The following is a 56,670-nucleotide window of genomic DNA, read 5'->3' on the forward strand; positions in this document are numbered from 1 at the left end:
CGGGAGTGGAGATGGTGATGCCGGGGGACAACATTTCGGCGGAGATCACGCTGATCACGCCGGTGGCGCTGGAGAAGGGGCTGCGCTTCGCCATCCGCGAAGGCGGGCACACCGTCGGCGCCGGCGCGGTCTCGGAGATAATCGAGTAAACCCATGATGAGACAGGGTGACAAGATTCGCATTCGCCTCAAGGCGTACGACCACCGGATTCTGGACCAGTCCACCCGGGAGATCGTGGAGACCGCGAAGCGCACCGGCGCGGACGTAGCCGGGCCGATTCCGCTGCCGACCACGATCAACCGCTGGACGGTGCTGCGGTCGCCGCACGTGGACAAGAAATCGCGCGAGCAGTTCGAAATGCGCACACACAAGCGGCTGATCGACATTCTCGAGCCGACGCCGGACACCGTGGACGCGCTGATGAAGCTGGATCTGCCGCCGGGCGTGGATGTGGAGATCAAGGCCTTCGGGCACGCGGCGAAGTAAGGCAGAAAGAACCTTCGGCGGGAAGAGAGACGCGAATGGCAGTGAACGGGATCATCGGAATCAAGCTGGGCACCACGCAGGTGTTCCAGAAAGACGGCACGGCGGTGCCGTGCACGGTGCTGCAGGCCGGGCCGTGCGTGGTGGTGCAGCGGCGCACGAAAGAGAAGGACGGCTACGACGCAGCGCAGCTGGGGCTGGTGGAGTTCGTGAAGCCGCAGCGGGTCACCAAGGCCATGACCGGGCACTTCAAGAAGGCCAACGTGGCTTCGATGAAGGTGCTGCGCGAAGTGCGCATCGAGGAATCGGCCGACGAGACCAAGACCGGCGACCGCGTGCTGGTGGACCGCTTCACGGCGGGCGAGCTGGTGGACGTCACCGGCGTGAGCAAGGGCAAGGGATTTGCGGGCGGCGTGAAGCGCTGGCACTACCGCGGCGGCGACTCGACGCACGGCTCGATGCATCACCGGGCGCCGGGCGGCATCGGCGGCAGCTCGTTTCCCTCGCGCGTCTGGAAGAACCAGCATTTCCCGGGACACATGGGACATGCGCGGGTGACGGCGAAGAACCTGGAAGTGGTGCAAGTGGACGCGGAGGAAAACCTGCTGCTGGTGCGCGGGTCCGTGCCGGGCCCGAGCGGAGCGGTCATTCTGATCCGCAAGGTCAAGCAGGCTAAGTAAGAGGCTCGCACAGCCCGCAAGCGAGCGGGGCTGGGCGCAAAGGAAAGCGAAAACGTTATGCCGGTCGTGGATGTCGTCAATCTGGATGGGAAGAAAGTCGGCCAGGTGGATCTGGCGGACAGCGTGTTTGCCGCGAAGGTGAACGCGCATCTTCTGCACGAGGCCTCGCGGTGGTACCTGGCCGGCGAGCGCGCGGGGACGCACAAGACCAAGGTGCGCTCCGAGGTGCGGGGATCGGGCAAGAAACTCTGGAAGCAGAAGGGCACGGGCCGCGCGCGCATGGGCTCCATCCGCTCCTCGATCTGGCGCAAGGGCGGCACGGTGCACGGGCCGCAGCCGCGGGATTACAGCTACGCGCTGCCGAAGAAGATGGTGCTGGGCGCGCTGCGCTCGGCGCTGTCGGAGAAGCTGGCGGAGCAGAAGCTGACGATCGTGGACGGCTGGGCGCTGGAAACCAACAAGACCAAGGCGCTGCGCACCACGCTGGACAAGTTGAACGGGCAGAAGACCATTCTGCTGGTGGAAAGCGGCGAGAACCGCAACCTGCAACTGGCCAGCCGCAATCTAGCAGGCGTGAAGCTGGTGGCGCCGCACGTGCTGCAGCCCTACGACCTGCTGCGGCATGACCGGCTGATCTGTTCCAAGGATGCCGCGGCGCGGCTGAGCCGCACGCTGAATCCGGAGAAGCCGGCGGTGGAAGCGGGGCTGGTGGCGACCATCGCTCCGGCGCCGGCAGCCAATGTTTCGGCGGCCCCGGAGAAGAAGGCAGCGGCGCCGAAGGCGGCCGCCAAGAAGGCGGAAAAGCCCGCGGCGAAGAAGGCCGCCAAGCCGGCCAAGTCTTCGCACAAGGCGAAGGGCAAGGACTAAGCCATGGCCATGACGCAATTTCAGATCATCCGCCGGCCGATCATCACGGAAAAAGGGCTGGGCGTGAAGGAAACGCAGCACACGGTGGTCTTCGAAGTCGCCGCGCAGGCGACGAAGACCCAGATCAAGGAAGCCGTGCAGCAGATTTTCAAGGTGAAGGTTGCGGGCGTGCGCACCGCCAATTTCTTCGGCAAGATGCGGCGCCGTGGGCAGTCGGAAGGCTACCGGCGCGACTGGAAGAAAGCCTACGTCAAGCTCGCCGAGGGCGAGAAGATGATCGAGTACGCGGAGAACCTGTAGGGAATTCCCGCGAGGGCGCGGGCGTGCAGAGGACAAGAGGCAACGATGGGACTCAAGAGCTTTAACCCATACACGGCGTCGCGGCGGTTCATTACCGTCCTGGACAAGAGCGCCATTACGAAAGAGCAGCCGGAAAAGGCGCTGCTCGAACCGAAGAAGCGCTCCGGCGGCCGGAACAATCATGGTGAAGTAACGTCGTGGCATCGCGGCGGCGGGCACAAGAAGCAGTACCGCAAGATCGATTTCAAGCGCGACAAGACCGGGATCCCGGCCAAAGTTGCGGCAATCGAATACGACCCGAACCGCTCGGCGCAGCTGGCGCTATTGCATTACGCTGATGGCGACAAGCGCTACATCCTGCATCCGGTGGGACTGGAAGTGGGAATGACGGTGACGACGGGCGAGGGCGCGGACATTCTGCCGGGCAACGCCATGGCCTTCCGGCACATTCCGCCAGGCACCATGGTGCACAACCTGGAACTGTACCCCGGGCGCGGCGGGCAGGTGGTGCGCTCGGCGGGGGGCTCGGCGCAGCTGTTGAGCAAGGAAGGCGATCTGGCGCTGGTCAAGCTGCCGTCCGGGGAAGTGCGCAAGTTTTCGGTGGACTGCATGGCCACGGTCGGCCAGGTGGGCAACGTGGATCACGAGAATGTAACCTACGGCAAGGCGGGACGCACGCGCTGGCACGGCAAGCGCCCGACGGTGCGCGGCGTGGCCATGAATCCCGTGGATCACCCGCACGGCGGCGGCGAAGGCCGCGTGAAGGGCAACCACCCGCAGACGCCGTGGGGCTTCCCGACGCTGGGAGCCAAGACGCGGCAGAACAAGCGCACGGACAAGATGATCGTGCAGCGGCGCAAGGGTTGAAGAAGAGAACGGGCGGCGCAGTGAGGCGGCCCGCTGAGAGAGAAGCGATGCGAGCGACACGGACAAGTCGTTCCACAACAGGGCGGACGGTGAAGCGCACGGCGGTCAAGCGCACGGCGGTCAAGGCGGCCGCCAAGCCGGTGGTGCAGCCCCCGGAGCCGGTGCTGTACCGGCTTTGCAAGCCGGGCTGGTCAGTGGTGGTGGAGCGCGCGCCGCACGCGCAGGGCACACGCTTTGTCTGCCCGTTCTGCCCGCAGTCGCACCGCGTGCCGGGACCGGTGCGGGGATTTAAGAAGATTCGTCGCGCGCAGTGGGGGCGGCTGCGCCGCGTGGAGGAATAGAGAGCAATGCCGCGTTCACTCAAGAAAGGGCCGTTTGTGGACGGCCACCTGCGCGAAAAGGTCGACGGCCTGAACGCGCGGAATGAAAAAAAGGTCGTAAAGACGTGGTCGCGCCGTTCGACGATCGTGCCGGAGATGATCGGGCACACTATCGCGGTGCACAACGGACGGAAGTTCATCCCGGTGTACGTGACCGAGCAGATGGTCGGGCACAAGTTGGGAGAGTTTGCGCCGACGCGCACCTTCAAGGGCCACGCCGTGAAGGCGGCGCTGGAGAGGGCGGCGGGACCGGCGCCCGCAGGAGGCGGCGCGGCAGCAGCACCCGCAGCGCCGAAGGCATAAGCCATGGCTGACGTGACCACGCAATCCGCATCCATCGAAGCGCACGCGCTGTTGCGCTACGTGCACCTGTCGCCGCAGAAGGCGCGGCTGGTGATCGACCTGATCCGCGGGCAGAACGTGAACGCCGCCAAGCGCATCCTGAAGTTTACGCCGAAGCGCGCGGCGCGGCAGATCGAGAAGGTTCTCGACAGCGCCATCGCCAACGCCCAGGTGAAGGCCGACAACGCCGGGACGCCGCTGGACGAAGACGCGCTGTATGTGACCGAGTGTTTTATCAATGAAGGGCCGCGCTGGAAGCGGCTGCGCCCGGCGCCGATGGGCCGCGCGTTCCGCTACCAGAAACGCACGGCGCACCTCTGGCTGGGCGTGAGCGAACATCACGTGGCCGCGCGGGAGCGCGTGGCGGCCGCGGCGGCGGAAGCCGAATCGCAGAAGGGCGTCCGGGGCGCCGCGCGGCGTGTGCGCAAGGCCCTGGTGGGCAAGCCGGCAGCGCCGAAGAAGGGCAAGAAGTAAGGAGAGCCAGAGTGGGACAGAAGACACACCCGTACGGGTTTCGACTGGGCTACAACAAGCCGTGGAAATCGCGCTGGTACGCCGACCGCGACTACGCGGACCTGCTGTACGAAGATACGCTACTGCGCCGCGAGCTGAAGGAACGCCTGAAGTCCGCGGGCATCAGCTCGATCGACATCGAGCGCGCCGCGAACAAGCTGGTGGTGCGCATCTACACCGCGCGCCCGGGCATCATCATCGGGCGCAAGGGCTCGGAGATCGACAAGCTGAAGCAGGAAGTGCAGAAACGCACCAAGCGCGAGGTGCACATCGACATCCAGGAAGTGCACCGTCCGGAGCTGGACGCGCAACTGGTGGCGGAATCGATCGCGCTGCAGCTGGAAAAGCGCGTCGCTTTCCGGCGGGCGATGCGCAAGGCCGTGGATTCGGCGCTGCGCTTCGGCTGCAAGGGGATCAAGGTGCGCGTGGCCGGGCGGCTGAACGGCGCGGAAATCGCGCGCAAGGAGTGGTACCTGCAGGGGCGGCTGCCGCTGCAGACGCTGCGCGCGGACATCGATTTTGGCTTCGCGCAGGCCTACACCACCTACGGGGTCATCGGGGTGAAGTGCTGGGTCTATCAGGGCGAGAACGTTCCGCAACGCGGCGTGCAGCGCACCCGCGAGCGGGCCGCCGCGCCCGCCGCGGTGTAGGGACGAAAGCGCACAGGGACTGAGGAAGCGAGACCACAACGATGTTGATGCCCAAGAAAGTAAAGTACCGCAAGCAGCAGCGCGGGCGCCGCTCGGGGAAAGCGTGGCGCGGCGGGAGCCTGGCGTTCGGGGAGTATGGGCTGAAGGCCCTGGAAGCCGCGTGGATCACCGACCGGCAGATCGAAGCCTCGCGCGTGGCCATCACGCGGTTCATCAAGCGCGGCGGCAAGCTGTGGATCCGGGTTTTCCCGGACAAGCCGTTCACCAAGAAGCCCGCCGAAACGCGCATGGGCAAGGGCAAAGGCGCGCCGGAGAAGTGGGTGGCGGTGGTCAAGCCCGGGCGCATCATGTTCGAAATGGCGGGGGTTGACGAAGCGACGGCCAAGGAAGCGCTGCTGCTGGCAGCGCACAAGCTGCCGATTCTGACCAAGTTTGTCAACCGCGCGGGAGGGCTCTAGAGATGCCGCGGCGTATCGAGAAGCTCCGCGAAGCGGATGCGAAAGAACTGGAACTGCAGCAGCACGAGCTGTCCGAGCAGGTCTTCCGGTTGCGGTTCCAGATGTCCACCGGACAGGCCGAAGCGCTGAAGCGGCTGCGCCAGGCCAAGAAGGACCTGGCCCGCGTGAAGACCCTGCTGCGCGAGCGGGACCTGGAGAAATCGAGGAATTCGCAATGACCAGTGGAACACAGGCAACGCCGGAGCGCCATCAGCGGCAGGAGCTGGTGGGCAAGGTGACCAGCGCGAAGATGCAAAAGACCATCGTGGTGGAGGTGGCGCGGCTGGTGAAGCACCCCAAGTACCATCGCGTGGTGCGCATCTCCAAAAAGTTTTACGCGCATGACGAGCAGCGCGAAGCGCAGCAGGGCGACACGGTGCGCATCATCGCCTCGCGCCCGCTCTCGCGGCTCAAGCGCTGGCGGCTCGCGGAAGTGCTGACCCGCAAGACGTCGGCGGAGTAAGGGAAGACAGGGGAGCCGAACAATGATTCAGATGCGAACCTGGCTGACGGTGGCCGACAATTCCGGCGCGCGGAAGCTGATGTGTATTCTGCCGATCGGCGGCGATGCGGGGTTGAAGGCCGGACTCGGCGACATCGTGACCGCGGCGGTCAAGGAAGCCACGCCGGAAAGCCCGATCAAGAAGGGAACCGTCGTGAAAGCGGTCATCGTGCGCATGCGCAAGGAACGGCGGCGCAAGGACGGCACGTACATCCGCTTCGACGATAACGCCGCGGTGCTGATCAACGACGCGAACGAGCCGGTGGGTACGCGCGTGTTCGGGCCGGTGGCGCGCGAGCTGCGGGACAAGAAATTCACCAAGATCGTCTCGCTCGCTCCGGAAGTGTGGTAGGACATGGCTATGAGCAAACAGGAAGCACAACGACACGTTTTCAGCGTCCGCAAGGGCGACCAGGTGAAGGTGATGAGCGGGCGCGACCGCGGGAAGACCGGGCGGGTGCTCTCCGTCCTTCCCAAGAAGAACGCCGTGGTGGTCGAGCACGCCAACCTGATCAAGCGGCACACGCGGCCCAATCCGGGGAAGAACATCAAGGGCGGCATCGTGGAGAAGGAAGCGCCGATCAACGTCTCCAACGTGATGCTTGTCTGCCCCTCGTGCGGGAAGCACACCCGGGTGGGACACACCGCGATGCCCGATGGCACTCGGACGCGCTCGTGCCGGCGCTGCGCGACGACACTGGACAAGTAGGAGCGAGGCGAAGAAATCCATGACCAGCCGAATGCAGGAACGTTACCGGAAGGAAGCGGTGCCCGCGCTGATGAAGCGCTTCGGGTGGAAGAACCCCATGGCCGTGCCGAAATTGCAGAAGATCACGCTGAACATCGGGCTGGGCGAAGCCAGCCAGAACGTGAAACTGCTGGACACGGCCGCGGTGGAGCTGGGGCAGATCAGCGGGCAGCGGGCCATGCAGACGCGGGCCAAGAAGTCCATTGCCAACTTCAAGATCCGCAAGGGCATGCCCATCGGCTGCGCCGTGACCCTGCGCGGCGAGCGCATGTACGAATTTTTGGACCGCTTGTGCAACGTGGTGCTGCCGCGCGTGCGCGATTTCAAGGGCTTGCCCTCCAACGCCTTTGACGGCCGGGGAAACTACACCCTGGGGCTGAAGGACCAGCTCGTCTTTCCGGAGATCGATTACACCCGCGTGGACAAGATCAAGGGCATGAACATCACCCTGACCACCACGGCGAAGAACGACGAAGAAGGCCGCGAGCTGCTGAAGCTGCTGGGTGTGCCGCTGCGCACGGCCAGCGTAGCGAAGGAAGGATAGCGAATGGCGCGTACAGCCAAGATTGCCAAGACCAAGAAGAAGCCCAAGTTCAAGGTGCGGGTGCGCAACCGCTGCCGGCTGTGCGGGCGCGCGCGGGGCTATATCCGTAAATTCGAACTGTGCCGCATCTGCTTCCGCGGCATGGCCCTGCGGGGCGAGATTCCCGGGGTAGTGAAAGCGAGCTGGTAAGGACCATACGATGCAGACTGATCCGATTGCCGATTTTCTGACGCGCATCCGCAACGCGGTGGCCGCCAAGCACGCCCGGCTGGATGTGCCGGCCTCCAAGTTGAAGGTGGAGATGGCGCGCATTCTCAAGGACGAAGGCTACATCGCCACCTACAAGATGGTGGACGAGAACAAAGTGCGCAAAACCCTGCGCATTTTCCTGAAGTACACGCCGGACCGCAGAAGCGTGATTACCGGCCTGCGGCGGATTTCCAAGCCCGGCGCGCGGCGCTACACCGGAGCTCTGGAGATCAAGCCCGTGGTGGGCGGGTTGGGGATCAGCATCGTGACCACCCCCAAGGGCCTGATGAGCGGCCGGGCCGCGCGCAAAGCCCGCGTCGGCGGCGAAATACTCTGCGAAGTGTGGTAGCCAGCGAAGGACGAGGACAAGACGATGTCACGTATCGGGAATAAACCGATTCCGGTGCCGAGCGGCGTGAAAGTGGCGCTGCCGGAGGGCCGTGTCGAAGTGCAGGGGCCGAAGGGCAAGCTGGCGGTGCCGCTTCCGGCGGGCATTCAATTTGCGCAGAAAGAAGGCGTGCTGACGGCCACGCGAGCCACCGAACAGCACCGCGCGGTGCATGGACTGGCGCGGGCGCTGGTGGCCAACGCAGTCCGCGGCGTGACCGAGGGCTTCAAGAAGGATCTGGACATCGTGGGCGTCGGCTACCGCGCGGAACTCAAGGGCAAGGCGGTGAACTTCGCGCTGGGCTACTCCCACCCGGTGGTGTTTCCGATCCCCGAAGGCATCACCATCACCGTGGAGAAGCAGACGCACCTGGTGGTCAGCGGCGCGGATAAAGGGCAGGTCGGGCAGGTGGCCGCGGATCTCCGCGCGCTGCGCCCGCCGGATCCCTATAAGCAGAAGGGCGTGCGCATCACCGGCGAGCGCCTGAAGAAGAAGGCCGGCAAGGCCGGAGCCAAGGCCGGCGCGTAAGGAGAAGCGAACGTGGCTAGGATATCGGTACGCAGGATTTCGCGCGACGAGCACCGCCGGCGGGTGCATGAGCGCGTGCGCATGAAGGTGCAAGGCACGCCGGAGCGGCCGCGGCTGTGCGTGTACCGCTCGCTGGGGCACATCTACGCGCAGATCATCGACGACCGCACGGGAAGCACGCTGGTCTCCGCGAGTTCCGTGGACAAAGAGACCAAGAAGCAGCTCAAGGGCGGCGGCAACATCGCCGCGGCCAAAGTGATCGGCAAGGTCGTGGCCGAGCGCGCCAAGGCCGCGAAGATCGACAAGGTTGTGTTTGATCGGGGTGGCTACAAATATCACGGCCGCGTAAAAGCGCTGGCCGATGCGGCAAGGGAAGCGGGGTTACAGTTCTAACCTATGTCCAAGCAAATTTTACGGGATAGCCTAGCGGTACGGCGGCTGCTGGAAGTCAACCCAGCGGACCTCAAAGACGACGTGATCGCGATCAACCGCGTCACGAAAGTCGTCAAGGGCGGCAAGAACATGAGCTTTTCGGCGCTCGTGGTCGTGGGCGACCATCACGGGCATGCCGGCTTCGGCATGGGCAAGGCGCGCGAAGTGCCCATGGCCATCAAGAAGGGCATCGAGCAGGCCAAGAAGAACCTGATCAAGCTGAACATGAAGGGCACCACCATCCCGCACCAGGTGCTGGGGCGCTACGGCTCGGCGCAGGTGCTCCTGAAGCCGGCCTCGGAAGGCACGGGGGTGATCGCCGGCGGTCCGGTGCGCAAGGTGATGCAGGTGGCGGGAATTACCAACGTGATGACCAAGTCCATCGGCACCTCGAACCCGCACAACGTGGTCAAGGCCACCTTCGCGGCGCTGCTCAGCCTGAAGGACGCGGCGCAGGTCGCGGAAACGCGCTCGAAGACCGTGGAAGAACTGACGGGCAAGCAGAAAACGGCGGGAGAACGCGCATGACGGGCGAGAAAAAACCGGCCGGCACGGTGAAGGTCAAGTGGGTCAAGAGCGATATCGGCAGCACGGATGACATCCGGCAGACCATCAAAGGTCTGGGACTGCGGAAGATGAACCGCGTCGTCGAGCGGCAGGATACCCCCGAAGTGCGCGGGATGATTCACAAGGTCCGGCACCTCGTGGTTGTGGTGGAGTAAGGGGCGGAGATGGCGACCAAACAGACGGGCGAGCGCAAAAAAGAAGCAGGCAGCCGCAGGCCGGTAAGCCTGTCGAACCTCAAGCCCCCGCAGGGCTCGCGCGGGCGCAAGGTGCGCGTGGGCCGCGGCATGGGCTCGAAGCTCGGCAAGACCGCCGGCCGGGGCAACAAGGGCCAGAAGGCCCGCACCGGCTATCAGCGGCGGCGGGGTTTTGAAGGCGGGCAGATGCCCCTGCACCGGCGCATGCCCAAGCGCGGCTTTCACAACCCGTTCGGGCAGGCGTTTTCGGTGGTGAACGTGGAAGAGCTGAACGTGTTTTCGGCGGGCGACACGGTGACCCCGGAACTGCTGCGCGCGCATGGTTTCGTGCGCCGGGCCACGGACCCTATCAAGGTTCTGGGCGAAGGCGAACTGAAGACCAAGCTGGCTGTGCACGCCCAGGCCTTCAGCGAGTCCGCCAAGCAGAAAATCACCGCCGCGGGCGGAACCTTCGAGGTCGTGGCCTAGGGCGCGCATGAACCAATTCCTACAGGCACTGGCGAATCTGTTCCGCATCGAGGACCTGCGGAAGCGGCTGCTGTTTACCCTGGCGCTGCTCGCGGTGTACCGCATCGGCGCGCACATTCCCACCCCGGGGATCAACACCGCGCTGCTGCAGCAGCTCTTCGAGCAGAGCAAGGGTTCGGTGCTGGGGATTTTCGATCTCTTCAGCGGCGGCAACTTCCGCCGCCTGACGATTTTCGCCCTGGGCATCATGCCCTACATCACGTCGTCCATCATTTTGCAGCTGCTCACGGTGGTCTTTCCCTACCTGGAGCGCCTGCAGAAGGAAGGCGAGCTGGGACGGCGCAAGATTACGCAGTACACGCGGTACATGACCATCGCTCTGAGCATCATCCAGTCGGTCGGTATCGCCTCGACCCTGCAGGCGCAGACCATGAGCGGGCAGTCGCTGGTTTATCATCCCGGCGCGGCGTTCATGCTGATGACCGTCCTGACGTTGACCACTGGCTCGGCCTTCATCATGTGGCTGGGGGAGCAGATCAGCGAGCGCGGAATCGGCAACGGCATGTCGCTGATCATTTTCGTGGGCATCGTGGTCGGGCTGCCGCGGGCGATTGCGGACCTCTACGAAAAAGCCAAGACGGCGGCCTGGGGGCCGTTCACTCCGCTGGCCCTGCTGCTGCTGATCGGGCTGATGATCGCGGTGGTGGCCTTCATCATCTACGTGGAGGGCGGGCAGCGGCGCATTCCGGTGCAGTACGCCAAGCGCGTGGTGGGCCGCAAGGTGCTCGGCGGGCAGATGACCTACCTGCCGCTGCGCGTCAATTCCGGCGGGGTGATTCCGCCGATTTTTGCGAGCTCGCTGCTGGCCTTTCCGGCGACCGCGGCGCTGGTCTTCCCGCACTACAAGTTTATTAAGGACATCGGGGACTGGCTGCGGTGGGGCGAACCCCTGTATACGGCGGTCTATGTCACGCTGATTCTGGTCTTCGCGTTTTTCTACGTGGGGATCGTCTTCAATCCGACCGAGCTGGCCGACAACATGCGCAAGAACGGCGGTTTCATCCCCGGGATCCGTCCGGGACGCAACACCTCGGAGCACATCAGCCGGATTCTGAAGCGGCTGACGTTTATCGGTGCGGTGTACCTGGCGATGGTCTGCCTGTTGCCGGAGTGGATGATCGCGGGCATCAAGCTGCACCACCTGTGGATGGTCGGGCCGTGGTTTGACGCGCACTTCCCGCGCTGGATTCTGGAAGGGCTGGGCGTGCAATTTTATTTCGGCGGAACTTCGCTGCTGATCGTCGTGGGCGTGGCCATGGACACGGTGCAGCAGCTCGAGGCCCAGCTGGTCATGCGCAATTACGAAGGGTTTGCACGAAAGGGCCGGGTGCGTAGCCGGCGGTGATCGAGGAGAGCGGCTTGGCCGAAGCCGGACAATTGAAGATACGCCCCCTCGAGAAGCTCGACCGCGCGGTGATCTTTATCGGACCGCCCGGGGCCGGCAAAGGGACGCAGGCGAAGGAGATTACGCGGCTCTATGGAGCGCCGCACCTCTCGACGGGGGACATGTTCCGGGAACACGTCGAGAAGGGAACGCCCCTGGGGCTGCAGGCCAAGCCCATCATGGAGAGCGGCGGGCTGGTGCCGGACCCGATCGTGATGGGCATGATCGGAGAGCGGATTTCCCGGCGGGATTGCGCGCACGGTTTCGTGCTGGACGGCATCCCGCGCACGGAAGCGCAGGCCAAGTGGCTGGGCGAGTTGCTGAAGCAGGATGGTTTCGGGCGGCCCGCGGTGATTCACTTTGTGGTGGATCCGGGGCTGCTGTTGAAGCGGCTGACGGGGCGGCGGATGTGCCTGGTGGGCGGCGAGATTTACAATGTGTACGAGCGCCCGCCGAAGGTGGCCAACCGCTGCGATCACGACGGTGGCGAGCTGGTGCAGCGCCCGGATGACCGCGAAGAAGTGATCGGGCCGCGGCTGAAGGCCTACGAGGAACAGACGGCGCCGCTGGTGGAGTACTACCGGTCGCAGGGCCTGCTCGCGGATGTGGACGCGGCCGCGGAAGTGCCGGACGTGACGCGCCGGGTGATGGAGATTCTGCGCAAAGCGCGGTGAAGCGATGGCCATTCATCTGCGCAGCGCGGAAGAGTTGGAAAAGATGCACCGCGCCGGGTTGCTGGTGTGGGACGTGCTGACGGCGCTGCGCAAGATCGTGGCGCCGGGGCTGACCACCATGGACCTCGAGAAGTTCGCCGAGGAGCGCATCGCCGGCAAGCCGGGGCACGCGGCGTTCAAGGGTTACCGCGGTTATCCCTGCGTGCTGTGCACGTCGGTGAACAGCGAGATCGTTCACGGGATTCCCTCGGCGAAGCGCAAGTTGCGCGAGGGAGACATCATCTCGATCGATTTCGGGATGGAAGTGGACGGGTACTACGGGGATTCGGCGGTGACCGTGGCGGTCGGGAAAATCCGGCCGGAACTGCAGAAGCTGCTGGATGTGACCCGGGACGCCTTGGACCTGGCCATCGACAAGATGCGGCCGGGTAACCGCCTGGGCGACGTGGGGCACGCCGTGCAGAGCCTGGTGGAGCAGAACGGGTTTTCGGTGGTGCGCGAGTTTGTGGGCCACGGCATTGGCACGAAGATGCACGACGAGCCCAACCTGCCGAACTACGGCGAGCCGGGACGCGGCGCGCGGTTGCAGGAAGGCATGGTCATCGCGGTGGAGCCGATGGTGAACGCGGGCAAGCCGGATGTGCGCATGCGGGATGAGTGGACGGCGGAAACGGCGGACGGCAGCGCTTCCGCGCATTTTGAGCACACCGTCGCGGTGACGGCCAGCGGGCCGTGGATCTTGACCAGGCCGCGGGATGTAACCGGCCCGGCATGGTAGGGTAATTAGGGGCGTATGGCGAAACGCTACGACACAGAGAAGAAGAAGGGCGACTCGGGCAATCCGAAAGAGGATGCCATCGAAGTCATGGCCACGGTGATCGAGCCGCTGCCGAACGCCATGTTTCGCGTGGAGCTGGAGAACAAGCACCAGGTGCTGGCGCATGTTTCCGGCAAGATGCGCAAGAACTTCATCCGCATCCTGGCGGGAGACAAGGTCGCGGTGGAATTGTCGCCGTATGACCTGACCCGCGGGCGGATCGTATACCGGTACAAGTAGAGTTCCGGCAGGAGCGAGCGAGTATGAAAGTGCGGTCCTCGGTAAAAAAGATTTGTGACAAGTGCAAGGTGATTCACCGGCGCGGAGTGGTGCGCGTGATCTGCACCAACCCCAAGCACAAGCAGCGCCAGGGCTAAGGAGAACGAATGGCACGTATTGCAGGTGTAGATCTTCCGGTGCAGAAGCGGATCTGGGTGGGGCTGACGTCGATCTACGGGATCGGCCAGCACCGCGCCAAGGAACTCTGCGCCAAGGCGCACGTGGATCATACCAAAAAGGTGCGCGACCTGACCGAGGAGGAAGTCAACCACCTCCGCCAGGAAATCGAAAAGGAAGGCCGCGTGGAAGGCGATCTCCGCAAGGAGATCCAGATGAACATCCGCCGGCTGATCGAAATTCAGTGCTACCGCGGGGTGCGGCACCGCCGCAACCTGCCGGTACACGGACAGCGCACGCACACCAACGCGCGCACCCGGAAGGGTCCGCGGCGCGGCGCGGTGGCGGCGAAGAAGAAGGTCACCGGCAAGAAGGGTTAAGTTGCGCGGCGGCGGCAGCGCCGCCGGCAACAAGAAGCAAGCCTGGCCCCGGCCCGAGCCGGGGCCACGGCGGAAGATCGAGAGAAACGGAGTCACACGTGGCAAAGGAACAACAGGGCGCGGCGCCGGAGACAGCAGCAGGCGGAAAACCGGTCGCCAAGCGCAAGAAGGAATTCAAGAAGAAGCGCGAACGGCGCACCGTTCCGCACGGTCTGGTGCACATTCAGGCGACGTTCAACAACACCCAGATCACCATCGCCGATCCGGACGGCCGGGTGCTGTGCTGGTCCTCGGCGGGAGCCATCGGCTTCAAGGGCTCGCGCAAGGGCACGCCCTACGCGGCGCAGCAGGCTTCGCTGGGTGCGGCGGGCACGGCGCGCGACCAGTACGGAATGAAGAGCGTGGAAGTGCGCGTGAAGGGGCCGGGATCGGGACGCGAGTCGGCCGTGCGCGCGCTGGCTGCGGCGGGGCTGCACATCGTGGTGATCCGCGATGTCACCCCCATTCCGCACAACGGCTGCCGTCCGCCGAAACGCCGCCGCGTGTAAGCACAGAACAAAAGTTTGAGGAGGGCAGGCAAAAATGCCTGTCCAACCCGAGAAAGTCGGGGAAGGAGAAAAGAAGTTGGCAAGACACCGAGATGCAATCTGCCGCCTGTGCCGCCGGGAAGGGCAGAAACTGTTTTTGAAGGGGCTGCGCTGCTTCACCGAGAAGTGCGCGATTGAGAAGCGCAACTTCGTTCCGGGGCAGCACGGGCAGTCGCGGCGCCCCAAGGTCGCCGGCTACGGCCTGCAGTTGCGCGAGAAGCAGAAGGTCAAGCGCACCTACGGGCTGCTGGAACGGCAGTTCCGCAACTATTTCGAGAAGGCCGAGCGCGCCAAGGGTCCCACCGGCGAAAACCTGATCGTGATGCTGGAGCGGCGCTTGGACAACGCGGTGTGGCGTGCGGGGCTGGCGTCCTCGCGGACGCAGGCGCGCCAACTGGTGCTGCACGGCCACGTGCGGATCAACGGGCGGAAGGTGAACATTCCTTCCTACCTGGTGAGCGTGGGCGAGGAGATCGCGCTCAAGGACAAGATGCACGAGAACGCCATGGTCCTGGAGGCGCGCAACGTCGCGCAGAGCCAGAGCGCCGTCCCCTGGCTGGAGCAGGACCGCGAGCACTTCAAGGCCAAGGTCGTGGCCCTGCCCAAGCGCGATGACGTGCAGACGCCGCCGATCAACGAGCAGCTCATCGTCGAGCTGTATTCGAAGTAAATAACAGAAACAACGGCGCGCTGCGCCAGTCCGCGGGGTCCGGTGCTGCCGGACAGAAGGAAGGCAACGATGTGGAAGGGTTTTCAAAAGCCGAAGCGTCTTGCGGCCGAGTTGGAGTCGCTTACGGAGAAGTACGGCCGTTTTACCGCGCAGCCGTTTGAACGCGGATGGGGCACGACGGTGGGGAACGCGCTGCGGCGCGCGCTGCTGAGCTCCATCGAAGGCGCGGCCATTACCGCGGTGAAGATCGAGGGCGTGCTGCACGAATTTTCCTCGATTCCCGGCGTGGTCGAGGATGCCACGGACATCATCCTCAACCTCAAGCAGGTGCCCATCAAGCTGAACACGGACCTGCCCAAGACCATCTATCTCAACGTGGAGAATCCCGGCCCCGTGACTTCCGCGATGATCGAAGAGGACGCGGACTTCGCGGTCCTGGACAAGAGCGTGTACATCGCCACGGTCAGCGAAGGCGGCAAGCTGCAGGTGGAGATGCGCGTGAAGAACGGGCGCGGGTACATGGCCGCGGACCGCAACTTCGACGAGGATTTGGCCATCGGCTACATCCCCGTGGATTCCATCCACTCGCCGGTGCGCAAGGTGAACTACGCCGTGGAATCGGCGCGCCTCGGCCAGATGACGGACTACGAGAAGCTAATGCTGGAAGTGTGGACCAACGGGGCCATCACCCCGCAGGATTCCATCGGCTTGGCGGCCAAGCTCGTCAAGGACCACATGAGCATCTTCATCAATTTCGAAGAGCAGACGGAGCTTCCCGAGGTGGTCGGAGAGGCCGCCAACGACCCGCGCCTCGAGCACCTGGACCGCTCGGTCGAGGAGCTGGAGCTTTCCGTGCGTTCCTACAACTGCCTGAAGAACGCCAATATCCAGAGCATCCGCGAGCTCGTGCAGAAGAGCGAGAACGAGATGCTGAAGACCAAGAACTTCGGCCGCAAATCGCTCAACGAAATCAAGGAAATCCTGCACAAGATGGGCTTGAGCCTGGGCATGAAGTTCGACGAGCACGGCCGGATCATCTGGCCGCCGCTTCCGAGCCAGACGGCGCCGCCGGCGACCGAAGAATCGATGGGCCTGTAAGGCGGCAAGGGATCTGACATGAGACATCTGAAATCGGGATCGAAACTGGGACGCAATCCGTGGCATCGCCGCGCGACGCTGCGCAATCTGGTCACCAACCTGTTCGAACACGGGCGCATCACCACCACGCTGACGCGCGCCAAGGCGGCCCGCCCGGTGGCGGAGAAGATCATCACCATGGGCAAGCGGGACACGCTGCATTCGCGGCGCCAGGCGGCGGCCTACCTCATGACCCCCGCCGTCACCCACAAACTCTTCAGTGAGATCGCGCCCAAGTTCGCCGACCGCGCCGGCGGCTACACGCGCATCATTCCCGGCGGCATCCGCGTCGGGGACGGCGCCAAGGTCGCCATTCTCGAGCTCGTGGGCTACGAGTTCAAGAAGAAAGAGAAGAAGGCGGCGCGCAAGGAAGAGACCACCGAAAAGGAAGCGGCCGGCAAGAGCTGACGCTCGCTTCGGGAACACTGGCAGGCCCGCTCCGGTTCGCCGGGGCGGGCTTTTTTCTTTGCGGGAGACGGAAACGAGGACCGGCGGGGCGTTCGACCTGCGGGCTCCGCCGCGCGGGGGTTCCACGAAGCCCGGCGGAGTCGCGTGTTTACTCCTCCATCCGGTAATTTGGCGCTTCGCGCGTGATGATGACGTCGTGGACGTGGCTTTCGCGCAGCCCCGCCGAGGTGATGCGCACGAAGCGCGCCTTCGCGGCGAGCTCCGGCAGCGTGGCCGCGCCGACGTAGCCCATGCCGCTCCGCAGGCCGCCGACCAGCTGGTCGGTCAGCGCCGACAGCGGGCCCTTGTAGGCCACTCGCCCTTCCACGCCTTCCGGGACGCTTTTGCCGCGCTCCGCGGTTTCCTGGGCGTAGCGGTCGGCGGAGCCGGCCTCCATCGCGCCGATCGAGCCCATGCCGCGGTAGGACTTGAAGGTTCGGCTCTGGTAGAGAATCGTCTCGCCGGGGGATTCCTCGGTGCCGGCGAAGAGGCTGCCGATCATCACGCAGGAGGCTCCCGCGGCGATGGCCTTGGACACATCGCCGGAATACTTGATGCCGCCGTCGGCGATGACCGGCACGCCGGTGGCCTGGGCCGCGCGCGCCACTTCCATGATCGCGGTGAGTTGCGGCACGCCCGCGCCGGTGACCACGCGCGTGGTGCAGATGGAGCCCGGGCCTATGCCCACCTTGATGCCGTCAATGCCCAGGGCGATCAGGTCCTTCGCCCCTTCGTAGGTGGCCACGTTGCCCGCCACCAGTTGCATCTCCGGCAGCCGCTTGCGGATCTCGGTAATGGCGTTCATCACCCGGTCGGTGTGCCCGTGCGCGGTGTCGATGGCCAGGACGTCGGCATTGCACTTGGACATCTCCACGGCGCGCTCCAGGTAATCCCCGGTGGCGCCCACCGCGGCGCCCACCCGCAGCCGCCCATGGTCGTCCTTGGCGGAGCGCGGGAATTCCAGCTTCTTCTGGATGTCCTTGACGGTGATGAGGCCCTTGAGGTTGAAGTCTTTGTCCACCACCAGCAGTTTCTCGATGCGGTGTTTCTGCAGGATGCGCTCGGCTTCCTCGAGCGTCGTGCCCACCGGCACGGTGACCAGATTTTCCTTGGTCATCACCGCACTGACCGGCAGCGAATGATTCTTCTCAAAGCGCAGGTCGCGGTTGGTGAGGATGCCCGTGAGCCGCGTGCCGCGGGTGACCGGCAGTCCGGAGATGCGGTACTTGGTCATGATCTCCAGGGCCTGGCGCAGGGTGATGTCCGGGGAGATGGTCACCGGGTCCACGATCATCCCGCTCTCCGAGCGCTTCACGCGGTCCACTTCCTCGGCCTGGCGGTCCAGCGCCATGTTGCGGTGGATCAGGCCGATGCCACCCTGCCGGGCGATGGCGATGGCCAGCCGCGACTCCGTCACCGTGTCCATGGCCGCGGAGACCAGGGGCACGTTCAGCGGGATCTTGCGCGTGAACCACGTCCGGGTGTCCACCTCCGCCGGCAGCACCGACGATTTCCCCGGCAGCAGCAGCACGTCGTCAAACGTCAAACCTTCGAGAATCGGACCTTCCATCATTCCGGCTTTGCCCCCCAATGAATGCCTAAAGATGAGTGCCTAAAGATGAGTGCCTCTAAAAACGACAAAGCCCAGCGGGCATCCGCCGGGCCATCCCTGCTGCGCTAATTGGCAAAAGTGCTCCACTGTTAACCAGTCATTGTAGAGGCCCGGGAAAATCCGGTCAAGCGCTGCGCGGGCTGTGCCCGGCCGGCGGGCGGCTTGCGGCGGGCCCGCGCGTAACGTAGAGTTTTCCTGCATGCTGCCGCCGTTCCAAGCGCATCCCCTGTTGCGCAACGCCCACTTGATGACCGTCGCCGCGGCCTTCTGGCGGCGGCGCTTCCTGCTGCCCGCCGCGGAGGACCGCCTGTTCCGCGTGGCGGAGGAGACCCAGATCCTGGGGCGCTGCCACTGGCAGCCGGGCGAGCGGGGGGCGGCCCCCGCGCTGGTGCTGGTGCATGGCCTGGAGGGTTCCAGCGAGTCCTTTTACATGCTGGGCATTGCGGAGAAGGCCTTCCAGCGGGGCTTTCACGTGCTGCGCCTGAACCAGCGCAACTGCGGCGGTACGGAACGCCTGACGCCGACGCTCTACAACTCCGGACTGAGCGGGGATTACCGCGCGATGCTCGAGGAGCTGATCGCGCGCGACGCCCTGCCCGCAATCTGCTTCGCGGGCTATTCCATGGGCGGCAACCTGGTGTTGAAAATGGCCGGGGAGCTGGGCGATGGCGCGCCCGGGGCGCTGCGCGGGGTCTGCGCGGTCTGCCCGGCCCTGGACCTGGCGGCCTGCGCCGACGCCCTCGAGAAGCGCGAAAATTATTTCTACCAGCGCCATTTCCTGCGCGGTCTGCTGGCGCGCTACGCGCGCAAGGCCGCGCTGTTTCCCGCGCGCTATCCGCGCAATGGCTTCGGGGCGATCCGTACGGTGCGCGAATTCGACGACAAGATTACCGCCCCGCAGTTCCGCTACCGCGATGCCCAGGACTACTACACGCACTCCAGCGCCCGCCGCGTGGTGGCGCAGATCCGCGTGCCCACGCTGCTCCTCACCGCCCAGGACGATCCCTTCGTGCCCTACGCCCCGTTCCTGGAGGCCGGCGTAAGCAACAATCCCGCGATTACCTTTGAGGCCCCCGAGCATGGCGGGCATTGCGGATTCATCACGAAACGCCCCGGCCCCGGGCGCTTCTGGGCCGAGGCTCGGGTAGTGGAGTTCTGCGCGCGCCTGTGCGCCTGAGTTGGCCGCTTCGCGGTCACGCCTACAGCCGTAGCCGCCCTCTTCACAGGGCGGGATTTTTCTTCCTGCCGCGGCTACACCCACCTCAGCCCAGCGGCTTTTCCAAGGAGACGGCGAAACCCGGGGTGAGGAGCTGCGCGGGGCCGCTGGCGGTAATCACCATGTCGTCCTCGCAGCGCACCCCGTATTCGCCCGGCGCGTAGATCCCCGGCTCATTTGAAAAGGTCATCCCCGGCTCGAGAACGGTCTTGCTGCCGCGCACCAGGTAGGGATGCTCGTGGCCGTCCAGGCCGATGCCGTGGCCCAGGCGGTGCGTGAAGAACTTGTAGCCGGGCGTGTAGCCGGCGCTGAGGATGACGGCGCGCGCAGCGTCGTCCACCGAGCCGGAAAGCCGCCCGGCGCGCGCCGCGCGCAGCGCGGCGTCCTGGGCCTCGCGCACCGCGGTGAACGCCCGGAGCACCTTCTCCGCAGGCTTGCCCAGGACGCCGGTGCGCGTCACGTCGGACGCATAGTCCTCCACGGTCGTGCCTCCGTCGATCAGGACCACATCGCCCGCGCGCAGCTTCTGCGGCTTCAGCGAGCCGTGCGGCAGCGCCGCCGAAGCGCCCAGCAGCACCAGCGCGCCCCCGCGCAGCTTCATCTTCGCGAAGCCGCCTTCGATCAGTCCCTCGATCTCCTCCTGCGCCATGCCCTCGCGCAGCGAGGCGAAGACCGCGCGGAAGACGTCACAGGTGGCGGCGCAGGCCAGGCGCATCAGCTCCAGCTCGTGCTCCGATTTGCGGGCCCGGCAGCCGATGGTCACCGGGTCGGCGGAGGAATAGTCGAAATGCGGCGCGGCGTGGCGCAAATGATCGAAGAAGGTGAAGCGCGTAGTCTCTTCCACGCCCATGCGGCCCCCGCCGAAGCCCTTCTCGGCCAGCGTGGCGGCGATCAGCTGCGCGGGGCTCTTGTCCTCGGACCAGACGCGGATGTCAGCGGGGAAGCGCAGTTGCTCGCGCAGGCGGCCCTCTTCGAATGCCGGGCAGACGAAGAAGGGGTCGCCGCTGCGTGGCAGGACCAGCGCCAGGAGCCGCTCGCTGAGGCCCCAGCGGATGCCCGTGAAGTAGTAGAGCGAAGTGCCCGGCGTGACGAACAGCGCGTCGAAACGCGGGCGCAGCTCGCTCATGAGCTGTTGCGCATGCTCCAGCCGTCCGCGGAACTCTTCCGGGGTAATCGGCCGCACGCGCTCCCCCAGCGGCTTCAGCCCGGAGAACGCTGCGGGAAGATCCGAGCCGGAGGCGGCAGCCTCGGCGTTGGCCGCCGCGCCCGCCGGCAGCAGCGATAGCGCCGAAGCGGAGGCGCCAGCCTGCAGGAATTGACGTCGGGAAAAGCGCGAGTTCGACACAGGTTTTGTCATGGCGGAGAGAACGATTATCCGGATGAGGGCGGGCTGTCAAGCGGAAGCGATGCGGCACGTTGACCGCTTCGCGGTCACACATGCAGTTGACCGCTTCGCGGTCACGCATAGAATCCCCGCCAACCCCTCGGCCGTTTGCGGGAACAGTTGTCCTAGTCTTGTGCACCCGCACAAAGCCCTAAAAGCACTAGCGGCGCCGCTCTGAGCGGCGCCGCTAGTCTAACCCAGCAAGAGTAGACCGTGGATCCTAGAAGATGACCTTCAACGAAGCCTGCATCTTCCGTTGATCCGTCGCTGTGGTTGTGTAGGTTCCGAAGAAGGCCGAGGTCAACGTGTTCTGGAAACCCGAGAAGTTCGCGTGGTTGAAGACGTTGTACATCTCCCACCGGAATTGCAAGTTCACCTTCTCGGTCACCCGCGTGTTCTTGAGGATTCCCGTGTCGAAGTTGACTAGGTTGTCGAGCCGGAGCGAGTTGCGCGGGCTCGTCCCGAAATTCCCGAGCAGTGGCTGTGTCAACCCGAACCCGCTGGCATTGCCGCAACCGATGTTCGTTGCTGGGGCAGGTGGGGCAGGCTGGGGCTCGATGCCAATCTGGCGTCCGCACAGAGTTCCCGGGCCGCCTAAAACAGCTATGCCCGGATTGTCTGGGTTACCGGGAATATTCGCGGCTGCGGCGCTCCCGAACGGCACTGGTGTGAACTGCGTTGGATCGCCGTTCGCCCGCACTGTTCCTCCACCCAACAAGGAAACGTCTGAGACTCCGCGGCGAGTCCCGCTGAAGATCGAGGTCGGGAATCCCGACTGAATTGTAAAGATTCCATTGATTGCCCAGCCGTCGAGCGCTTTGCCCGCAATTCCGTGGAACCGCTTCGTCCACGGAATTTCCCACACATGACTGATCACAAATCGCTGGCGGATGTCGAACTGAGAACTTGCCCGGTTTGACGCCGGATTGCGCGGATCCTGGAAGTTCGCCGAGTCGTTCACCAGCACACCCAGCACGTCGGAGATGTCGTCAATCGCGTGGCCATAGGTGTAGGAAGCGTCGAAGCTGAGCCCATGACTGAGCTGCTTCAGCACCTCCAACTGCAACCCGTGATAGGTCGACGTCCCGATGCTCTGCACCTGCGTCACCGCGTTAAACCGATGATCGAGGCGAATGTTAAGCGGACTCAAAAGCGCCGCCTGACCATTCTCCTTGGCGAACGCCGTGGTGAACTGTGTGCGGCGGGTGTCCTCGTCCGCAAGGCTGGTTGCCGGTGCGGGACGGAGTTCCTGGGGAATAAGGTTGATCGGAATCGAGGCCTGCAGGAACTTCGATTGCGTCGCGACGTAACTTGCCTTGACCACGTAGTCCTTGAAGAGCCGCACTTCCACGCCGGCATTCCATTGCGCCGTGCGCGGGTTCTTCAAGTTCTGATCCACCGGCGCAATCGCCCCGAAGTTCTGCTGCGTCGCCAGGAAGGAGCCGACTGCCGCCATGGCATCCGTCTGCGCTTGCGCCGTGCCCGCCATTAGATTGGCGTAGGAGTTGCTCCCGGTTATCGCCGCTCCGTTCAGGCTGATCGAAGGCATAAACGGCGAGGAGAACCGCAGGTTTGTGATCGGGTTCAGGAAGATGTAGTCATACGCCCATCCATACCCGCCTCGAACCACGAATCTCCCGCGATTTGGGTTCCAGGCTGCGCCCAGTCGCGGGGCCCAGTTGTTGTTCCGCGCGAAGGCACTGCCGCCGAGGTCTATGCTGCCGAGGGGGCCAGTGCCACCGCCGCCGATGGGCGAGAAATTGTTCCGATCCAGGTTTGCGAGGATGTTGTTCACTTCGGATACGCCGCCGGCCGACTCGAAACGAATTCCCAGGTTCAGCGTGAACGTGCTCGTCACCCGATAGTCGTCCTGCGCGAACAGATAAACGTCCGTGGCGCGGTTCCCACGGATGGAAGTTCCAAAGCGTTGGGTATACGCGTTCGGGATGCCATTCTGGAAATCCGCCAGGTTCGCAAACGTGATCGTGCCGCGAAGGTTTGAGTCAAAAACGCTATTTGCCTGGTAACGGAGAATGTCCATACCAAACTTCAGCCCGTGGCTTCCTTTGGACACGGAGACGGAGTCGCTGTACTGGAACGTGTTCTGGACGCGTCCTTGAGGTATGCCGGCCCAAATGCCCATCCCATCAAACCCAGAAATTGTGGTCTGCGGTGCATAGGGTGCCGAGAGAGTCGTGAACGGCACGAAGTTCGGGTTGCTCCGGCCAAACGCAAAGCGAAATTGATTGATCACCGCCGAGGAAAAAATGTGCGTGTGCCCGAAGTTGAACGCACGGTCCGTGGACGTGACATTTGCCCCATAGTTCGGCAAGTTCGTGAAGATGAACGTGAGACCGGGACTTACGGAGCTAATGGGGTTTGTCCCGTACCTGGACGTTATCATGTCCTTGCCGTTGCGGAACGTCTGATCAATTCGCACCGACCACGCGTACTGATTGCCCGCATTCGGAGCCGCAGCGTTTAGACTCCCAGAGCTGGATGTCGGCGCGCCTAAAGCCGTGAACAGAGCCTGCGAAGTCGGATCAGTGATGGCAGCCTGCTCCGTAGGAGTCAGCACGCTGGCAGCGCTGCTGGAGCCGGCGCCCCGGTTCTTTATGCCTTCATAGTGCCCGAAGGCGAACAAATGGTTCTTGACGATTGGGCCACCCGCCGTGAAGCCCCATTGATTCTGGATGAAGGGAGTCACCTGGCCCGTCGGATGTTCCAGCGTATACTGATCAAAGAAGTCGCGCGCATTGAATGCCGAGTTCTGATGGAACCAGTACGCCGTCCCGTGGAATTCGTTGGTGCCCCCCTTCGTGATGATCTGCACCTGGGCGCCGCCGTTCCGTCCGAACTCTGCCGAGAAGTTATTCGTGATCAGCTTAAACTCTTGCACGGCATCGAGGCTGAACGTGCCCGTGCCGGAAGATCCCGTCGTCGATATGTCCGTCGCGGTGATGTTGTCCACGGTGATGTTGTTCCCGCGGCCTCGTTGGCCGTTGGCGTTGAAACTGCCCGATCCGAGGAACGGGTTGTCCTTGCTCACCGGCGCAACCCCTGGCGCCAAAGTCGCATACGCCACAGGATCCCGGCCCAGGTTGGGGAGATCGAGAACGGTCTTGGCATCCAGCGAGGTACTTATTTGCGAGCTCGCAACGTCCAAGAGAGTTGCCGCACCCCCTTCGACCGTGACTACCTCGCTCACTGCTCCGACTTCTAGCGAGAGATTGAGGCGAATCACTTCGCCGCTGCGGATGACCACTGTGGTCTCCAATACCCGGAAACCTTGCTTTTCAATACGTACCCCATAACTTCCAACGTCCAACTGCTGTGTTGAGAATTCTCCCGAGTCATTCGTGATGACCGTCCGTGTAGCGCCGGTCGCCGCATTTTTGATCGTGACCGTCGCTTGGGATACCGCCAGCCCCTTGGGGTCAAAGATCGTGCCCTGAAGATCTCCTGTCAGGGCGGCGTAAGCTGGCAGAACCAACAGGAAAACAACCGCCAATCCTAGGACGAACCACTTTGCAAGAACTGTATTTCGCATGTTTACGCACTCCTCGATGAGGTTTTCGAAACGCTAAGACTAACGTTCAGTCGTAAAGTGTTGGCTGTTATTCCAGCACCACTACCCCCAGTGCTGGATATACGGACTGCCCTGGACTAGAAGTACTGCAAACACTTAGCCAATATCACTAAAATATAAGAGCTGTGTTTCCTGTATTTTAGATATGTTCATGGTTAGCTATATGCGGTAAATGTATATTTTTCAGAAATGATATACGGTTATTCATAGACTTCATTCTGGCTCAAATCCCTTCATCCACGTTCAAGCCCCGTTGGTAGAAGGAAGGTAAGTCGCAAAGGTGAGACGAAAAGCAAGGACAATCAAAAGAAATAAAAGAATTCCGAATATTAAGAGGGAATCTAAAGCTGTTCCATGCTCACTGCGGAGATTTCTTTCCCTTGGATTTTGATTTCGACGGCCAGCGGCGGGCGCAGGTCGGAGCCCTGCACGATAGCCCCGCGTACCCAGACGTTGCCGGGGCGGCTCATCAGGCGCAGGGGGTCGAAGACCGTACGGCTGCAGGGATCGCCCACCATGGGGTGCTTGGCGCGGAAGCCGTAATCCGTCGCCAGCTTGTGCATATCGGTGAGGTATTCGAGCTGGCAGCGGCCCAGGGGCACCTCCAGCGAAAAGCCCCAGTAGGAGCTGGCGGAGGACGCCGAGCCACCCGGGAGGCGCACCAGCAGCGCCGGCACATTGGCGCCCGTGACGCGGTTGTAAAAGAAGAAGGCTTTCGACGACCACGGTTGGGCCATTTCGCCCACTGTGGCGATCACCGGCTGGGCCTCGGTGGCCACCGGGGGCGGCGGCGTATCGGCGGGGGCCGGCACCACGATCTGCGGTGCGGGTTCGGCCTGCACGTGCTCGACGCGCTTCGGGCGCAGGAATACCAGCGCAAACAGCAGCCCGGCGAGCAGCACGAAACCGATGCCGCTGGCCAGCCGCACCGTGGGGCTCAGGCTGGCGAAGAACCCGGCAGGGCGCGCCGCCGCCGCGGGTTTATCCAGCCCGGGAATCTGCGGCATCTCGACCTTAAAGCGTTCCGGTGATGGCTGATCGGGCATTGTGCTTCCCAAGAATGGTTTGGAATCCGGCGCGCTATCCCAGGCCGGAAATCCGTAATGAGCAATGAGTTGACCGCTTCGCGGTCACGCTCGTAGTTGACCGCTTCGCGGTCACGCCTACAAACGCTGCACGAACTGGCCACACGAAACGGCCGCGCTGGGCGGCCATCCCTGCCAGGAAGGACTGCTACCCATGGCCCTCAGTTTATGCCTGAGGCGCGCAAGTCGCAACTAGGTAGGGGGTTGATCTCCCGGGGAGCCTCTGCCGAGGCGGGTTGTGGAAGGCAGCCTGCCAGGGAGGGGCCCGGCGGTTTCGGTTATCCTAAACGCCACAGGTGTGCGAGCCGGGGCTTGTTTCATTTCTTGCGCGCGCCTACTGTAAGTGGAGGGTAGCAGTAGGGCCTGGATCGGCTCGACTCATGAGCGCTGACACACGAGCGACGGCGCGCAGCTTTGTGCGCAGCCTGAACATCCTCCTGAAATTCGCACGGCTCTATGAGTTCGGCCATGCGCGCACCACCGCGCAATTTGACACCACCTGGCGGGAACTGCACACCGCGCTGCAGGAAAGCGGCGGCAGCGGCATCCTGCTGGGCTCCTCCGGTAACCAGATCCTGATCGACGGCGAGCCCCTCGGCGGAGCAGCCGCCGAACGCAGCTTTGCCCAGCTTCTCTCCTCCGCCGGCATCGCCAGCATCCACTTCGCTCCCAGCGTGACCCAGGCGCAGTTCGCGCGCTTCGTGCGCGCCTTTCCCACGGGCCACTCCAAGCCCCAGGCCCTGGCCGAACAACTGAAGGCGACCCTGGCCGGCGATACCAGCATTCGCCTGAACGAGATCCGCTTCGTGGCCGAAGACGCTTCGACCCCCGGGGTGACGGCGGCGGCCCAGCTCACGGCCAAGGTTCTGGGCGCGGCCGGCGATAAGTTCAAGGATTTCCTGGAAGACCCCCAGAAAATGTTGCAACTTCTCCTGGCGGCGGAAGGCTCGCGCGCACCGGGCTCCGGAGCGGCCAGTGGGCCGGGCGGAGGCGGCGGAACCGGCGGCGCTGGTTGGGGCGGCGGCGGATCCGGAAACCTCTGGGATGCCGGTCAAGGCGGAGGTGGCAGCGGCGCAGGCGGGTCCGGCCAGCCGGGCGGCGGGGAAGGAGTGGGAACAGGCTCTGGCCTAAGTTCCGGGACAGGCTCCGGATTCGGCGCAGGGGGTACAGGAGCGGGTCCTGGAGGTTCCGGCACCGGCGTTGGCGCAGGCCCCGGCGGTAGCGGGTCGGGCATTGCTTCCGGTGGCCCTGGCGGAGGTGCCGGAGCGGGTTCCAGCGGTGGCGACGTGCGCCGACACGGAAAATGGCTGGCGGCGAGCGCGTTGCTGCGCGGAAGTCCGGCCGCTGCTGGGGGTCCTGCGGCACTCCCGGGTGGCCCCGGCGGGTTTTCGGTGGCCGAGGATGATGTGCGCTCCATGCTCTCCCTGTTTGCGCAGTTGGGCCGCAGCCACAAAGACCCCGATGCCAAGGCGGATCTGCCCAATTTCCAATCGCGGCTCTCGGCCATGCCCGTGCGCGCGCAGGTCACCCTGCAGCAGGCCCTGGCCGGGTTGGCAGCCCAGGCGCCCACCGACAAACCGGATAAACCCATGTTGCTGCGCCTGGCGGAGCACATCGCCATCCGCTTCGCGCTGGACAGCTACGAGCGTGGGGAGCTGCGCGTCAATGCCGTGAAGCAGATGCTCGACCGCATGAACCAGGAGATCACCGGGCTGCGCAAGATCCTGGGACAGCACGAAGAGGTGATGGCCGGCGCGGGCCTGCAGGTGCAGAGCTATACCGAGTTGCTGGACCAGGAGTTCTGGGAGCAGGTGCCGGAAGAGAACAAGCGCGAGGTGCTGGCTTCGGACGAAGCCTGGTGCGTGCCGCCGCGCAACGTGCGCGCCTTCCTCGAGGAGGTGGTCAAGCGCGGCGAACTCAAGACGGTCAACGAAATCCTGCTGAAGTATTGCGCGTGCATCGCCCTGCCGGCGCCCGAGGCGCGGCGCACCACGGCCATCGGCCTCTCCGAGCTCGCCGCACTCTACGGCAGCGGCGACGGCAGCGCGCTGATCGAAGCGATCCGGCGGCTGGGCCTCCAGCTGGCAGTGGAGCGCGAACCGGACCTGCAGACCATGATCAGCGCGGCGTTTGTGCGCCTGAGCCAGGAGGCGGCGGGCAAACGCTGCTATCCGGCCATGCAGCAGGCTCTGGCCTCGCTGGAAGTCGTGGAGGCGCAGCGGCCGGGCACGCTGCAGAGCCTGCGCCCGCGCATCGGCTCCGAAGAGCGCCTGCCGGAGTTCGTCGAAGAGGCGCTGCGCGACGGGCGGCTCCCTGATGGACTGCTCGAGATTCTATGCCAGATGCCGCAGGCGGCCCTGCGCTACGTCACCAGCCGCTTCGGCCGCAGCGGATTCCGGGAGGACTGCGAACTGTTGGCGGAGATCGTGCGCGGGCTGGGCGAGACGAGCGCGTACAACCTGCTGGAATCGCTGAAAACTGCGCCGGCCGTGGAAGCAGTGGAAACCGTGGGCCTGCTCAGCCAGCTGGAGCCGGAGGCCGTGGGAAAAGTGCTGCCGGTGCGCCTGGCGCAGTGGCCGCGCACGGCTCACGACCGCGTCGTGCGGCAATTGTCGGCGGCGCCGGCGGAGCACCGGGCGCACCAGTTGGTTGCGCTGTTCGACGCGCTGGACCCGCTGATCCAGCCCTCGGCCCTGGACGAAATGGGCATGACGGGGCGTGCGGAGTGCATCCCCAAACTGCTGGAACTGGTCGCAGCGGAGGGCACCCCCGGCTACGTGCGGCTGAAGGCCATCGAGGCCCTGGGGCGTTTGCGCGCGCAGGCCGCCAGCGCGCCGCTGTTGCAGATCCTCGATTCGCGCCAGGTGTGGCGCTGGGTGCATGCCATGGAACTGCGCATCGCCGCGGCGCAGGCCCTCCTGCGCATCGATCCGGTCATCGCCATGCAACGCCTGGCCGGCGGCGGCCTGGAGCGCAAGGACCTGACCTTCGAGCCCATTGACCCGGAGCCCGGCTCCACGGTTATCCGCCAGCGGCGCTACGCGCGCCTGCGCCTGTCGCGCAGCCTGGCCGCGCTCACCACCAACCTGCGCGAAAATTTCAAGATTGCCGTTGCTGAACTGAACCTCGGCGGAGGCCTGGGTACCAGTGAGCGCCACCTTGCTCCCGGCACCCTCCTGGCCCTGAAGTTCTCCAGCGGCGTGCGTTCCATCAAGGCCCAGGCGGTGGTGCGCGGGGCGCGTCCGCAAACCCTGGCCTTTGAATTCGTAGAGATTGATCTCGAGGAGCGCCTGCGCTTGCGCAAGCTGCTGCTGGAGTCCGGGAGCACGCCGCTGGCCGCCAATGTCGGCAACCGCAGCCACCGCCGCGGCCAGGTGGCCGTCAGTCACCCCTAATCCCGGGGCCCAGCCACTCTTGCGCCCCGGACCCGCCCGGATCTGGCAACCGCCGGCATTCCCACCCTGCGGCATTTCTTGGCGCAAGTACTGGCAACCAGTTAGAATAATAGTTTACGCGTGTCTCGCCGGACGTAGCGGGTGCGCGCGGCAGTGCGAGCGGGCGCGTCCCCTCGGCCGGCGGCCGGGACGCGCGGCGGGCCCTCGAAAATCACCGGCGGGAAACGGCGAAGCGAATTCATGGAAGTTGCACAGATACTCGACAGGGTAGTCGCGCGGTTTATCGGTACCAAGCACGAGCGCGACGTGAAACGCATCCAGCCGCTGGTCGCGGCGATCAATGCGCGCGAAGCGGAAGTGCAGGCGCTGGACGGCGCCGGTCTGCGGACGCGCTTTGCGGAGCTGCGCCAGCAGGTGCAGGCGCAGCTCGCGGACGCCGATGCCGCGGAGCCCGCCTATCGCGAGCTGCTGCAGAAGGCCCTGGAGCCGGCGATCGTGCCGGCCTTCGCCCTGGTGCGCGAGGCCGGGCGCCGTTTCCTGAACATGCGCCATTTCGACGTGCAGCTCATCGGCGGCATCGTCCTGCATGAGGGCAAGATCGCGGAGATGAAGACGGGCGAAGGCAAGACGCTCGTAGCCACCCTGCCCGCGGTGCTCAATGCCCTGACCGGGCGCGGCGTGCACATCGTCACCGTGAACGACTACCTGGCGCGGCGCGACGCCGAGTGGATGAGCCCGCTCTACCGCGCCCTGGGGCTTTCCGTAGGCATCATCGTCCACGACCTGGACGACACCGAGCGCCGCGCCGCTTATGGCGCCGACATCACCTACGGCACCAACAACGAGTTCGGCTTCGACTACCTGCGCGACAACATGAAATATGACCTGGGCGACTGCGTGCAGCGCGGCCACCACTTCTCCATCGTCGACGAAGTGGACTCCATCCTCATTGACGAGGCCCGCACCCCGCTGATCATCTCCGGCCCCTCGGAAGAGTCCACCGACAAGTACTACAAGATTGACAAGATTATTCCCAGGCTCATCCAGGAGATCGACTACACCATCGACGAGAAGCACCGCACCGCCACGCTCACCGAAGAGGGCGTGAGCAAGTGCGAGAAGCTGCTCAGCCTTGGCAACCTCTACGACCCGGCGCACATGGAGACCATCCACCACGTCTACCAGGGCCTCCGCGCGCACACCCTCTACAAGAGCGACGTCGACTATGTCGTCAAGGACGGCGAGGTCGTCATCGTGGACGAGTTCACCGGACGGCAGATGCCCGGCCGGCGCTGGTCCGACGGCCTGCACCAGGCCATCGAAGCCAAAGAGGGCGTGAAGATCGAGCGCGAAACCCAGACTCTCGCCACCGTCACCTTCCAGAACTATTTCCGCATGTACAAGAAACTCTCCGGCATGACCGGCACCGCGGAGACCGAAGCCGCGGAGTTCGGCAAAATCTACAATCTCGATGTGGTGGCGATTCCGACGAACCGCACGCTCATCCGCACGGAGTACTCCGACGTCGTCTACCGTACCCAGAAAGAAAAATTCGAAGCCGTGGTGAACGGCGTGATGCAGGAGGACGACACCTACGCCCACGGGATTCGCCAGTACCACGAGCGCGGCCAGCCCGTCCTCGTCGGCTCCATCTCCATCGAGAAATCCGAAGCCATCGCCGAGCTGCTGAAGAAGTCCGGCATCCCGCACCAGGTGCTGAACGCCAAGCAGCACGAGCGCGAAGCCAAGGTCGTCGCCCAGGCCGGCCGCAAGGGCGCCGTCACCGTCTCCACCAACATGGCCGGGCGCGGCACGGACATCCTCCTCGGCGGCAACCCCGAGCAGATGACCCGCGAGCATTTCCTCAAGAACAAGCTGGCCATGCCTTACGCCAAGGCCCCCGCGGTCATCCCTGCGGACGGCGCCGAGGGCGGCGAGGCGCAGCCCGCGGTCCCCATGGTGCTCTTCCAGCACGAGGGCAAAATCTTTCAGGTGCCGCAGGACCAGTGGAAGCCGGTCTACGACCAGTTTGCGCTGCAGTGCAAGGCCGAGCACGACGAAGTCGTGGCCCTCGGCGGACTGCATATCCTGGGCACCGAGCGCCACGAGGCCCGGCGCATCGACAACCAGTTGCGCGGCCGCGCCGGCCGCCAGGGCGACCCCGGCTCCTCGCGCTTCTTCCTCTCCCTCGAAGACGACCTCATGCGCATCTTCGGCGGCGAGCGCGTGAAGCAGCTGATGTTCCGCTTGGGCATGACCGAAGGCGTGCCCATCGAATCCAGGCTCATCTCCCGGCGCATCGAGAACGCCCAGAAATCCGTGGAAGCGCAGAATTTCGACGCCCGCAAACACCTTCTGGAATACGACGACGTAATGAACAAGCAGCGCGAGACCATCTACGCCATCCGCCGCTCCGCGCTCGAAGGCAAGGACCAGCGCGACTACGTCCTGAGCATCGCCGAAGACGTCGCCCGCGAGCTGGCGGACATCTACTGCCCGCGCGAGCAGCATCCCGACCAGTGGAATGCCGCGCAGTTCCTCGCCGAAGTGCACGCCCAGTTCGGCGTCGACGCCAAGGCCGGCGGCGCCGACCCCGCCGTGATGAACCATGACCAACTGGCCGAAGCGCTGGCCGCCGCCGTGGTCCAGCGCTACGAAGAGAAGGAAAAGCAGTTCGGTCCGGAGATCCTGCGCTGGCTCGAGCGCCGCATTATCCTCGATGTCGTGGATACGCAGTGGAAAGACCACCTGCTCTCGCTCGACCACCTCAAAGAAGGCATCGGCCTGCGCGGCTACGGGCAGAAGGATCCCCTCGTCGAGTTCAAAAAAGAGGCCTTCACGCTCTTCGAAGAGATGATGACTCGCGTGGACAACGAGACCGTGCGCTATCTCTTCCACGTGCAGGTGCAGCAGGGCGAGCAGGCGCCCCCGCCCCCGCCCCCGCCGGCAGCCCCCGCCGCAGGCCGTGCGGAGACCGCTGCCGCGGCCGCCAGCGCTCGCGCGGGCGAGCCCTCGCATCTTCCGGCTGTGGCCCGGGAACTCGAGCGCCGCCAGCAGCGCCAGCAGAAGGATCTGCAGTACCAGGCGGGCCCGGCGCAGGCCGAAGCGCCCAAGCCGGTGCGCGCCGGCGCCAAGATCGGCCGCAACGATCCCTGCCCCTGCGGTTCGGGCAAAAAATATAAGAAGTGCCACGGCGTGAACGCATGATTTGGCCGGACCAGGCGGTCTCCCAACTTCGTCGGGATAAATTCCGCCCGCCTCACACCTGATTCCGCCATTCCGAGTCCCGCCAGGAGCGGTGTAAGCTCCGCGAGGAATTTCCCTACGTTTGATCAGGAGAGCTTGAACATATGCCCCCAGCACCGATGCCGCAGCAGCAGGAAAAAATGCCCATCCCGGGCGTGAAGAATCTTGTCGCCGTGGCCAGCGGCAAAGGCGGCGTGGGCAAAACCACCGTCGCCGTGAACCTCGCCTTGGCCCTCACCCAGCTCGGCTACCGCGTCGGCCTGCTCGATGCCGACGTCTACGGCCCTAACGTGCCGCTGATGCTCGGCTCCACCGCCGAGCCCCGCGCCACCGAAGACCGCAAGATCTTTCCCGTCGAAGCCCAGGGCATAAAGATGATCTCCATGGGCCTGCTCAGCCCCGGCGACCGCCCCATGATTTGGCGCGGCCCGATGCTGCACAGCGTCATCCAGCAGTTCCTGCGCAGCGTGCAGTGGGGCGAGCTGGACTACCTCATCGTGGATCTCCCCCCGGGCACCGGCGACGTGCAGTTGACGCTGATCCAGACCGTGCCGGTCACCGGCGCCGTGGTCGTGACCACCCCGTCGGTCGTGGCCCTGGCCGACGTCCGCAAAGCCATTGAGATGTTCCGCCAGGTCAATGTGGAAGTTCTCGGCGTGGTCGAGAACATGAGCGCGTTCATCTGCCCGCATTGCCAGAAACCTGTGGACATCTTCGGCCATGGCGAGGGCGCGCGCACGGCGCTGGCCTACGGCGTCCCGGTCCTCGGCGAAATCGAGGTCGATCCGCGCATCCGCATCGGCGGCGATACCGGCCAGCCTGTCGCGGCTGCCGGCGAAGCCGGCCCCGCTGCGAAGAGTCTCTACGCCATGGCCCGCGCCGTCGTGGCACGCCTCGAAGCTGTCAGCGCCGCCGCCGCCGGCCCCCAGATCCAGATCGACTGAGCACTTCTGGAGTGTGCTCCGCAATGCTCTTAATCTTCGCCCGGAACATTCCTGTCTGGAATTTCGTTCCTACACGGAGAGGTTATTGTGGAAACTGAGCGAACGCCCGGCGGGTCCCGCCGCGGAGAAGCGGCGCTTCTCGGTGGGCTCTCTCTTGCGCTGTTTTTTCTGCACATGCTTGTCAACGGCCGCTATGGCTACTTCGTGGACGAGCTCTACTACCTTGCCTGCAGCCATCATCTCGCTTGGGGGTACGTCGACCAGGCCCCGCTGATCGCCGTGATCACCTGGCTCGAGCGCGTCACGCTCGGCGATTCGCTCCACGCGCTGCGGTTTCTGCCGGCGCTGGCCGCTGGGTTGAAGGTGCTCCTTGCCGGCCTGATCGCAAAGGAACTCGGCGCGCGGCGCTACGCGATGACTCTCGCCTGCGTGGCCGTGATCTTCGCTCCGCTCTATCTTGGCCTCGATTCTCTCCTCACGATGAACGTCTTTGAGCCCTGCTTCTGGATGGCCTGCGCGCTCGTTGTTTTGAAAATCTTCAATGGTGCGAGCCCGAAGCTCTGGCTGCTGTTTGGCGTGGTTGCCGGCATGGGCTTGCAGAACAAGCACTCCATGCTCTTCTTCGGTTTTGGTTTGTTTGTCGGCTTGTTGCTGACGAAGCAGAGGCGTCACCTTGCACAGCCGTGGATCTGGCTCGGGGGGTTGATTGCCCTGCTGATCTTTTTGCCGAATCTTGTCTGGGAGATTCACCGGCATTTCCCGACGATCGAACTGCTGCAAAACATCCAAAAAAGCGGGCGCAACACGGAGCTCGGCGTGATCGGCTTTCTGCTGGCGCAGCTTTTTGCCATGCACCCGCTCGCTGCGCCGCTCTGGATTGCCGGGTTGTGGCGTCTCTTGCGGGATCGCGAAGGCCGGGGCATCCGCGTCCTGGGCATCACTTACGTGGTGATCCTGGTCTGCATGCTGGCGCTGCACGGACGCATCTATTATTTGGCGCCGGCCTATCCCATGCTGTTTGCGGCCGGTGCCATGGCCTTCCAGGAATGGGCCGAGCGGCACTCCTGGAACTGGCTGAAGCCCGCGTATATCGCGGTGCTCGCGGTGACGGCCGCAATCCTCGCGCCGTTCTTTTATTTTCCGATGCTCAGCGTGCCGCAATACATCGCGTATTCGAAATTCATGCACCTGGCTCCTGTCAAGATCGAAAATCACAAGCAGGGGCCCCTGCCGCAGCTCTATGCCGATCAGTTTGGCTGGAAGGAGATGGCGCAAGTCGTGGCTAACGCCTACTTCAACTTGCCGCCGGAAGAGCGCAAGAGCTGCGCGATCTTTGCCCAGAACTATGGCCAAGCCGGCGCGATCGATTTCTTCGGCGCGAAAATGGGCCTGCCAAACGCTATCTCCGGTCATCAGAGTTACTACTACTGGGGTTCGCGCGGCTATACCGGCGAATGCATGATCGTGATGGACGACACGTACGCGACGTTGTCGCAGGAATTCGAAAGCGTTGAGAAGGTCGGCTCCGTCTATCACCCGCTCTCCATGCCCTACCAGCATTTCGACGTGTATCTGTGCCGCCGGCCGAAGTTCGGGACCCTCCAACAGCTGTGGCCGCGTTTGAAGCGCTGGGACTAGGGCCGAGCGTAGCGCCTTCCTTGTCAGTTCGGGAGCCGGATGTTATCTTGGCGTGGCTACGTGTGTGCACTTTTTGGGGTTCCGGCGCAGTACGCGATGGGTCCACGTATGTGCCGAGGAATCAAGGAAATAGCATGATTCGACCGTATCGTGGCAAGCACCCGCAGATCGCCGCCTCCGTCTTTGTCCACCCCACCGCGGTGATCATCGGCGACGTGACCATTGGCGAAGACTCCAGCGTCTGGCCCAACGTGGTCATCCGCGGCGACGTGGACTCTATCCGCATCGGCGCGCGCACCAGCGTGCAGGACGCTTCCGTTCTGCACGTCATGCGCGACGAGTACGAACTCATTCTGGGCGACGACGTGACCATCGGCCACGGCGTGATGCTGCACGGCTGCACCATCGAGCCCTGCTGCCTCATCGGCATCGGCGCCATCGTTCTCAATGGCGCCAAGATCGGCACCGGCAGCATCGTCGCCGCCGGCTCGCTGATTCCCGAGCGCACCGTCATCCCTCCGGGCAGCCTGGTCATGGGCGCGCCCGGCAAGGTCAAACGCACGCTCACCGAGAGCGAAAAAGCTACGATCGCGCAGCACGCCCAGCGCTACGTCGGGTACGCCAAGATCTATCGCCAGGAGTCAGCCGAGTGAGCGAAACTCTCTTGTCAGCTCGACTTCTCCTCACCGTCATTCCGAGCGAAGCGCGGGTTTTGCGCTCCGAACAGGTTTACGGAGCGCGTTTTTTGCGTTCCGGATGGGTTTGCGGAACGAGGAATCTCTCTTAGTCTTTTATGGCGACCAAGACCAAATTTCAAGCCATCCGCGGCACGCGCGATCTCCTCCCCCCGGAGACCGCGCTGTGGAACCGCGTCGAACAGACCGCTCATGCGGTTTTCAGCACGTTCGGCTTCGGCGAAATCCGCGTTCCGATTTTCGAGCAAACGGACCTCTTCGCCCGCTCCATCGGACTCGACACCGATGTCGTCTCCAAGGAGATGTACTCGTTCGCGGACCGCGATGAGACCAGTGTGAGCCTGCGCCCCGAAGCCACCGCCAGCGTCTGCCGCGCCTACATCGAGCACGGCATGCACGCGCTGCCCGCTCCCGTGAAACTGTACTACCTGGGGCCGATGTTCCGCCGCGAGCGCCCGCAGAAGGGCCGCTACCGCCAGTTCTACCAGATCGGCGCGGAAGTTCTCGGCGGCAGCGACGCTCCCGCGATTGACGCCGAAGTGATCGAAATGGTTATGGTCTTCTTCGCCAGGCTGGGCCTCGAAGGCGCAAAGCTGCACCTCAACTCCATCGGCTGCCGCGACTGCCGCCCCAAGTACGTCGAGCTGCTGCGCGCGGAGCTTTCCAAAGTCAAAGAAAAACTCGGCCCGGATAGCCAGCGGCGCATCGAAACCAACCCCCTGCGTGTCCTCGATTCCAAGCTCGAGAGCGAGCAGGCCCTCATCGCCGCGCTGCCGCGCATCGCCGCGCACCTCTGCGACGCCTGCGCGAAACACTACGCCGCGGTGAAGCGGGAACTCGATCTGCGCGGCGTCGCTTTCGAGGAAAACTGGCGCCTCGTGCGCGGCCTCGACTACTACATGCGCACCACCTTCGAAATCATCGCTCCGGGCCTGGGTTCGCAGAACGCCGTCTGCGGCGGCGGGCGCTACGACGGCTTGGTCGAGCTGCTCGGCGGCCATCCCACCAAGGGCATCGGCTTCGCCATCGGCGAGGACCGCCTGATCCTTTCCCTGCAGGAGAGCGGCAAGGCCCCGGCTGTGTGCGGCCGCGACGTCTACATCGCCTGGATGGGCGAAAAAGCCTATGCTACGGCGGTGCGCGCGGCCAAGCTTTTGCGCGAGGCCGGCTGCTCGGTCGAGCTGCCCGGCACGGAGCAGAAATTCGGCAAGGCCCTGGGCCACGCGGACAAGCTCGGCGCGAAGTATGCTTTGATCCTAGGCGAGGACGAAGTCTCGAGCGGCCAGTGGACGCTCAAGACCCTCGCCGACGGCACGCAGCGCAAGTTGAGCGAAGCGGAAGTGGTCACGGCGATCCCCGCGAAATAGGCAATTGGCCTTGGTAGCACAGGCGGAACTTGTCCCGACTCGGTCGGGAGCCTATGCAGCGTACACTCAGGCACGGCGCAAAGCGCACAAGCTTCAGCCCGTGCAACTAGAGGAGAGAACGACTTGCTCGACTTTCTGGGTAATCTGAAACGTACACACTACTGCGGCGAACTGCGCGCGGCTGACGACGGCCGCGACGTCATCGTCATGGGCTGGGTGGCGCGCCGCCGCGACCTCGGCAATCTGCTCTTTCTCGACCTGCGCGACCGCGCCGGCATCGTCCAGGTGGTCTTCAACAAGGAGACCCAGCCCGCGGCCCACGCCAAGGCCGAGCAGGCCCGCTCGGAATTCGTCGTCGCCGTCGAAGGCAAGATCATCCGCCGCCAGAAGGCCAACCCCGACCTGGCCACCGGCGAAGTCGAAATCATCGCCGGCAAACTGCACATCCTGAACAACGCCAAGACCCCGCCCTTCCCCATCGAGGAAGAGATCAACGCCACCGAAGAAACGCGCCTGCGCTTCCGCTATCTCGACCTGCGCCGGCCCAAGCCGCACCGCAACCTCGCGCTGCGCCACAAGGTCATCCTCGAAATCCGCAAGGTCATGGACGAGCTGGGCTTCCTCGAAGTCGAAACGCCCATGCTCACGCGCTCCACTCCCGAAGGCGCGCGCGACTACCTCGTGCCCAGCCGCGTGCACCATGGCCAGTTCTACGCCCTCCCGCAGTCCCCGCAGATCTTCAAGCAGATTCTGATGATCGGCGGCCTCGACCGCTACTTCCAGATCGTCAAGTGCTTCCGCGATGAGGACCTGCGCGCCGACCGCCAGCCGGAGTTCACCCAGCTCGACGTGGAGATGTCCTTCCCCCGCCAAGAAGACATCTTCGGCGTGATCGAAGCCGTGATGGTGCGCGCCTGCGCCGTGGCCGGAATCAAAGCCCAGGCGCCCTTCCCGCACATGCTCTACAAGGACGCCATCCGCAGATACGGCAGCGACAAGCCGGACCTGCGCTTCGGCATGGAGCTGCACGAGGTCACGGACTGCTTCCCGCCCGAAGCCAAGGCCAAGCTGCAGATCGAAGGCAGCGTCTTCGCCCTCGCCGCGCCCGGCGCGGCTGGCTATTCCCGCAAGCAGCTCGACGAGCTGGTGGAAAAGGCCAAATCCAGCGGCGCGCGCGGCGCTTATTTCGTGAAGCTCGCGCCCGAGGGCGTCACCTCCACGGTCGAAAAACTGATCGGTGCGGACAACGTGAAAAAGCTCGCCGCGGCCTGCGGCGCGAAGACCGGCGACCTCGTCGTCGCCGTCTCCGCCAAGGAGCAGATCAAGGGCACGGAAGCCGCCGCGCTGGTCGCCGGGCAACTGCGCCTGCAGCTCGGCGAAGCGCTCGGCGTCATCGACAAATCTCAATGGAAATTCCTCTGGCTCACCGGCTTCCCGCTCTTTGATTGGAGCGAATCGGACAAGCGCTGGGTCAGCGCGCAGCATCCCTTCACCGGCATCGTGGACGAGGACCTGGACAAGCTCGAATCCGCGCCGTGGGAAGTGCGTTCCAAGGGCTACGACCTGGTGCTCAACGGCGTCGAGCTCGGCTCCGGCAGCATCCGCATCCACCGCCAGGACATTCAGGAGCGCCTCTTCCGCGCCTTAGGCCTCAGCGAGGAGCAGTTGCGCCGCCGCTTCGGCTTCTTCCTCGACGCCCTGACCTACGGCACGCCGCCCCACGGCGGCATCGCCCTGGGCATGGACCGCGTGGTCATGCTCCTCGCCGGCGAAAAATCGATCCGCGAAGTGGTGGCCTTCGCCAAAACCACCGCCGCCGTCGATCTCATGGCCGAGTCGCCCTCCGGCGTGGACAAAGATCAACTCGACCAATTGGGCATCGCCATAAAGCCTGGCGATAAATGACCGGGGGATGCCGAATCTATCCCAATGGATCGAAGGTGTTTTGCGTTTCGGTGTTTTTCTGGCCGCATTCATTGTAATTGCCTGGCGGAGGAGAAAAAACAGGTTCTTATTCTATGTAGGGCTAGGCCTTGTGACCGCCTATGCTCTGATATTTATCTTTCTTTATTTTCTCTATTTTCCTTATTTTAAAGATATTAGAGGGCGGTAAAGCTGGAAGAAACCGCGCAGTCCCCGGTTTCTTGATGACGAACGATGCCGGAGACGAGAGAATAAGCTGCAAATGTCGCGCATACGCATATTGCCGGAGGCAGTAGCGAACAAGATCGCCGCGGGCGAGGTCATCGAGCGCCCGGCATCCGTCGTCAAGGAGCTGCTGGAGAACGCGCTGGACGCCGGCGCCAAGACCATCCGCATTGAGGTCGAAGCCGGCGGCAAGCGCATGATCCGCGTCATCGACGAGGGCCACGGCATGATGCACGACGACGCCCTGCTGGCCTTCGAGCGCCACGCCACCAGCAAGCTGCGCACCGCCGACGATCTGCTCTCCATCTCCACCCTCGGCTTTCGCGGCGAAGCCCTGCCCACCATCGCCGCGGTCTCCGTCAGCGTGGCCGACATCTTCTACTGCGTGCCGGCGCGCCGCAAGTTCCTGAAGTCGGATTCGACCGAGCTGGGGCACATCGCCTCGCTCGTCACCCATTACGCCCTGGCTAATCCCGAGCGCCACTTCGTTCTGACAACGCCCACGCAGGAGATCGTCAACTGCCCTCCGGCGGAGCGGCTCTCCGACCGCGTCTACCAGCTCTTCGGCCGCCAGGCCCTCGACGAACTGGTGGAGATTCCGGCGGCCTCCGCGCCCTTCCGCGCCGCGATCACCGAGCCGGCGCTGGAAGCCGGCGAGGAAGCCGCCACGCTCACCGCCACCGGCTTCACCTCGCGCCCCGAAGTGCAGCGCCCCAACCGCAACGGCATCTACATCTTTGTGAACCGCCGCCTGGTGCGCGACCGCCTGATCCTGCACGCCATTCACGAGGCCTATCGCAACATCCTGCCGCCCGCGGTTTTTCCCGCCGTGCTGCTGTTCCTCGAGATGCCTTACGACGAGGTGGACGTGAACGTGCACCCGGCCAAGGTCGAGGTGCGCTTTCGCCATCCGCAGTTCGTGCACGATTTCACCCGCGACGCCATCCGCCAGGCGCTCACCAAAGCGCGCTCCATCGCCAGCTTCGCCGCGGCCGCCGGCGTGCCCGGTGTGACCCACGGTGCGCCGCAGGGCGCCGCTGCTTCGGAAGGCGCGCTGCCAGGCCCGCCGCGCGCCATCATTCCACCCATCGGGGAGCTTGGCGTCGGCACCGGCATCGGCTCCGATGGCGGCACCGGTGCCGGCTCGGACGGCGGCTACGGCGCATTCGACCTGACCGCCGCGCCGCTGCCGCCCGTCGAGCAGCGCTTCTCCTTCGAGCCCGGCACGGCGTTTCCTGATGCCCCGCGCGTCACCCCGGTGATGGACTGGCCCGGCACCGCCGCCGCGGCCTACGGCGACGCCCCGGCCTCGCTGCCCAGCCCCGGCCAGATCGCCGACCTCAAGCCGCTCGGCCAGGTCAGCTCCAGCTTTATCGTCGCGGTCAACGCTCAGGGCCTGTGGCTCATCGACCAGCACGTGGCCCACGAGCGCGTGCTCTTCGAGCAGCACCTGGAAGCGCGCCGCGCCGGCAAAGTGGAATGCCAGCGCATGCTCGTGCCCCTTGTGGTAGAACTGGCTCCGCGCCAGGTGGTGGTCTTCGAAAAAATCGCCGAGGAGCTCAACGCCAACGGCTTCGAGGTCGAGCCCATGGGCCCGCGCAGCGTGGCCATCCAGGCGGTGCCCGCGGGCATCGCCGCCGCCGACGCCGAGCAGCTGCTCACGGAAATTCTCGACGGCCTCGAGCGCGAAAACGCGGCCATCTCCATCGCCACCCTGCAGGCCAAAATTGCGGCCTCGGCGGCGTGCCACGCAGCCATTAAAGTGAACATGCCGCTGGACCAGACCAAGATGGAGTGGCTGCTCGCGGAGCTGGCCCGCACCGACGCCCCGATGAGCTGCCCGCACGGCCGCCCGGTGGTCCTGCGTTATTCGCTGAAGGAGATTGAGCGCGCGTTCCATAGAATTTAACTCTTTAGTAATTGGGCGGGAAGCAGCCCGCCCTCTGGGGGAAGCGGAATGACGGATACCAAGAAGACCGCGGTTGTTTTCGGGCTGGCCAACAAGCGCAGCATCGCCTGGGCCATCGCCCAGAAACTCCACGCCGACGGCTGGCAGCTCGCCATCACCTACATGAACGAGCGCCTGGAGATGGAGGCGCGCGACCTCATCGCCGAGCTCCCCGGCGCCGCGGGCTTCATGTGCGACGTCTCCAGCGACGAGCAGATCACGCAGCTCTTCGCCAAGCTCAAGGAGCGCTACGGCGTGCTGCACGGCCTGGTGCACAGCGTGGCCTTCGCCCCGGAAGCCGACCTCAAGGGCGCGTTCGTGGACACCTCGCGCGAGGGCTTCCGCATCGCCCACGACATCAGCGTCTATTCCCTGGTGGCGGTGACACGCGGCGCGGCTCCGCTGATGACTGCGGGCGGCAGCGTCATCACCATGACCTACTATGGCGCGGAAAAAGTCGTCCCGCGCTACAACGTCATGGGCGTGGCCAAGGCCGCACTGGAAGCCACCGTGCGCTACCTGGCCAACGACCTCGGCCCCAAAAACATCCGCGTCAACGCCATCTCTGCCGGGCCCATCAAGACCCTGGCCTCCCGCGGCATCTCCGGCTTCGGCGAAATGCTCCGCGCCCAGGCCGAGCGCGCCCCGCTCAAGCGCAACGTCGAGCCCAGCGAGGTCGGCGCCGCAGCCAGCTTCCTGCTCTCCGACGGCGGCTCGGGCATCACCGGCGAAACGCTGTACGTGGATTGCGGCTCGAACATCGTGGCCTACTGAACGACGATTTCACCAGCCGCTTCATGGCCAAACTCACCATCGCGATTGACGGCCCGGCGGGCTCGGGCAAGAGCAGCGTGGCGCGGCGCGTCGCTGAGCTGCTCGGGTATCTGTATCTGGACAGCGGCGCGATGTACCGCGCCCTGGCGCTGAAGGCCCTCGAGCGCGGCGTGCCTCTGGAAGACGAGGCGCAACTCGACGCCCTGGCGCGGGAGACGCACGTCGAGCTGCGCGCGCCCTCGGCGGAGCAGATCGCCGCGGGAGTGAAGAACCGCGTCTTTCTCGACGGCCGCGAAGTGACCGCGGAGATCCGCACGGACCAGGTGGCCCAGGCCGCCTCGCGCCTGGCGACCATCGCCGGCGTGCGCGCCGTGCTGGTCGCCGAGCAGCAGCGCGCCGGCGCCGGCGGCGGCGTGGTCATGGAAGGCCGCGACATCGGCACCGTCGTCTTCCCCCGCGCCGAGCTGAAGATTTTCCTGGACGCCTCGCCGGAAGTGCGCGCCGAGCGCCGCTGGAAAGAGCACCAGGAAAAGGGCGAAAGCATGCCGCTGGACGAGGTGCTCGAGGAAGTGCACGAGCGCGACCAGCGCGACCGCGAGCGCAAAGTTTCTCCGCTCCTGCGCGCCCCCGATGCCGTCTTCGTGGATAACACCGCCATGAACGCCGAAGAGACCGCGCGGCTCATCGTGCTGCTGGCCGCGGAACGCGCGAAAGAACCGGCTCGCGGCGCGGGGAGGGAAGCGTGATGCGCATTCTGCTGATTCTGGTGCTGGTGATTGCCGGCGGGCTGCTGGCCCTGCCGCGCGCGGTGATGGCGCAAGCCAGGAGCGCCGCGGACGCGCCGCAGGAAGCCGCGCGCAAATTCCGCGTGTATCTCGAGGACGACTGGAAGCGCTGGATGGCCGAGGCTCCGGAGATAGCCACCGAGGTGGGCTTTCCCGGGCAGAACCGCCGCTGGACCGACGATTCCCCGGAAGGCATCGCGCGGCGCAAGCGCCTGCTGGATGACAGCCTGGCCCGGCTGCAGGCCATTTCGCGCACAGCCCTGCCGGAAAGCGAGCGCCTGAACTACGACCTCTACCGCCAGCTTCTGGAGGCCGCGGAAGAGGGGCAGCAGTACGGCGACGATCCCATGCCCTTCCAGAGCGTGGCGCAGTGCAATCTGTGGATGCCGGTGAACCAGATGGAGAGCATCGGGGCACGGGCTGCCAGCACGCTGGCCCTCACGCCGCACCAGACGGTGGCCGACTACGAGGACATCCTGGCGCGGCTGGAAGCGCTGCCCCGCGCAGTCGAGCAGACCCAGGCCCTGCTGCAAGAGGGCCTGAAGCGCGGCTACACCCCGCCGCGTGTGCCGCTGCGCGATCTGCCGAAGCAGGTTGCCGATCTCGTTCCCGCCGATCCGCTGGCCAGCGCGCTGCTCGCGCCCTTCACGCAGTTTCCGGCGGGATTTCCGGAGCCCGAGCGGGCGCGGCTCACCGAGCGCGCGAAGACGGTTTACACGAGCGGCGTCGCCCCGGCCTTCCGCAAGCTGCATGACTATCTCGCGGAGACGTATCTCCCGGCGTGCCGCGAAAGCATCGCGGCCACCGCGCTCCCCGACGGCCAGGCCGCCTATGCCTTCCGCGTGCGCTGGCAGACCACCACGAATCTGACGCCGCAGCAGATCCACGCCATCGGCCTCGCCGAAGTGCAGCGCATCCGCGCGGAGATGGACCAGGTCATCGCCGCCTCCGGCTTCCGGGGCAGCTTCCACGACTTCACGGAATTCCTGCGCACCGACCCGCGCTTTTTTTACGATAAGCCGGAAGATCTCGTCAACGGCTACCGCATCATCGCCAAGAAGATCGATCCGCAGCTCGCGCCGCTCTTCGGCAAGCTGCCGCGGCTGCCCTACGGCGTCACGCCCATTCCGGCCTTCAAGGCGCCCTCGCAGACGACGGCGTATTACCAGCCGGGCGCGCCGCAGGCCGGCCGCGCGGGCCAGTTTTTCGTGAACACCTACAAGCTCGAGGCCCGCCCCAAGTGGGAGATGGAAGCGCTCTCCATGCACGAGTCCGTCCCGGGGCACCATCTGCAGATCGCCCTGGCGCAGGAGCTCGAAAACGTTCCGGAATTCCGGCGGTACATCGGTTACTCGGCTTTTGTGGAAGGCTGGGGGCTCTATTCCGAAAGCCTGGGCGAGGAGATGGGCTTCTACAGCGATCCCTATTCCCAATTCGGGCAGCTCGCCTATGAAATGTGGCGCGCTGTGCGCCTGGTGGTGGATACCGGGATGCACTCCATGGGCTGGAGCCGCCAGCAGGCCATCGATTATTTCCGCGACCACACTGGCAAGACCGATCAGGACGTCACCGTCGAAGTGGACCGCTACATCGTGTGGCCCGGCCAGGCCCTGGCCTACAAGCTCGGCCAGCTGAAGATCCGCGAGTTGCGCCACGAGGCTGAGACAAAGCTCGGCGCAAAGTTCGACATTCGCAAGTTTCATGATGCTGTGCTGGAAAATGGAGCGGTGCCGCTGAACGTGCTGGAAGCGCACATGAAGCAGTGGATGGACAAGCAAGCGACGCACTGACGCCGCGCGAGTCTGCCCCGGCCGCCGAAAAAGTCCGGAGAGAGATTCCCCAGGGGCTGAAAAGTTTGCGGCGTAACAAACAGCAGGAGCCCGCCTAAACGGTCGTCAGATGAACACGGAGGCGTTTCCTTGCGCGTCGAAGTACATCGAAGGCAGCGCGAAGATTAGAAACGCCGTGAGCCACCACGGAATCATGCAGGCCAACGTACGACGACCGCCAGCACGCCAGCCTGAAACCAGTGCGGCTATGAAGCAAACCGATAGGCAAGTCAAACCCGTCCTGAATGGACAGGTGAGAACCCAGAATCCAGCCTCCGCCCCATCCGGCGTCAGGAAATATCCGTACGTGAGACCCGAACGTGGAACGAGCATTGTGAAAGCCTGCCTCTGCCAAAACCAGATTAAGAGAATGGCTACGAGAGCAGCCAGGAAAGGAAGAAGCGTTTTTGTGCGACGGAATACGACCTGATTGAGCCAGGTAGCGGAGACGAACAGCGCCACGCACCATCCCACCATGACGAAGGGCAATGTGTCCATCCCATATCGCTCACCAATGACCATCGTGACCCGAGTGGCGCAGAGCCCAACAACAAAGGGGAGGATAGTCGAAAGTGCGACTTGCATCGTTGCTGGTTTTTCTGGAACAGCCATCATATGCGGAAGGTCCTGGGATTGAGTTTTCGACCAACAGCGAGTTAAGACACCTAAGCCTAGCATCCGGAGATAACTTTCCCAACGCCCAATTAACGCTGCTAACCGGACATCTGGGGTACTGGAACGGCAGATGTCCGGTAATCCGACTACTCAGGAGTTATCCATTCGGTGTGCTATAAACAGACGACTTCAGTCACCTACCTCATTTTCGGACATCTGTTGGAACAACATCTTCTTTGTGGTCGATTATCAAGTACAGGACATTGTTCTCGAATCGTCCGGCCATCCTCTGATCATCACCACTGAAGTAGGTTACGCGTGCGGTTACGTTAACTTCGCCAAACGCTTTTTGAATCCTCTCGACCATGCGCTTCGCAGCCGGTGTGCCAGGTGCAAGAGTGCCGATCTCAATACCTTGATCGCGAGTCATCCTTGACCTATTCGGGCCGAAGGTCTGCCACTTGGCGGATTTGAACGCGACGGTGAAGTCGTCCGCATAGTCGCCACTCTCGCTATCCAACATTTGAGAGTAAATTGAAATAGGATTTGGTTCATCTCCCAAGATCCTCGCGAGCTTGGCTTGTTGCTCCGTCGTCAGATGACGCGGTTTCATTTTGTTTTCCAGACGTGCCCGGGCTAACCTTTCACTTTCAGCTTTCTGATTTGCTTGTGCGGCACTATTTCCAGCGGATGCTATCTGAGCCTCGAATCCTTTCGCAAGGGCTTCACCTTGTGCCGCTCGATCATTTGCTTTAGCCGCATGTTGATTCGCAACCGCTGCCTGCTGGGTCAGCGCTGCTATTTCACCGTTAGCTATAGTCTCAAGGTGCCTCGATAACGCGAAAATTCCGCCATCGGCTAGTAGTTCGCCAGCGACACCGATAATCACAAACATTTCGAAGACTTTAACCCACCGCTTGAGGTTTTCGCGATACTCGCCGACAAGACCGATAACGAGAAGCACACCGAACAGCAGTAGAAGTATTTCGGACACACCTAGCCAAGTTGATGTCGTGGATTTCGATAGCGAGGTTAGAACACCCACCTATTTCATCTGGCCGTACGCGAGGTACAACTCTTGCGCCCGCTTGACGGCCTTCGTTCAACTTAACAGATTACTCGTGAAGCCTTTCGCCAGCAACCTTATGGCAGGCGTCGTATCGGCATTCTACAACTTGCACCTGCAGCTTGGTGAGCCATGACTCCTGATTAACGCGCTAACCGGACAACTGGTTTTCACATGTCCGGTAAGCCAACTACACATCCAATTGGTGCGGGGCTTCGTCTATCCCCCTATAGACTTCACTGAGGGCACTCTCTATCCCGTAGTATGAAACGCCCGGAGAGAAACGAAATCAAGATTCCAACGCGGTAGATATACTAGCCGGTGATAGCATGTAGCTCCGGGGGGAAGAAGGTCCGATCCTGTGTCGGAGAATAAGCTCAACCGAAGGTTGCAAGCCCTACAGCAGCGAGTAGACCTCGTTCAGGCTCTCATGAGCTTCTTGAAGAAGCATCCGGCCATCGTTCCATACTGCACGTTGAAGCCGATGAGCACGGGGACAGGTCTGTACTTCGAGGAGAAGGGCTTCATCCGGCCAGTCTGGAACAACGGACCCACTCTGCGACTTGAGAGGTATATCGAGGATTGGGAAAACGACGGCGACCGGAGAATTGTGTCCGACAACATCTCTGCAATATCCCCGGATGACCTGGCACATCTTCTCAAAGAGGAGTTAAAGGTGGACCTTAGCAAGAAACCGGGTTGGGAAGAGGGCAATGACGAGGACTAAGATGGCAGGATTACCGTGTAAGTCCCCATTGACATGCTTATCGGATAAGTGGTTTTTACTTGTCCGATAAGCCAACTACGCGTCCACTGAGAGGGGAGCTTCTTGCGACCAACCTCATCTATTTGACTGATCGGAGATTTCCAGCCTCTGCCCGTTGACTAGATGCAAATCAGCAAAACACGGTCAATGCTTAACGATGAGGACTGTTACTCCCGGCGCGCTCTCCAGATCGTGTTTGAATTCCGCCTCGTCCCGTATCACTCCAATGTCGTACACAACGTAGAGTTGTCGGTCGTAACGATTGCTGTACATGCGGATGTCCGCGTTAATCTCATCCACGATGGCCTTCAGCTTCTCAGAAGTTTTGATGAGTTTGACCTCAAGGCAAAGTTTAAAGTCCGGAAAAACAAAATCTGGAATAGATTCCTTGCCAGAAGTCTTCACGCGGCCCGTTTCTCGGTCGTAGGACAGGCCCTTGGCCATGCCTCTACCAACAAGAAGCGTCTCTATGCTGTTTTGAATATCCACTTCCCTTTCGGGCGTGCCATACACAGCTTTGCGCAGATTGTCCCGTATAAAGGCTGTTAGCCTATGCGTTTCGTCTTCGGCATAACCGATCTCACCTTCTAGCGTCGACTTGAGTAGGAGAACGCTGGAATGCGCTTGGTCGAAGTAGCTTTTTTGCTGAATACCAATTGTGTCCCCATGGCCGGGTATCCTGCTCAGGTCGAAGCCGTAGATTTGGGGTCCTGCTGGTAGGAGAGGTACTGCTTCATTGGCCAAGTCATTATACTTAGCAATGAAGGTCCTATAGCTACTGTACTTCCAAACGTCGTCAGGACGTGCCGAGCTAATGCTGTAACGCATCGCCTCAATGAGTGCGTTAACCTTGCTTAGCAATCGCCGTAACTGTTCTTTTCGCTCCATTGCGTGTGCATCATATCAAGGCCATGAAGGCCCTTCCATTCAAGCGGAAGTCCTTGTTACCAGGGAATACACCAGAACATGTCACGAGTTGAGCTTCAATCCATTACCCGGCTCAAATTCGATGCAAGCTAACTCCTGATAAACGCAGCATTAACCGGACAAATGGAATTTTCAAAGCCGCGTCCGGGGTGGCATAAACAGGGGGATGTATTCACTTACCCCGAAATTAAATTGACTGGATGGTACCCTAGCCGTATACTTAGTTTGTTTCAAGCGCGGAGGAGAAGGGAAGTCCACTCTCTTGTCCGCGCAACCCGCCCGCAGGCTGATATCCTTCCCAGGTAACCACTGTACAAACGTCCGCGCCCCACACCCTTTCCTGCAACCCCTTCAGAATCTGCAGTTACGCACTCTTTCGCATCAATCTCAATCTGCGCCGCTTAAAGCTCTTTTGTTTGATACTCTTGCGCATTCTTCAAAAGAGCAGTATCCGCTAAGTCTTTCAGATTCAAATACAACCGCACTCTTTGCGAAAAACAACGGGGGTGGGGGTAGGGGGTCCGTCCATAATCCTCGACCAATACTTGAAGTTCTTGCTCTATCTCCGCAAGTGCGCAGAGGGAAAGCAGCTTCGCGGCGGTTCGGGAGTTGCTGGCGATCAAACGGAGACGGCTTCCACGCGCTGGATGGCCGCAAAATACCACGCCATAGCCTTCAGTTCGGGGAAACCGATCCTCGGGGAAACGTTTCGGAACGTTTCCCCGCCGGCGGGTTCGCAGCGCGCGGATCAAAAAAAGACAGTTTAGGTTGGGGCGGACATGGAGCCGAGGAACTCGCCATTGGACTTGGTCTTGGTCAGGCGGCTGAGGAGCAGTTCCATGGCTTCCACGGTGGAGAGCGGGCTGAGCACTTTGCGCAGCACCCAGATGCGGCTGAGCTCGTCGGGCGGGAGCAGGATTTCGTCCTTGCGCGTGCCGGAGCGCTGGATGTCGATGGCCGGAAAGACGCGCTTGTCGGAGAGGCGGCGGTCCAGGTTGATCTCCATGTTGCCGGTGCCCTTGAACTCCTCGAAGATGACGTCGTCCATGCGGCTGCCGGTGTCGATGAGGGCGGTGGCGATGATGGTCAGCGAGCCGCCTTCCTCGATGTTGCGCGCGGCGGCGAAGAAGCGCCGGGGGCGCTGCAGGGCGTTGGCGTCAATACCGCCGGAAAGGACTTTTCCGGAAGGCGGGGTGACGGAGTTATAGGCGCGCGCCAGGCGGGTGACGGAGTCCAGGAGGATGACCACGTCGCGCTTGTGCTCGACCAGGCGCTTGGCCTTTTCCAGGACCATTTCCGCGACCTGCACGTGGCGCTGCGGAGCTTCGTCGAAGGTGGAGCTGATGACCTCGCCCTTCACGGTGCGCTGCATGTCCGTGACTTCCTCGGGCCGCTCGTCAATGAGGAGCACGATGAGGGCGACTTCCGGATGATTGGTGGTGATGGAATTGGCGATGGACTGCAGCATCATGGTCTTGCCGGTGCGCGGCGGGGCCACGATCAGGCCGCGCTGGCCCTTGCCCACCGGGCAGAGCAGGTCGAGGACGCGCCCGGTCAGGTTTTCCTTGGTGGTCTCCATCTTCAGGCGGCCCTGGGGATAGAGCGGGGTCAGGTTGTCGAAGAAAATCTTGCTGCGGGCCACTTCGGGGTCCTCGAAATTGACCGCTTCCACCTTGATCAGCGCGAAGTAGCGCTCGCCGTCCTTGGGCGGGCGCACCTGGCCGGAGACGGTGTCCCCGGTGCGCAGGTCGAACTTGCGGATCTGCGAGGGCGAGACGTAGATATCGTCCGGCCCGGGGAGATAGTTGTATTCCGGGGCGCGGAGAAAGCCGAAGCCGTCCGGGAGGCATTCCAGCACGCCTTCGGAGAAGATCAGGCCGTTCTTCTCGGTCTGCGCGCGGAGGATCTGGAAGATCAGCTCCTGCTTGCGCATGCCCGAGGCGCCGGGGATGTTCAGCTCCTTGGCGACTTTCGCCAGGTCCGCTATGTTCTGTTCTTTCAGTTCCGCAAGACTAATGCTCATGTACTTGTTTCCTTCGTGAGTTTCTGAATACCGGGATTTACCGATGAAAGCCTAGAAATTCCGGATTGTTTCCAAGGCGGCGCACCGCACTGGCGGATGAAAACTTCTTACCCGGCCAGGATGGGCAAACCAGATTCCCTGCCACTGGTCGCAGCGCCGGACCCCGCAAACCCCTGCGGCCCGCAAGGCGGACCGGGTCCGAACCGGACGCTGCTTAGTTGGTCAAACTCGAGTCTTTGTCGGCGACGGCGGTAAACGTCTCCGCTACGGGCGCGACGGCGGCATGTTCCGGAAGCACGATGGGCCGCTCGAGCGCAATCTGCAGCACTTCATCCATGGTCTCGACAAGCTGAATCGTGAGACTGGAGAGGATCTCCTGGGGGATGTCCGCCAGGTCCTTCTCATTGTCCTTCGGAAGCACGATGGTACGCAAGCCCATTCGGTGGGCGGCCAGGAGTTTTTCCTTGACCCCGCCGATGGGCAGAACCTTGCCGCGCAGGGTGATTTCCCCGGTCATGGCCAGGTCGCAGCGCACCGGAATCTTGGTGAGCGCGCTGACCATGGAAGTGCAGATGGTGATGCCCGCGGAGGGGCCGTCCTTGGGGATGGCGCCTTCCGGCACGTGCACGTGAATCTCGAGATTGCGGTAAAAATCCTTGGGCAGGCCGAACTGCGCGGTGCGCGAGCGGATGTAGCTCATGGCCGCCTGCGCCGATTCCTGCATGACGTCGCCGAGCTTTCCGGTGAGCGTCAGGCGTCCTTTGCCTTCCATCAGCGTGGTTTCCGTGGACAGCACGCAGCCGCCGACTTCCGTCCAAGCCAGGCCGGTGGTCAAGCCGACCTCGTTTTCCTTGCCCGCCCAGATTTCACGGAACTTCAGGATGCCGAGGAATTCGCCGGCGTTTTCCGGGGTGATCTCGATACTGACGGCGGCGCCGCCGGTGACGACCTTGCGGGCCACCTTGCGCGTGATGTTGTGGATCTCGCGCTCCAGGCTGCGCACCCCGGCTTCATGGGTGTAGTGGCGGATGATGTGCAGGAGTCCCTCGTCGGTATACTTCAGGTTTTTTTCGGCCACGCCGCAGGCTTTGCGCGCCTTGCGGACCAGGTAGCGCTTGGCGATCTCCAGCTTTTCCTGCTCGGTGTAACCGGGGAGGCGCAGGATCTCCATGCGGTCCTGCAGGGGCTGGGGGATGGTGTGCAGCACGTTGGCGGTGCACACGAACATCACTTTGGAGAGGTCGTATTCCACGTCGAGGTAGTGATCCACGAAAGCGTGGTTGAGCTCCGGATCCAGGACTTCCATCAGCGCGGAGGAGGGGTCGCCGCGGAAGTCGGTGGACATCTTGTCCACTTCGTCCAGCACGAAGATGGGATTGGTGGTGCCGGCCTTCTTCATCATCTGGATGATCTGGCCGGGGAGCGCGCCGATGTAGGTGCGCCGGTGCCCGCGGATTTCGGCTTCATCGCGCACTCCGCCGAGCGAGACGCGCACGAACTTGCGACCCGTGGCCCGCCCGATGGAGGTGGCCAGAGAGGTCTTGCCCACGCCCGGAGGCCCCACAAAACACAGGATCGAGCCCTTGGGATTCTTCACCAACTGGCGCACCGCGAGAAATTCGAGGATGCGCTCCTTGACCTTGTCCAGGCCATAGTGCTCATCGTTGAGGATCTTCTCCGCGGCGGCGATGTCGCGGATCTCCTTGGAGCGCTTCTTCCAGGGCACGGCGAGGAGCCAGTCCAGATAGTTGCGGCTGACGGTGGATTCCGCGGACATCGGGGGCATTAGCTCCAGGCGCTTGAGCTCCTGCACGGCCTTTTCATGGACGTCCTTGGGCATGCCCGCGGCGTCGATCTTCTTTTTGAGCTCGTCGGTTTCGTTTTTCTCGCCGCGCCCGAGCTCCTTCTGGATGGCCTTGAGCTTTTCGTTGAGGTAGTACTCTTTCTGGGCCCGCTCCATCTGGCGCTTGACGCGGGTGTTGATGTTGCGGTCCACGTTGAGCTTCTCGATTTCGATTTCCAGGATGTCCGTGAGGCGGTTGAGGCGCTCGAGGGGGTCCACGGTCTCCAGGAGGTCCTGCTTCTCGTCGACGGGGAGCTGCAGGTTGGCGGCGATGGTGTCGGCGAGGCGCGAAGGATCTTCCACGCGGGCGGCGGCGATCATGGTCTCGTAATTCATGCTCTGCGAAAGCTTGACGAACTGTTCGTACAGGGCGGTGATCTTCTGCACGGTCTGATCGGTCTGCGGGGAAGGCTCGACGCGGGCCGTCAGCAGGCGCAGATTGGCGCGGAAGAAGCCCTCTTCGCCGGTGACCGAAAGCGAGCGGGCGCGCTCGACGCCCTCGACCAGCACCTTGATGTTGCCGTCGGGCAGTTTCACGCTCTGGACGATATTGGCGAGCGTGCCCACGGCGTAGATCTCGTCGGGCTTGGGGTCATCCACCGAGGCGTCGTGCTGCGTGGCCAGGAAGATCTTCTTGTCGCCGACCAGCGCCTCTTCGAGCGCGCGCACCGAGGCTTCCCGCCCCACGATGAACGGGGTCATCTGCTGCGGGAAGATGACCATATCGCGCACCGGCATCATGGGTACGCGCTTCATATCTTTTTCGCGGTTGAACATAGGGCCCCTGAACTTCTCTCAGCGCCTGGAAAGCCGGCCTCAGCCGGCCTTTTCCAGCAAGCTCCAGTTGATTTCGTGGGTGCGCACCATCTCCGCGGTGACCACGAAGTCGCGCAACTTGCGCTGCATCGGCAGGTGATACATCAATTCCAGCATCAGGTCTTCCAGGATCATGCGCAGGCCGCGCGCGCCGACCTTGCGCTGCAGGGCCATGTCGGCGACCGTTTCGAGGGCGTCGTCGGTGAAGCGCAGGCGCACATTTTCGAATTCGAACAGCCGCTGGTACTGCTTCAGCAGGGCGTTCTTCGGCTCGGTGAGGATGCGTACCAGGGCATTCTTGTCCAGATCGTTCATCACCCCCACCACCGGGAGGCGCCCGACGAATTCCGGAATCAGGCCGTAGCGGATGAGGTCCACCGGCTGCACGTGCTCGAGAATTTCGGTGTTGCGGCGCTGCGGCGTCGAGGGAGTGGCGTCGGTATGGAAACCCAGCGAGCGGCGCCCGGAGCGCTTCTCGATGACCTTTTCGAGCCCCACGAACGCGCCCCCGCAGAGGAACAGGATATTCGTGGTATCCACCGGCGTGAATTCCTGGTGGGGATGCTTGCGGCCGCCCTGCGGCGGCACGTTGGCGATCGTGCCTTCCAGTATCTTGAGCAGCGCCTGCTGCACGCCCTCGCCGGAAACGTCCCGGGTGATGGAGGGGTTCTCGTCCTTTTTGGCGATCTTGTCGATCTCGTCGATATAAATGATGCCCTGCTGGGCCTTCTGCACGTCGCCGTCGGCGTTCTGCAGCAGCTTCAAAATGATATTTTCCACGTCCTCGCCGACGTAGCCCGCTTCGGTGAGCGTCGTGGCGTCCACGATGGCGAAGGGCACGTCCAGCATGCGCGACAGGGTCTGCGCCAGCAGGGTCTTGCCCGTGCCCGTGGGACCGATGAGCAGGATGTTGGACTTCGTCAGCTCGATCTCGCCCGGCTGCTTGTTCAGGAAGATGCGCTTGTAGTGGTTGTACACCGCCACGGCCAGCTTCTTCTTCGAGCGGTCCTGGCCGATCACGTAGCCGTCCAGAAACTGCTTGATCTCCGGGGGGCGGGGCAGGCGCTTGGCGGGGGCCGCCGCGGTCTGCTCCTTCTTCTCGTCCTCGAGGATGGTCTGGCAGACGTTCACGCACTCATTGCAGATATAGGCGCGCGGGTAGTCGGACGGAGAGCTGATCAGCTTTTCCACCTGCTCCTGCGTCTTATGGCAGAAGGAACAGCGCAAGGGCTCGTCTGGATTAAATTTTTTCACCGGCGTGATGGCCTCATGAAATCTTCGCCGCGGCGAAGTTTTACTTTCCTTAGTCTAGGCCGAATTTTCTCCGAGCGCGAACGAGAAACCCCGGAACGCTACTAACTGATTGAGCATCGCGCGGGGACGGCGGCGGGCCCGGCAGGCGCCTAGCGCTGCTTGTAAATGATGTCGTCAATGAGCCCGTATTCCTTGGCCTGCGCCGCGGTCATGATGAAATCGCGCTCCACGTCCTTCTCGATGCGCTCCAGGGGCTGCCCGCTGTGGTGCGCCAGCAGCTTGTTCAGGGTATCGCGCATGCGCACGATCTCCTTGGCGTGGATGTCGATGTCCGTGGCCTGTCCGCCCAGGCCGGAGATCCACGGCTGGTGAATCAGGATGCGCGCGTTGGGCAGCGCGAAACGCTTTTTCGGCGCGCCGCCGGCCAGCAGCACCGCCGCGATGGAGGCCGCCTGGCCCACGCAGGTGGTGACCACGTCCGGCTTGACGAACTGCATGGTGTCGTAGATGGCCAGCCCCGCGGTAATCGAGCCGCCCGGGGAATTGATGTACAGCTGGATGTCCTTCTCGGGATCCTCGGCCTGCAGGAAGAGCATCTGCGCCGCCGCCAGGTTGGCCACATGGTCGTCAATCGGCGTCCCGATGAAGATGATGTGTTCCTTCAGGAGGCGGGAAAAGATGTCATAGGCGCGCTCGCCCCGGCTGGTCTGCTCGACCACCATGGGTACGAGGGTTGTGCCGTGATAGGAAGGTCCGTCGTAATTTTTCATGGTATGGAAAATTGCGCTCGCAGGATCCGGATTCGCCCTGCTTCCTTATTTTGCTTCGGTTGCGGCTGCGGCGACCGTCCGAATGCGGGCATTCTGCGCGAGCCAGTCAAGAGTTTTGTCACTTCGCAGCTTGGCTTTCATCCTATCGAGCGACCCCTGCTTTGTCAACCGAGCGCGGATGGCCTCCGCCGATTCGCCGCTGTGTCCGGCGAGGTGTTCGATCTCCGCGTCGACGTCCGCTTCGCTCACGTCGATCTTTTCCTCCGATGCGATGCGGTCCACGATCAGCTCCGCCTTCACGTCGTCGCTGGCGCGCTCCTGCTGGCGCTTGCGCAAGGACACCCAGTCCAGATTGACGGCCCGCGGATCCACGCCCTGGGAGGCCAGCGAGCGCACCACGCGTTCCAACCGCACGTCCATCTGGTGCTCGACCAGGGCCTCCGGCACCGGGAAGTCGTGCCGCTTGACCAGGGCGGCCAGCAGCTTCTCGTGCACCTGCTCCTTCTTGCGGTGGTCGCGCGCCTCTTCCATGCGCTTGCGGATGTCCGCGCGCAGTTCGTCGAGGGTTTTCAGGTCGCTCACGTCCTTGACGAATTCGTCGTTCAGCTCCGGCAGCTTCTTGGTCTTCAGCCCCAGCACGTCCACGGCGTAGCGATAGGTTTTGCCCACCAGCTTGGCGTCCGGGTAGTCCGCCGGATAGACCACCTCGAACTCCTTGTGGTCCCCGGCGTTCACGCCCTGCAGATTTTCGTTGAATGCTTCGAGCGTCTCTTCCGCGCCCAGGTGGCACAGCACGCGCTCCGCCTCGATGGGCTCGCCTTCGCCAGCCGGCGTGCCGTGCAGCTTCATCTCCACGAAATCATTTTTCTCCGCCGGGCGCCCCTCCACCGGAGCGAACGTGGAGGCGCGTTCGCGCATCTCCTCCAGCGTCTTGGCCACGTTGTCGTCCGTGACGTTCATCTCCTCGACTTCGACCTCCAGGCCCTTATATTCGGCCAGCGCGAAGTCCGGCATCACTTCGAAGCTGGCGCGAAACTTCAGCGGGCCGCCCTCGGCGTAATCCAGCTTGTCCACCTGCGGCTGCGAGACCGGGGTCAGCTTCTGCTCCGCCACCGCCCGCTCCACGTGCTCCGGCACCAGCGACTGCAGTACTTCGCCCTTGATGTCCTCGGCGAAGCGCCGGCGGATCAGCGACAGCGGCGCCTTTCCGGGCCGGAAGCCCGGCACGCGGGCCACCCGCGCCAGTTCGCGGGCCACCTTCTCGGCCGCCTTCTGCACCTCTTCGGCGGGCACTTCCAGTTCCAATTCGCGGCGGCAGCTTGCTTCGCTCATTCGTCTTCCTTGTCTGGTGTGGCGCCGGGCTGGCCCGGGCGCTCTTCACGCTGGAAATAGATCCTCGCGCTGACTTGGGTTGCACACTGCGTCGCGCCTTCACTGCTTGGGACGCTTCCGAAAGTGGCAGGAAAAGGCCAACCGGCGAGAAAGCAACGCGAAGTTTAAGTATAGGGCAGGCCTCGCGGACCGTCAACGGCGCCGGGGGATGGGAGATAGAGCTTTCTGAAACTGCCCTCCCCCTGCGCCGAACCGCCCCCTGCAGCTCGGCGCAGGGGGCGGTTCGGCGCGCCATACTGGAGACCGGCCCCCTGTTTCTGGCCACAGCCCTGAGGCTGGCTTGACACCAGAGGGTGGCTGGCATATGGTTTTGCGCAAAGATAAGGTTGAAATCGGAAGTTCCGGTTAAATGGCCGGAAATCATGTTTGATAAGGTCCGACTTGAAGAACTGCTACGCTTCGTATTCTCTGGGGGTGTGTTCCTCATAGCGCTGTTCCTCACTGGTCCATCCTTTCAGAGGGATGCACTAAAAATAAAGGGAATCGGAGACGCAACCGTGCTCGTTGGTCTCGTGATGCTCCTTGGAAGCCTGATCTACACCTTGAACCGCGCCCTCACATTCCCCCTCACTATCTTTCCTCTTGCACTGACCTTGCCGGCCTTGTTCCGCGTATACCCGTTTGAGAAGCGGTTTTGGGTGCCTTTCCAAATGTCCGAACTCGAGCGGCACATGGAAGATATGCGGTACGGTCTGCGGGAGAGGAAAGACGTTCTCTACTCGGTATGGAATGATTGGGGAACCCAAGTCCATTTCTTGTATTCCTGCTCGCTGGCAATTCTCTTGGCCCTAA

General features: G+C 63.4%; 58 protein-coding genes and 1 pseudogene (1 of these 59 only partly in view). 47 read left to right on the forward strand and 12 right to left on the reverse strand.

From position 1 onward, the window contains the following. From tuf to rplQ, 33 genes and pseudogenes are all read left to right on the forward strand, one after another. Positions 1-149: elongation factor Tu (tuf, locus tag LAN61_15725; GenBank protein MBZ5541965.1), on the forward strand; the 149-nt coding region annotated here is incomplete at its 5' end. 7 nt (positions 150-156) lie between these two features. Beyond that, on the forward strand, positions 157-486 hold the full coding sequence (rpsJ, locus tag LAN61_15730; protein ID MBZ5541966.1) for a 30S ribosomal protein S10: 330 nt from the start codon (positions 157-159) through the stop codon (positions 484-486). A gap of 35 nt (positions 487-521) precedes the next feature. Next, on the forward strand, positions 522-1,163 hold the full coding sequence (gene rplC / locus LAN61_15735; GenBank protein ID MBZ5541967.1) for a 50S ribosomal protein L3: 642 nt from the start codon (positions 522-524) through the stop codon (positions 1,161-1,163). 57 nt (positions 1,164-1,220) lie between these two features. After that, positions 1,221-2,030: a 50S ribosomal protein L4 gene (gene rplD, locus LAN61_15740; GenBank protein MBZ5541968.1), complete on the forward strand. Its 810-nt coding sequence runs from the start codon at positions 1,221-1,223 to the stop codon at positions 2,028-2,030. A 3-nt stretch (positions 2,031-2,033) separates the two neighbouring features. Continuing rightward, positions 2,034-2,330, forward strand: a complete 297-nt coding sequence (locus tag LAN61_15745) for a 50S ribosomal protein L23 (protein MBZ5541969.1) — start codon at positions 2,034-2,036, stop codon at positions 2,328-2,330. Positions 2,331-2,375: 45 nt separating this feature from the next. Next, positions 2,376-3,197, forward strand: a complete 822-nt coding sequence (gene rplB / locus LAN61_15750; GenBank protein MBZ5541970.1) for a 50S ribosomal protein L2 — start codon at positions 2,376-2,378, stop codon at positions 3,195-3,197. A gap of 89 nt (positions 3,198-3,286) precedes the next feature. Then, complete coding sequence (locus LAN61_15755; protein MBZ5541971.1) at positions 3,287-3,538, forward strand: hypothetical protein; 252 nt, start codon at positions 3,287-3,289, stop codon at positions 3,536-3,538. Between the two features lie 6 nt (positions 3,539-3,544). Next, positions 3,545-3,880, forward strand: coding sequence for a 30S ribosomal protein S19 (gene rpsS, locus LAN61_15760; protein MBZ5541972.1), 336 nt, complete (start codon positions 3,545-3,547; stop codon positions 3,878-3,880). A gap of 3 nt (positions 3,881-3,883) precedes the next feature. Continuing rightward, positions 3,884-4,255 (forward strand): annotated as a pseudogene (gene rplV / locus LAN61_15765) (50S ribosomal protein L22). A 149-nt stretch (positions 4,256-4,404) separates the two neighbouring features. Then, positions 4,405-5,082 carry a 30S ribosomal protein S3 gene (rpsC, locus tag LAN61_15770; GenBank protein MBZ5541973.1) on the forward strand — a complete coding sequence of 226 codons (678 nt, stop codon included), beginning with the start codon at positions 4,405-4,407 and terminating at the stop codon, positions 5,080-5,082. 41 nt (positions 5,083-5,123) lie between these two features. After that, the gene (gene rplP, locus LAN61_15775; GenBank protein MBZ5541974.1) at positions 5,124-5,540 is read left to right on the forward strand and encodes a 50S ribosomal protein L16; all 417 of its coding nucleotides are present in this window, start codon (positions 5,124-5,126) and stop codon (positions 5,538-5,540) included. A 2-nt stretch (positions 5,541-5,542) separates the two neighbouring features. Beyond that, a complete protein-coding gene (gene rpmC, locus LAN61_15780) occupies positions 5,543-5,758 on the forward strand; it encodes a 50S ribosomal protein L29 (GenBank protein ID MBZ5541975.1) in 216 nt (71 codons plus the stop codon). Continuing rightward, positions 5,755-6,042 carry a 30S ribosomal protein S17 gene (gene rpsQ, locus LAN61_15785; protein ID MBZ5541976.1) on the forward strand — a complete coding sequence of 96 codons (288 nt, stop codon included), beginning with the start codon at positions 5,755-5,757 and terminating at the stop codon, positions 6,040-6,042. The genes rpmC and rpsQ overlap by 4 nt, the downstream gene beginning before the upstream one ends. A 22-nt stretch (positions 6,043-6,064) precedes the next feature. After that, positions 6,065-6,433: a 50S ribosomal protein L14 gene (rplN, locus tag LAN61_15790; protein ID MBZ5541977.1), complete on the forward strand. Its 369-nt coding sequence runs from the start codon at positions 6,065-6,067 to the stop codon at positions 6,431-6,433. A 3-nt stretch (positions 6,434-6,436) separates the two neighbouring features. After that, a complete protein-coding gene (rplX, locus tag LAN61_15795) occupies positions 6,437-6,790 on the forward strand; it encodes a 50S ribosomal protein L24 (protein ID MBZ5541978.1) in 354 nt (117 codons plus the stop codon). 19 nt (positions 6,791-6,809) lie between these two features. Further along, the gene (gene rplE / locus LAN61_15800; protein MBZ5541979.1) at positions 6,810-7,373 is read left to right on the forward strand and encodes a 50S ribosomal protein L5; all 564 of its coding nucleotides are present in this window, start codon (positions 6,810-6,812) and stop codon (positions 7,371-7,373) included. 3 nt (positions 7,374-7,376) lie between these two features. Beyond that, entirely contained in the window at positions 7,377-7,562 is a 186-nt protein-coding gene (locus LAN61_15805) for a type Z 30S ribosomal protein S14 (GenBank protein ID MBZ5541980.1), read from the forward strand. A 10-nt stretch (positions 7,563-7,572) separates the two neighbouring features. Continuing rightward, positions 7,573-7,971: a 30S ribosomal protein S8 gene (gene rpsH / locus LAN61_15810; protein MBZ5541981.1), complete on the forward strand. Its 399-nt coding sequence runs from the start codon at positions 7,573-7,575 to the stop codon at positions 7,969-7,971. Positions 7,972-7,995: 24 nt separating this feature from the next. Next, positions 7,996-8,538 (forward strand): 50S ribosomal protein L6, encoded by a 543-nt coding sequence (gene rplF / locus LAN61_15815; protein MBZ5541982.1) that lies wholly within the window; start codon positions 7,996-7,998, stop codon positions 8,536-8,538. Between the two features lie 21 nt (positions 8,539-8,559). Continuing rightward, positions 8,560-8,931 carry a 50S ribosomal protein L18 gene (rplR, locus tag LAN61_15820; protein MBZ5541983.1) on the forward strand — a complete coding sequence of 124 codons (372 nt, stop codon included), beginning with the start codon at positions 8,560-8,562 and terminating at the stop codon, positions 8,929-8,931. Between the two features lie 3 nt (positions 8,932-8,934). Further along, complete coding sequence (gene rpsE / locus LAN61_15825) at positions 8,935-9,498, forward strand: 30S ribosomal protein S5 (protein ID MBZ5541984.1); 564 nt, start codon at positions 8,935-8,937, stop codon at positions 9,496-9,498. Next, on the forward strand, positions 9,495-9,692 hold the full coding sequence (gene rpmD, locus LAN61_15830) for a 50S ribosomal protein L30 (GenBank protein ID MBZ5541985.1): 198 nt from the start codon (positions 9,495-9,497) through the stop codon (positions 9,690-9,692). The genes rpsE and rpmD overlap by 4 nt, the downstream gene beginning before the upstream one ends. Positions 9,693-9,701: 9 nt before the next feature. Then, positions 9,702-10,199, forward strand: a complete 498-nt coding sequence (gene rplO, locus LAN61_15835; protein ID MBZ5541986.1) for a 50S ribosomal protein L15 — start codon at positions 9,702-9,704, stop codon at positions 10,197-10,199. 7 nt (positions 10,200-10,206) lie between these two features. Next, entirely contained in the window at positions 10,207-11,604 is a 1,398-nt protein-coding gene (gene secY, locus LAN61_15840; GenBank protein ID MBZ5541987.1) for a preprotein translocase subunit SecY, read from the forward strand. Positions 11,605-11,672: 68 nt separating this feature from the next. After that, positions 11,673-12,317: an adenylate kinase gene (locus tag LAN61_15845; GenBank protein ID MBZ5541988.1), complete on the forward strand. Its 645-nt coding sequence runs from the start codon at positions 11,673-11,675 to the stop codon at positions 12,315-12,317. Positions 12,318-12,321: 4 nt separating this feature from the next. After that, a complete protein-coding gene (map, locus tag LAN61_15850; protein MBZ5541989.1) occupies positions 12,322-13,095 on the forward strand; it encodes a type I methionyl aminopeptidase in 774 nt (257 codons plus the stop codon). Between the two features lie 15 nt (positions 13,096-13,110). Then, positions 13,111-13,374: a translation initiation factor IF-1 gene (gene infA, locus LAN61_15855; protein ID MBZ5541990.1), complete on the forward strand. Its 264-nt coding sequence runs from the start codon at positions 13,111-13,113 to the stop codon at positions 13,372-13,374. Between the two features lie 23 nt (positions 13,375-13,397). Next, positions 13,398-13,511 carry a 50S ribosomal protein L36 gene (gene rpmJ / locus LAN61_15860; protein ID MBZ5541991.1) on the forward strand — a complete coding sequence of 38 codons (114 nt, stop codon included), beginning with the start codon at positions 13,398-13,400 and terminating at the stop codon, positions 13,509-13,511. A 9-nt stretch (positions 13,512-13,520) separates the two neighbouring features. Continuing rightward, positions 13,521-13,910: a 30S ribosomal protein S13 gene (rpsM, locus tag LAN61_15865; protein MBZ5541992.1), complete on the forward strand. Its 390-nt coding sequence runs from the start codon at positions 13,521-13,523 to the stop codon at positions 13,908-13,910. A gap of 98 nt (positions 13,911-14,008) precedes the next feature. Further along, on the forward strand, positions 14,009-14,458 hold the full coding sequence (gene rpsK, locus LAN61_15870; protein ID MBZ5541993.1) for a 30S ribosomal protein S11: 450 nt from the start codon (positions 14,009-14,011) through the stop codon (positions 14,456-14,458). Between the two features lie 76 nt (positions 14,459-14,534). Continuing rightward, entirely contained in the window at positions 14,535-15,167 is a 633-nt protein-coding gene (rpsD, locus tag LAN61_15875) for a 30S ribosomal protein S4 (protein MBZ5541994.1), read from the forward strand. Positions 15,168-15,236: 69 nt separating this feature from the next. After that, positions 15,237-16,265 carry a DNA-directed RNA polymerase subunit alpha gene (locus tag LAN61_15880; protein ID MBZ5541995.1) on the forward strand — a complete coding sequence of 343 codons (1,029 nt, stop codon included), beginning with the start codon at positions 15,237-15,239 and terminating at the stop codon, positions 16,263-16,265. A gap of 18 nt (positions 16,266-16,283) precedes the next feature. Next, a complete protein-coding gene (rplQ, locus tag LAN61_15885) occupies positions 16,284-16,712 on the forward strand; it encodes a 50S ribosomal protein L17 (protein MBZ5541996.1) in 429 nt (142 codons plus the stop codon). Positions 16,713-16,860: 148 nt separating this feature from the next. Here rplQ and guaB read toward each other — a convergent pair whose 3' ends face one another. Beyond that, positions 16,861-18,324, reverse strand: a complete 1,464-nt coding sequence (gene guaB / locus LAN61_15890; protein MBZ5541997.1) for an IMP dehydrogenase — start codon at positions 18,322-18,324, stop codon at positions 16,861-16,863. 238 nt (positions 18,325-18,562) lie between these two features. Here guaB and LAN61_15895 point away from each other — a divergent pair, with 238 nt between their 5' ends. Further along, complete coding sequence (locus LAN61_15895; protein MBZ5541998.1) at positions 18,563-19,540, forward strand: alpha/beta fold hydrolase; 978 nt, start codon at positions 18,563-18,565, stop codon at positions 19,538-19,540. 85 nt (positions 19,541-19,625) lie between these two features. Here LAN61_15895 and LAN61_15900 read toward each other — a convergent pair whose 3' ends face one another. The 3 genes from LAN61_15900 to LAN61_15910 form a co-directional block, all read right to left on the reverse strand. Continuing rightward, positions 19,626-20,936, reverse strand: a complete 1,311-nt coding sequence (locus LAN61_15900; protein MBZ5541999.1) for a Xaa-Pro peptidase family protein — start codon at positions 20,934-20,936, stop codon at positions 19,626-19,628. A 247-nt stretch (positions 20,937-21,183) separates the two neighbouring features. Beyond that, entirely contained in the window at positions 21,184-24,513 is a 3,330-nt protein-coding gene (locus LAN61_15905; protein ID MBZ5542000.1) for a carboxypeptidase regulatory-like domain-containing protein, read from the reverse strand. A gap of 380 nt (positions 24,514-24,893) precedes the next feature. After that, the gene (locus tag LAN61_15910; GenBank protein MBZ5542001.1) at positions 24,894-25,598 is read right to left on the reverse strand and encodes a hypothetical protein; all 705 of its coding nucleotides are present in this window, start codon (positions 25,596-25,598) and stop codon (positions 24,894-24,896) included. A 419-nt stretch (positions 25,599-26,017) separates the two neighbouring features. On the opposite strand from LAN61_15910, the gene LAN61_15915 reads away from it, so the two are divergent. The 11 genes from LAN61_15915 (at position 26,018) to LAN61_15965 (ending at position 44,367) form a co-directional block, all read left to right on the forward strand. Then, entirely contained in the window at positions 26,018-29,032 is a 3,015-nt protein-coding gene (locus LAN61_15915) for a HEAT repeat domain-containing protein (GenBank protein MBZ5542002.1), read from the forward strand. A gap of 240 nt (positions 29,033-29,272) precedes the next feature. Further along, complete coding sequence (gene secA, locus LAN61_15920; protein MBZ5542003.1) at positions 29,273-32,239, forward strand: preprotein translocase subunit SecA; 2,967 nt, start codon at positions 29,273-29,275, stop codon at positions 32,237-32,239. Between the two features lie 158 nt (positions 32,240-32,397). After that, positions 32,398-33,222 carry an Mrp/NBP35 family ATP-binding protein gene (locus tag LAN61_15925; protein MBZ5542004.1) on the forward strand — a complete coding sequence of 275 codons (825 nt, stop codon included), beginning with the start codon at positions 32,398-32,400 and terminating at the stop codon, positions 33,220-33,222. An 87-nt stretch (positions 33,223-33,309) separates the two neighbouring features. Then, on the forward strand, positions 33,310-34,860 hold the full coding sequence (locus tag LAN61_15930) for a glycosyltransferase family 39 protein (GenBank protein MBZ5542005.1): 1,551 nt from the start codon (positions 33,310-33,312) through the stop codon (positions 34,858-34,860). Between the two features lie 134 nt (positions 34,861-34,994). Continuing rightward, positions 34,995-35,513: a gamma carbonic anhydrase family protein gene (locus LAN61_15935; GenBank protein MBZ5542006.1), complete on the forward strand. Its 519-nt coding sequence runs from the start codon at positions 34,995-34,997 to the stop codon at positions 35,511-35,513. Between the two features lie 140 nt (positions 35,514-35,653). Beyond that, positions 35,654-36,922, forward strand: coding sequence for a histidine--tRNA ligase (hisS, locus tag LAN61_15940; GenBank protein ID MBZ5542007.1), 1,269 nt, complete (start codon positions 35,654-35,656; stop codon positions 36,920-36,922). Positions 36,923-37,045: 123 nt separating this feature from the next. Continuing rightward, positions 37,046-38,827, forward strand: a complete 1,782-nt coding sequence (gene aspS, locus LAN61_15945) for an aspartate--tRNA ligase (GenBank protein ID MBZ5542008.1) — start codon at positions 37,046-37,048, stop codon at positions 38,825-38,827. Between the two features lie 280 nt (positions 38,828-39,107). Beyond that, positions 39,108-40,979, forward strand: a complete 1,872-nt coding sequence (gene mutL, locus LAN61_15950) for a DNA mismatch repair endonuclease MutL (GenBank protein ID MBZ5542009.1) — start codon at positions 39,108-39,110, stop codon at positions 40,977-40,979. A gap of 48 nt (positions 40,980-41,027) precedes the next feature. Then, complete coding sequence (locus LAN61_15955; GenBank protein MBZ5542010.1) at positions 41,028-41,792, forward strand: enoyl-ACP reductase; 765 nt, start codon at positions 41,028-41,030, stop codon at positions 41,790-41,792. A gap of 23 nt (positions 41,793-41,815) precedes the next feature. Next, positions 41,816-42,538: a (d)CMP kinase gene (gene cmk, locus LAN61_15960; protein MBZ5542011.1), complete on the forward strand. Its 723-nt coding sequence runs from the start codon at positions 41,816-41,818 to the stop codon at positions 42,536-42,538. Next, a complete protein-coding gene (locus LAN61_15965) occupies positions 42,535-44,367 on the forward strand; it encodes a DUF885 domain-containing protein (GenBank protein MBZ5542012.1) in 1,833 nt (610 codons plus the stop codon). Before cmk ends, LAN61_15965 begins: the two co-directional genes overlap by 4 nt. A gap of 105 nt (positions 44,368-44,472) precedes the next feature. Here the strand turns inward: LAN61_15965 and LAN61_15970 are convergent, their stop codons facing one another. Both LAN61_15970 and LAN61_15975 read right to left on the reverse strand, forming a co-directional pair. Further along, entirely contained in the window at positions 44,473-45,021 is a 549-nt protein-coding gene (locus LAN61_15970) for a hypothetical protein (protein MBZ5542013.1), read from the reverse strand. A gap of 202 nt (positions 45,022-45,223) precedes the next feature. Beyond that, complete coding sequence (locus LAN61_15975; GenBank protein MBZ5542014.1) at positions 45,224-46,066, reverse strand: hypothetical protein; 843 nt, start codon at positions 46,064-46,066, stop codon at positions 45,224-45,226. A 382-nt stretch (positions 46,067-46,448) separates the two neighbouring features. Between LAN61_15975 and LAN61_15980 the strand changes: the two genes are divergently transcribed. Beyond that, positions 46,449-46,814 (forward strand): hypothetical protein, encoded by a 366-nt coding sequence (locus LAN61_15980; GenBank protein MBZ5542015.1) that lies wholly within the window; start codon positions 46,449-46,451, stop codon positions 46,812-46,814. A gap of 183 nt (positions 46,815-46,997) precedes the next feature. On the opposite strand, the gene LAN61_15985 is transcribed toward LAN61_15980, so the two are convergent. From LAN61_15985 to tig, 6 genes are all read right to left on the reverse strand, one after another. Continuing rightward, on the reverse strand, positions 46,998-47,741 hold the full coding sequence (locus LAN61_15985; GenBank protein ID MBZ5542016.1) for a hypothetical protein: 744 nt from the start codon (positions 47,739-47,741) through the stop codon (positions 46,998-47,000). An 802-nt stretch (positions 47,742-48,543) separates the two neighbouring features. Further along, on the reverse strand, positions 48,544-49,797 hold the full coding sequence (gene rho / locus LAN61_15990) for a transcription termination factor Rho (protein ID MBZ5542017.1): 1,254 nt from the start codon (positions 49,795-49,797) through the stop codon (positions 48,544-48,546). Between the two features lie 220 nt (positions 49,798-50,017). Next, positions 50,018-52,423, reverse strand: coding sequence for an endopeptidase La (gene lon, locus LAN61_15995; GenBank protein ID MBZ5542018.1), 2,406 nt, complete (start codon positions 52,421-52,423; stop codon positions 50,018-50,020). A 39-nt stretch (positions 52,424-52,462) separates the two neighbouring features. Beyond that, entirely contained in the window at positions 52,463-53,716 is a 1,254-nt protein-coding gene (gene clpX / locus LAN61_16000) for an ATP-dependent Clp protease ATP-binding subunit ClpX (GenBank protein MBZ5542019.1), read from the reverse strand. 149 nt (positions 53,717-53,865) lie between these two features. Next, entirely contained in the window at positions 53,866-54,438 is a 573-nt protein-coding gene (locus tag LAN61_16005) for an ATP-dependent Clp protease proteolytic subunit (protein ID MBZ5542020.1), read from the reverse strand. 93 nt (positions 54,439-54,531) lie between these two features. After that, a complete protein-coding gene (tig, locus tag LAN61_16010) occupies positions 54,532-55,818 on the reverse strand; it encodes a trigger factor (GenBank protein MBZ5542021.1) in 1,287 nt (428 codons plus the stop codon). A gap of 422 nt (positions 55,819-56,240) precedes the next feature. On the opposite strand from tig, the gene LAN61_16015 reads away from it, so the two are divergent. Further along, on the forward strand, positions 56,241-56,670 hold the 5' portion of the coding sequence (locus LAN61_16015; protein MBZ5542022.1) for a hypothetical protein. The gene runs 185 nt beyond the window's last position; only the first 430 of its 615 coding nucleotides appear in the window; the start codon lies at positions 56,241-56,243; its stop codon lies off the right edge, out of view.

The sequence above is a fragment of the Terriglobia bacterium genome, from assembly GCA_020072785.1.
GTDB lineage: Bacteria > Acidobacteriota > Terriglobia > Acidiferrales > UBA7541 > Acidiferrum.

What these genes read in the sequence shown, in the direction of transcription:
- rpsJ (MBZ5541966.1), top strand. Translation starts at nt 157, where the DNA reads ATGAGACAGGGTGACAAGATTCGCATTCGCCTCAAGGCGTACGACCAC.
- rplC (MBZ5541967.1), top strand. Translation starts at nt 522, where the DNA reads ATGGCAGTGAACGGGATCATCGGAATCAAGCTGGGCACCACGCAGGTG.
- rplD (MBZ5541968.1), top strand. Translation starts at nt 1,221, where the DNA reads ATGCCGGTCGTGGATGTCGTCAATCTGGATGGGAAGAAAGTCGGCCAG.
- LAN61_15745 (MBZ5541969.1), top strand. Translation starts at nt 2,034, where the DNA reads ATGGCCATGACGCAATTTCAGATCATCCGCCGGCCGATCATCACGGAA.
- rplB (MBZ5541970.1), top strand. Translation starts at nt 2,376, where the DNA reads ATGGGACTCAAGAGCTTTAACCCATACACGGCGTCGCGGCGGTTCATT.
- rpsS (MBZ5541972.1), top strand. Translation starts at nt 3,545, where the DNA reads ATGCCGCGTTCACTCAAGAAAGGGCCGTTTGTGGACGGCCACCTGCGC.
- rplP (MBZ5541974.1), top strand. Translation starts at nt 5,124, where the DNA reads ATGTTGATGCCCAAGAAAGTAAAGTACCGCAAGCAGCAGCGCGGGCGC.
- rpmC (MBZ5541975.1), top strand. Translation starts at nt 5,543, where the DNA reads ATGCCGCGGCGTATCGAGAAGCTCCGCGAAGCGGATGCGAAAGAACTG.
- rpsQ (MBZ5541976.1), top strand. Translation starts at nt 5,755, where the DNA reads ATGACCAGTGGAACACAGGCAACGCCGGAGCGCCATCAGCGGCAGGAG.
- rplN (MBZ5541977.1), top strand. Translation starts at nt 6,065, where the DNA reads ATGATTCAGATGCGAACCTGGCTGACGGTGGCCGACAATTCCGGCGCG.
- rplX (MBZ5541978.1), top strand. Translation starts at nt 6,437, where the DNA reads ATGGCTATGAGCAAACAGGAAGCACAACGACACGTTTTCAGCGTCCGC.
- rplE (MBZ5541979.1), top strand. Translation starts at nt 6,810, where the DNA reads ATGACCAGCCGAATGCAGGAACGTTACCGGAAGGAAGCGGTGCCCGCG.
- LAN61_15805 (MBZ5541980.1), top strand. Translation starts at nt 7,377, where the DNA reads ATGGCGCGTACAGCCAAGATTGCCAAGACCAAGAAGAAGCCCAAGTTC.
- rpsH (MBZ5541981.1), top strand. Translation starts at nt 7,573, where the DNA reads ATGCAGACTGATCCGATTGCCGATTTTCTGACGCGCATCCGCAACGCG.
- rplF (MBZ5541982.1), top strand. Translation starts at nt 7,996, where the DNA reads ATGTCACGTATCGGGAATAAACCGATTCCGGTGCCGAGCGGCGTGAAA.
- rpsE (MBZ5541984.1), top strand. Translation starts at nt 8,935, where the DNA reads ATGTCCAAGCAAATTTTACGGGATAGCCTAGCGGTACGGCGGCTGCTG.
- rpmD (MBZ5541985.1), top strand. Translation starts at nt 9,495, where the DNA reads ATGACGGGCGAGAAAAAACCGGCCGGCACGGTGAAGGTCAAGTGGGTC.
- rplO (MBZ5541986.1), top strand. Translation starts at nt 9,702, where the DNA reads ATGGCGACCAAACAGACGGGCGAGCGCAAAAAAGAAGCAGGCAGCCGC.
- secY (MBZ5541987.1), top strand. Translation starts at nt 10,207, where the DNA reads ATGAACCAATTCCTACAGGCACTGGCGAATCTGTTCCGCATCGAGGAC.
- map (MBZ5541989.1), top strand. Translation starts at nt 12,322, where the DNA reads ATGGCCATTCATCTGCGCAGCGCGGAAGAGTTGGAAAAGATGCACCGC.
- infA (MBZ5541990.1), top strand. Translation starts at nt 13,111, where the DNA reads ATGGCGAAACGCTACGACACAGAGAAGAAGAAGGGCGACTCGGGCAAT.
- rpmJ (MBZ5541991.1), top strand. Translation starts at nt 13,398, where the DNA reads ATGAAAGTGCGGTCCTCGGTAAAAAAGATTTGTGACAAGTGCAAGGTG.
- rpsM (MBZ5541992.1), top strand. Translation starts at nt 13,521, where the DNA reads ATGGCACGTATTGCAGGTGTAGATCTTCCGGTGCAGAAGCGGATCTGG.
- LAN61_15880 (MBZ5541995.1), top strand. Translation starts at nt 15,237, where the DNA reads ATGTGGAAGGGTTTTCAAAAGCCGAAGCGTCTTGCGGCCGAGTTGGAG.
- rplQ (MBZ5541996.1), top strand. Translation starts at nt 16,284, where the DNA reads ATGAGACATCTGAAATCGGGATCGAAACTGGGACGCAATCCGTGGCAT.
- guaB (MBZ5541997.1), bottom strand. Translation starts at nt 18,324, where the DNA reads ATGATGGAAGGTCCGATTCTCGAAGGTTTGACGTTTGACGACGTGCTG.
- LAN61_15895 (MBZ5541998.1), top strand. Translation starts at nt 18,563, where the DNA reads ATGCTGCCGCCGTTCCAAGCGCATCCCCTGTTGCGCAACGCCCACTTG.
- LAN61_15900 (MBZ5541999.1), bottom strand. Translation starts at nt 20,936, where the DNA reads ATGACAAAACCTGTGTCGAACTCGCGCTTTTCCCGACGTCAATTCCTG.
- LAN61_15905 (MBZ5542000.1), bottom strand. Translation starts at nt 24,513, where the DNA reads ATGCGAAATACAGTTCTTGCAAAGTGGTTCGTCCTAGGATTGGCGGTT.
- LAN61_15910 (MBZ5542001.1), bottom strand. Translation starts at nt 25,598, where the DNA reads ATGCCCGATCAGCCATCACCGGAACGCTTTAAGGTCGAGATGCCGCAG.
- LAN61_15915 (MBZ5542002.1), top strand. Translation starts at nt 26,018, where the DNA reads ATGAGCGCTGACACACGAGCGACGGCGCGCAGCTTTGTGCGCAGCCTG.
- secA (MBZ5542003.1), top strand. Translation starts at nt 29,273, where the DNA reads ATGGAAGTTGCACAGATACTCGACAGGGTAGTCGCGCGGTTTATCGGT.
- LAN61_15925 (MBZ5542004.1), top strand. Translation starts at nt 32,398, where the DNA reads ATGCCGCAGCAGCAGGAAAAAATGCCCATCCCGGGCGTGAAGAATCTT.
- LAN61_15935 (MBZ5542006.1), top strand. Translation starts at nt 34,995, where the DNA reads ATGATTCGACCGTATCGTGGCAAGCACCCGCAGATCGCCGCCTCCGTC.
- hisS (MBZ5542007.1), top strand. Translation starts at nt 35,654, where the DNA reads ATGGCGACCAAGACCAAATTTCAAGCCATCCGCGGCACGCGCGATCTC.
- mutL (MBZ5542009.1), top strand. Translation starts at nt 39,108, where the DNA reads ATGTCGCGCATACGCATATTGCCGGAGGCAGTAGCGAACAAGATCGCC.
- LAN61_15955 (MBZ5542010.1), top strand. Translation starts at nt 41,028, where the DNA reads ATGACGGATACCAAGAAGACCGCGGTTGTTTTCGGGCTGGCCAACAAG.
- cmk (MBZ5542011.1), top strand. Translation starts at nt 41,816, where the DNA reads ATGGCCAAACTCACCATCGCGATTGACGGCCCGGCGGGCTCGGGCAAG.
- LAN61_15970 (MBZ5542013.1), bottom strand. Translation starts at nt 45,021, where the DNA reads ATGATGGCTGTTCCAGAAAAACCAGCAACGATGCAAGTCGCACTTTCG.
- LAN61_15985 (MBZ5542016.1), bottom strand. Translation starts at nt 47,741, where the DNA reads ATGGAGCGAAAAGAACAGTTACGGCGATTGCTAAGCAAGGTTAACGCA.
- lon (MBZ5542018.1), bottom strand. Translation starts at nt 52,423, where the DNA reads ATGTTCAACCGCGAAAAAGATATGAAGCGCGTACCCATGATGCCGGTG.
- LAN61_16005 (MBZ5542020.1), bottom strand. Translation starts at nt 54,438, where the DNA reads ATGGTGGTCGAGCAGACCAGCCGGGGCGAGCGCGCCTATGACATCTTT.
- tig (MBZ5542021.1), bottom strand. Translation starts at nt 55,818, where the DNA reads ATGAGCGAAGCAAGCTGCCGCCGCGAATTGGAACTGGAAGTGCCCGCC.